The 56,406-nt window shown below is 69.2% G+C and carries 50 protein-coding genes, 1 tRNA gene, 2 rRNA genes and 1 pseudogene (2 of these 54 running past the window's edge); 25 read left to right on the top strand and 29 right to left on the bottom strand.

The window, feature by feature from the left end:
- Positions 1-452: pseudogene (locus P8627_RS17015) on the top strand (Hint domain-containing protein) (its annotated part extends 355 nt beyond the left edge of the window); the annotation flags it as partial.
- Here the strand turns inward: P8627_RS17015 and pheT are convergent.
- From pheT to P8627_RS10760, 4 genes are all read right to left on the bottom strand, one after another.
- Positions 443-3,064, bottom strand: coding sequence for a phenylalanine--tRNA ligase subunit beta (pheT, locus tag P8627_RS10780; protein WP_279964100.1), 2,622 nt, complete (start codon positions 3,062-3,064; stop codon positions 443-445). The pseudogene P8627_RS17015 and the gene pheT overlap by 10 nt on opposite strands.
- Positions 3,065-3,153: 89 nt before the next feature.
- The gene (locus P8627_RS17080; RefSeq protein WP_407932934.1) at positions 3,154-4,098 is read right to left on the bottom strand and encodes a GNAT family N-acetyltransferase; all 945 of its coding nucleotides are present in this window, start codon (positions 4,096-4,098) and stop codon (positions 3,154-3,156) included.
- On the bottom strand, positions 4,095-4,550 hold the full coding sequence (locus tag P8627_RS10765; protein WP_279964099.1) for a GAF domain-containing protein: 456 nt from the start codon (positions 4,548-4,550) through the stop codon (positions 4,095-4,097). The genes P8627_RS17080 and P8627_RS10765 overlap by 4 nt, the downstream gene beginning before the upstream one ends.
- Before the next feature lie 71 nt (positions 4,551-4,621).
- Positions 4,622-5,800 carry an acetyl-CoA C-acyltransferase gene (locus tag P8627_RS10760; protein ID WP_279964098.1) on the bottom strand — a complete coding sequence of 393 codons (1,179 nt, stop codon included), beginning with the start codon at positions 5,798-5,800 and terminating at the stop codon, positions 4,622-4,624.
- Positions 5,801-5,894: 94 nt separating this feature from the next.
- Between P8627_RS10760 and P8627_RS10755 the strand changes: the two genes are divergently transcribed.
- From P8627_RS10755 to P8627_RS10745, 3 genes are all read left to right on the top strand, one after another.
- Entirely contained in the window at positions 5,895-6,227 is a 333-nt protein-coding gene (locus P8627_RS10755; RefSeq protein ID WP_279964097.1) for an STAS domain-containing protein, read from the top strand.
- Complete coding sequence (locus P8627_RS10750; RefSeq protein WP_279964096.1) at positions 6,224-6,679, top strand: ATP-binding protein; 456 nt, start codon at positions 6,224-6,226, stop codon at positions 6,677-6,679. The genes P8627_RS10755 and P8627_RS10750 overlap by 4 nt, the downstream gene beginning before the upstream one ends.
- A 330-nt stretch (positions 6,680-7,009) precedes the next feature.
- Positions 7,010-8,587, top strand: coding sequence for a gamma-glutamyltransferase family protein (locus P8627_RS10745; protein ID WP_279964095.1), 1,578 nt, complete (start codon positions 7,010-7,012; stop codon positions 8,585-8,587).
- A gap of 39 nt (positions 8,588-8,626) precedes the next feature.
- Here P8627_RS10745 and P8627_RS10740 read toward each other — a convergent pair whose 3' ends face one another.
- The 5 genes from P8627_RS10740 to P8627_RS10720 form a co-directional block, all read right to left on the bottom strand.
- On the bottom strand, positions 8,627-9,802 hold the full coding sequence (locus tag P8627_RS10740; protein ID WP_279964094.1) for an acetyl-CoA C-acyltransferase family protein: 1,176 nt from the start codon (positions 9,800-9,802) through the stop codon (positions 8,627-8,629).
- 115 nt (positions 9,803-9,917) lie between these two features.
- Complete coding sequence (locus P8627_RS10735; protein WP_279964093.1) at positions 9,918-10,343, bottom strand: MarR family winged helix-turn-helix transcriptional regulator; 426 nt, start codon at positions 10,341-10,343, stop codon at positions 9,918-9,920.
- 46 nt (positions 10,344-10,389) lie between these two features.
- Positions 10,390-11,121: a metallophosphoesterase family protein gene (locus P8627_RS10730; RefSeq protein ID WP_279964092.1), complete on the bottom strand. Its 732-nt coding sequence runs from the start codon at positions 11,119-11,121 to the stop codon at positions 10,390-10,392.
- Between the two features lies 1 nt (position 11,122).
- Positions 11,123-12,715: a phosphoglycerate dehydrogenase gene (gene serA / locus P8627_RS10725; protein WP_279964091.1), complete on the bottom strand. Its 1,593-nt coding sequence runs from the start codon at positions 12,713-12,715 to the stop codon at positions 11,123-11,125.
- 76 nt (positions 12,716-12,791) lie between these two features.
- Entirely contained in the window at positions 12,792-13,934 is a 1,143-nt protein-coding gene (locus P8627_RS10720) for a phosphoserine transaminase (RefSeq protein ID WP_279964090.1), read from the bottom strand.
- 137 nt (positions 13,935-14,071) lie between these two features.
- On the opposite strand from P8627_RS10720, the gene serB reads away from it, so the two are divergent.
- Positions 14,072-14,944, top strand: coding sequence for a phosphoserine phosphatase SerB (gene serB, locus P8627_RS10715; RefSeq protein ID WP_279964089.1), 873 nt, complete (start codon positions 14,072-14,074; stop codon positions 14,942-14,944).
- Positions 14,941-15,699 (top strand): TSUP family transporter, encoded by a 759-nt coding sequence (locus P8627_RS10710; protein ID WP_279964088.1) that lies wholly within the window; start codon positions 14,941-14,943, stop codon positions 15,697-15,699. Before serB ends, P8627_RS10710 begins: the two co-directional genes overlap by 4 nt.
- Positions 15,700-15,709: 10 nt before the next feature.
- Here P8627_RS10710 and rlmN read toward each other — a convergent pair whose 3' ends face one another.
- Both rlmN and P8627_RS10700 read right to left on the bottom strand, forming a co-directional pair.
- Positions 15,710-16,888: a 23S rRNA (adenine(2503)-C(2))-methyltransferase RlmN gene (gene rlmN / locus P8627_RS10705; protein WP_279964087.1), complete on the bottom strand. Its 1,179-nt coding sequence runs from the start codon at positions 16,886-16,888 to the stop codon at positions 15,710-15,712.
- 80 nt (positions 16,889-16,968) lie between these two features.
- Positions 16,969-17,490 (bottom strand): invasion associated locus B family protein, encoded by a 522-nt coding sequence (locus P8627_RS10700; protein WP_279967451.1) that lies wholly within the window; start codon positions 17,488-17,490, stop codon positions 16,969-16,971.
- 164 nt (positions 17,491-17,654) lie between these two features.
- On the opposite strand from P8627_RS10700, the gene P8627_RS10695 reads away from it, so the two are divergent.
- Positions 17,655-18,647: an asparaginase gene (locus P8627_RS10695; protein ID WP_279964085.1), complete on the top strand. Its 993-nt coding sequence runs from the start codon at positions 17,655-17,657 to the stop codon at positions 18,645-18,647.
- 34 nt (positions 18,648-18,681) lie between these two features.
- Here P8627_RS10695 and P8627_RS10690 read toward each other — a convergent pair whose 3' ends face one another.
- On the bottom strand, positions 18,682-20,748 hold the full coding sequence (locus P8627_RS10690; protein WP_279964084.1) for an ATP-binding protein: 2,067 nt from the start codon (positions 20,746-20,748) through the stop codon (positions 18,682-18,684).
- Between the two features lie 91 nt (positions 20,749-20,839).
- On the bottom strand, positions 20,840-21,166 hold the full coding sequence (gene hspQ / locus P8627_RS10685) for a heat shock protein HspQ (RefSeq protein WP_279964083.1): 327 nt from the start codon (positions 21,164-21,166) through the stop codon (positions 20,840-20,842).
- An 85-nt stretch (positions 21,167-21,251) separates the two neighbouring features.
- Here hspQ and P8627_RS10680 point away from each other — a divergent pair, with 85 nt between their 5' ends.
- Together P8627_RS10680 and P8627_RS10675 are read left to right on the top strand one after the other, a co-directional pair.
- Positions 21,252-22,136 carry an AEC family transporter gene (locus P8627_RS10680; protein WP_279964082.1) on the top strand — a complete coding sequence of 295 codons (885 nt, stop codon included), beginning with the start codon at positions 21,252-21,254 and terminating at the stop codon, positions 22,134-22,136.
- 74 nt (positions 22,137-22,210) lie between these two features.
- Complete coding sequence (locus P8627_RS10675; RefSeq protein ID WP_279964081.1) at positions 22,211-22,807, top strand: transglycosylase SLT domain-containing protein; 597 nt, start codon at positions 22,211-22,213, stop codon at positions 22,805-22,807.
- Between the two features lie 4 nt (positions 22,808-22,811).
- Here the strand turns inward: P8627_RS10675 and P8627_RS10670 are convergent, their stop codons facing one another.
- On the bottom strand, positions 22,812-23,081 hold the full coding sequence (locus tag P8627_RS10670) for a rod-binding protein (RefSeq protein WP_279964080.1): 270 nt from the start codon (positions 23,079-23,081) through the stop codon (positions 22,812-22,814).
- 857 nt (positions 23,082-23,938) lie between these two features.
- Here P8627_RS10670 and fliK point away from each other — a divergent pair.
- Both fliK and P8627_RS10660 read left to right on the top strand, forming a co-directional pair.
- Positions 23,939-24,559 (top strand): flagellar hook-length control protein FliK, encoded by a 621-nt coding sequence (fliK, locus tag P8627_RS10665; protein WP_279964079.1) that lies wholly within the window; start codon positions 23,939-23,941, stop codon positions 24,557-24,559.
- 9 nt (positions 24,560-24,568) lie between these two features.
- On the top strand, positions 24,569-25,219 hold the full coding sequence (locus P8627_RS10660; protein WP_279964078.1) for a flagellar hook capping FlgD N-terminal domain-containing protein: 651 nt from the start codon (positions 24,569-24,571) through the stop codon (positions 25,217-25,219).
- A 254-nt stretch (positions 25,220-25,473) separates the two neighbouring features.
- Here P8627_RS10660 and ubiB read toward each other — a convergent pair whose 3' ends face one another.
- Together ubiB and ubiE are read right to left on the bottom strand one after the other, a co-directional pair.
- Positions 25,474-27,003: a 2-polyprenylphenol 6-hydroxylase gene (ubiB, locus tag P8627_RS10655; RefSeq protein ID WP_279964077.1), complete on the bottom strand. Its 1,530-nt coding sequence runs from the start codon at positions 27,001-27,003 to the stop codon at positions 25,474-25,476.
- Positions 27,004-27,016: 13 nt separating this feature from the next.
- Positions 27,017-27,787, bottom strand: a complete 771-nt coding sequence (ubiE, locus tag P8627_RS10650) for a bifunctional demethylmenaquinone methyltransferase/2-methoxy-6-polyprenyl-1,4-benzoquinol methylase UbiE (protein ID WP_279964076.1) — start codon at positions 27,785-27,787, stop codon at positions 27,017-27,019.
- A gap of 69 nt (positions 27,788-27,856) precedes the next feature.
- Here ubiE and mutM point away from each other — a divergent pair, with 69 nt between their 5' ends.
- The 8 genes from mutM to gyrB all read left to right on the top strand — a co-directional run bounded on the left by mutM (position 27,857) and on the right by gyrB (position 36,910).
- Positions 27,857-28,705 (top strand): bifunctional DNA-formamidopyrimidine glycosylase/DNA-(apurinic or apyrimidinic site) lyase, encoded by an 849-nt coding sequence (gene mutM / locus P8627_RS10645; RefSeq protein WP_279964075.1) that lies wholly within the window; start codon positions 27,857-27,859, stop codon positions 28,703-28,705.
- A gap of 62 nt (positions 28,706-28,767) precedes the next feature.
- The gene (locus P8627_RS10640; RefSeq protein ID WP_279964074.1) at positions 28,768-29,544 is read left to right on the top strand and encodes an enoyl-CoA hydratase; all 777 of its coding nucleotides are present in this window, start codon (positions 28,768-28,770) and stop codon (positions 29,542-29,544) included.
- Between the two features lie 261 nt (positions 29,545-29,805).
- Complete coding sequence (gene rpsT, locus P8627_RS10635) at positions 29,806-30,072, top strand: 30S ribosomal protein S20 (RefSeq protein WP_279964073.1); 267 nt, start codon at positions 29,806-29,808, stop codon at positions 30,070-30,072.
- Positions 30,073-30,288: 216 nt separating this feature from the next.
- On the top strand, positions 30,289-30,735 hold the full coding sequence (locus tag P8627_RS10630; protein WP_279964072.1) for a rhodanese-like domain-containing protein: 447 nt from the start codon (positions 30,289-30,291) through the stop codon (positions 30,733-30,735).
- 34 nt (positions 30,736-30,769) lie between these two features.
- Positions 30,770-32,104: a chromosomal replication initiator protein DnaA gene (dnaA, locus tag P8627_RS10625; protein ID WP_279964070.1), complete on the top strand. Its 1,335-nt coding sequence runs from the start codon at positions 30,770-30,772 to the stop codon at positions 32,102-32,104.
- A 61-nt stretch (positions 32,105-32,165) separates the two neighbouring features.
- Complete coding sequence (gene dnaN, locus P8627_RS10620) at positions 32,166-33,284, top strand: DNA polymerase III subunit beta (protein WP_279964069.1); 1,119 nt, start codon at positions 32,166-32,168, stop codon at positions 33,282-33,284.
- Entirely contained in the window at positions 33,277-34,401 is a 1,125-nt protein-coding gene (gene recF / locus P8627_RS10615; RefSeq protein WP_279964068.1) for a DNA replication/repair protein RecF, read from the top strand. Before dnaN ends, recF begins: the two co-directional genes overlap by 8 nt.
- A gap of 94 nt (positions 34,402-34,495) precedes the next feature.
- On the top strand, positions 34,496-36,910 hold the full coding sequence (gene gyrB, locus P8627_RS10610; RefSeq protein ID WP_279964067.1) for a DNA topoisomerase (ATP-hydrolyzing) subunit B: 2,415 nt from the start codon (positions 34,496-34,498) through the stop codon (positions 36,908-36,910).
- Positions 36,911-36,916: 6 nt separating this feature from the next.
- On the opposite strand, the gene P8627_RS10605 is transcribed toward gyrB, so the two are convergent.
- From P8627_RS10605 to P8627_RS10585, 5 genes are all read right to left on the bottom strand, one after another.
- The gene (locus P8627_RS10605) at positions 36,917-37,102 is read right to left on the bottom strand and encodes a hypothetical protein (protein WP_279964066.1); all 186 of its coding nucleotides are present in this window, start codon (positions 37,100-37,102) and stop codon (positions 36,917-36,919) included.
- Between the two features lie 116 nt (positions 37,103-37,218).
- On the bottom strand, positions 37,219-40,539 hold the full coding sequence (locus tag P8627_RS10600; RefSeq protein WP_279964065.1) for an error-prone DNA polymerase: 3,321 nt from the start codon (positions 40,537-40,539) through the stop codon (positions 37,219-37,221).
- Positions 40,540-40,891: 352 nt separating this feature from the next.
- Entirely contained in the window at positions 40,892-42,502 is a 1,611-nt protein-coding gene (locus tag P8627_RS10595; RefSeq protein ID WP_279964064.1) for a Y-family DNA polymerase, read from the bottom strand.
- Positions 42,387-43,046, bottom strand: coding sequence for an ImuA family protein (locus P8627_RS10590; protein WP_279964063.1), 660 nt, complete (start codon positions 43,044-43,046; stop codon positions 42,387-42,389). Before P8627_RS10590 ends, P8627_RS10595 begins: the two co-directional genes overlap by 116 nt.
- A gap of 102 nt (positions 43,047-43,148) precedes the next feature.
- On the bottom strand, positions 43,149-44,120 hold the full coding sequence (locus P8627_RS10585; RefSeq protein WP_279964062.1) for a zinc ABC transporter substrate-binding protein: 972 nt from the start codon (positions 44,118-44,120) through the stop codon (positions 43,149-43,151).
- Between the two features lie 44 nt (positions 44,121-44,164).
- On the opposite strand from P8627_RS10585, the gene P8627_RS10580 reads away from it, so the two are divergent.
- Genes P8627_RS10580 through P8627_RS10570 form a run of 3 tightly spaced genes read left to right on the top strand, consistent with a single transcriptional unit; the run spans position 44,165 to position 46,157 of the window.
- Positions 44,165-44,638, top strand: a complete 474-nt coding sequence (locus tag P8627_RS10580; protein WP_279964061.1) for a Fur family transcriptional regulator — start codon at positions 44,165-44,167, stop codon at positions 44,636-44,638.
- Positions 44,635-45,366: a metal ABC transporter ATP-binding protein gene (locus P8627_RS10575; protein WP_279964060.1), complete on the top strand. Its 732-nt coding sequence runs from the start codon at positions 44,635-44,637 to the stop codon at positions 45,364-45,366. The genes P8627_RS10580 and P8627_RS10575 overlap by 4 nt, the downstream gene beginning before the upstream one ends.
- Positions 45,366-46,157 (top strand): metal ABC transporter permease, encoded by a 792-nt coding sequence (locus tag P8627_RS10570; RefSeq protein ID WP_279967450.1) that lies wholly within the window; start codon positions 45,366-45,368, stop codon positions 46,155-46,157. Before P8627_RS10575 ends, P8627_RS10570 begins: the two co-directional genes overlap by 1 nt.
- Positions 46,158-46,197: 40 nt before the next feature.
- Here P8627_RS10570 and P8627_RS10565 read toward each other — a convergent pair whose 3' ends face one another.
- Entirely contained in the window at positions 46,198-47,145 is a 948-nt protein-coding gene (locus P8627_RS10565; protein WP_279964059.1) for a hypothetical protein, read from the bottom strand.
- 510 nt (positions 47,146-47,655) lie between these two features.
- Between P8627_RS10565 and P8627_RS10560 the strand changes: the two genes are divergently transcribed.
- From P8627_RS10560 to P8627_RS10555, 3 genes are all read left to right on the top strand, one after another.
- Complete coding sequence (locus P8627_RS10560) at positions 47,656-48,747, top strand: tyrosine-type recombinase/integrase (RefSeq protein WP_279964058.1); 1,092 nt, start codon at positions 47,656-47,658, stop codon at positions 48,745-48,747.
- Positions 48,748-49,081: 334 nt separating this feature from the next.
- Positions 49,082-49,270, top strand: a complete 189-nt coding sequence (locus tag P8627_RS17075; protein WP_407932981.1) for a helix-turn-helix domain-containing protein — start codon at positions 49,082-49,084, stop codon at positions 49,268-49,270.
- 118 nt (positions 49,271-49,388) lie between these two features.
- The gene (locus P8627_RS10555; protein ID WP_279964057.1) at positions 49,389-50,549 is read left to right on the top strand and encodes a hypothetical protein; all 1,161 of its coding nucleotides are present in this window, start codon (positions 49,389-49,391) and stop codon (positions 50,547-50,549) included.
- Between the two features lie 212 nt (positions 50,550-50,761).
- Here P8627_RS10555 and P8627_RS10550 read toward each other — a convergent pair whose 3' ends face one another.
- The 7 genes from P8627_RS10550 to P8627_RS10520 all read right to left on the bottom strand — a co-directional run.
- On the bottom strand, positions 50,762-51,898 hold the full coding sequence (locus tag P8627_RS10550) for a P-loop NTPase family protein (protein WP_279964056.1): 1,137 nt from the start codon (positions 51,896-51,898) through the stop codon (positions 50,762-50,764).
- Between the two features lie 395 nt (positions 51,899-52,293).
- Positions 52,294-52,971 (bottom strand): hypothetical protein, encoded by a 678-nt coding sequence (locus tag P8627_RS10545; protein ID WP_279964055.1) that lies wholly within the window; start codon positions 52,969-52,971, stop codon positions 52,294-52,296.
- A gap of 5 nt (positions 52,972-52,976) precedes the next feature.
- Positions 52,977-53,645: a hypothetical protein gene (locus P8627_RS10540; protein ID WP_279964054.1), complete on the bottom strand. Its 669-nt coding sequence runs from the start codon at positions 53,643-53,645 to the stop codon at positions 52,977-52,979.
- A complete protein-coding gene (locus P8627_RS10535) occupies positions 53,642-54,340 on the bottom strand; it encodes a hypothetical protein (RefSeq protein ID WP_279964053.1) in 699 nt (232 codons plus the stop codon). The genes P8627_RS10540 and P8627_RS10535 overlap by 4 nt, the downstream gene beginning before the upstream one ends.
- A 626-nt stretch (positions 54,341-54,966) precedes the next feature.
- A tRNA-Met gene (locus P8627_RS10530) sits at positions 54,967-55,043 on the bottom strand.
- Between the two features lie 43 nt (positions 55,044-55,086).
- Positions 55,087-55,201, bottom strand: a 5S ribosomal RNA gene (gene rrf, locus P8627_RS10525).
- 82 nt (positions 55,202-55,283) lie between these two features.
- Positions 55,284-56,406: ribosomal RNA gene (locus P8627_RS10520) — 23S ribosomal RNA — on the bottom strand (it continues 1,707 nt past the right edge of the window).

Raw genomic sequence — 56,406 nt, 5'->3', positions numbered from 1 at the left:
GCGGCGGCCAACAGTCGCTCCAATCCACGGATGGCGGCAGCAGCTATCAAACGACCTCCTCGTCCAACGCCGGAACGATCACCTGTTTCGCGCCCGGCACGCGGATCGCGACGCCATCGGGTGCGGCATTGATCGAGCATCTACGCCCTGGCGATCCGATTGTAACTCTCGATGACGGCGCGCTGCCCGTCATCATGGTCCGCCGTCGCGAGGTGCTGGAGGCCAATGAACCGAACGCCGGTCCGATCAGGATCGCCGCAGGCGCGCTGGGTCCCGGACGGCCCGAACGGGACCTGATCGTTTCACCACAGCATCGGATACTGGTGGGCGAAATGGGACAGGTTTCGGGTTGGCGCGCGGGCGGGGCGCTGGCTCCGGCGAAAGCGCTGACTGAATTGCCGGGTGTCGAAGCCACACGCGGCTGGGTTCGCCAGATTTGGTTTCACATACTTCTGCCGCGCCATTCGGTGATCGAGGCAAACGGCGCGTGGACCGAGTCGCTCTTGCTCGGGCGCGAGGTCCTCCGCGGTCTTGGCGGCAGGGATCGCAAGCAGTTGCGAGGCCGGGCGCCCGGCCCGTGGCCAATCCCGTCGGCCCGGCCATGTCCCGGGCCCAAGGCCTTCGCCCGCATGATGTGCCGTCTCGTCTGAGGGCACCCCGGTCCCTGCCCCCTACCCCCTGAGCTCCCCCCCGTCGCCTTCACGACCTTCTCGACCACCTTCGCCGCGACCGCCTCGATCTCCTTGTCGGTCAGCGTCTTCTCGGTCGGCTGCAGCCGCACGGTCAGGGCCAGCGACTTGCGCCCCTCTCCAAGCGAACCGCCCACGAACTCGTCGAAGACCCGCACCTCCGCGATCAGCGCCTTGTCGGCGCCCTGCGCGGCCTGGACCAGCTTCTGGGCCTCGACCTGCGCATCCACGACAAAGGCGAAGTCCCGCTCCACCGCCTGCAGGTCGGGCAGCGCCAGCGCCCCGCGCGAGGTGGTCTGCGACTTGGGCTGCGGCACTTCGGCGGGAAAGACGGTGAAGCCCACCGCCGGGCCCTTCACGTCCAGCGCGCGCAGGATCCGGGGATGGATCTCGCCGAATTCGGCCAGCACCTTCTTCGGCCCCAGACCGATCCGGCCCGAGCGTCCCGGATGCCACCAGTCCGACGCGCCGTGGAAGACCTGCGCGCTTGCCGGCGCGCCCAGCGCGGCCAGCACCGCTTCGGCATCGGCGCGCGCGTCGAACAGGTCGACCGCGCGGCGCGTGCCGTGGACGTTCTTCGGCCCCGTATGGCCTACCTGCAGCCCGGTCAGGCGGAAGCCCTGCTCGCCCGGCTCGCCGCCCGCGAAGGCGTGCCCCGCCTCAAACAGCGCCAGGTCCGCGAGGCCGCGCGCCTGGTTGCGCGCCGCGGCCTGCAACAGGCCCGGCAGCAGGTCGGGGCGCATATGGCTCATGTCGCTGGAGATCGGGTTCTCCAGCCGGGTCGCATCGGTGCCGCCGCCGAACAGCGCCGCCGCGGCCGCGTCGATGAAGCTGTAGGTCACGCATTCGTCGTAGCCGAGCGACGCCGCCGTCCGCCGCGCCATCCGCTCGCGCTGCTGCTGCGGCGTCAGGACCGGGCGCAGGACCTGCGCAGGCCGCGTCATCGGCCGGCCCTGCAGCTTCGTCAGCGACGCGATGCGCGCCACCTCCTCCACCAGGTCCGCCTCGCCCTGCACGTCGGGCCGCCAGGACGGCACATGGGCCAGGTCGCCCTCCAGAGCGAAGCCCAGCGCCTCCAGCGTGGCGCGCTGCTCGGCGGCCGGGATCGCCATGCCGACCAGGCTCTCGACCCGGTCGGTGTCCAGCCGGTAGGCGCGCGCCGTATCGGGCACCGCGCCCGCGACGACCATCGCCGAGGCCTCGCCGCCGGCCTGCTCCAGGATCAGCGCGACCGCGTGGTCCAGCCCCTCGGGCGTGAAGGCCGGGTCCACGCCCCGCTCGAAACGGTAGCGCGCGTCGGAATTGATCTTCAGCGCGCGTCCGGTATGGGCGATCTGCACCGGGTCCCAATAGGCGCTCTCGACGACCACGTTCACGGTGGCCTCCGTTACGCCGGAATGCGCCCCCCCCATGATGCCCGCGATGCTCTCGACGCCCGTGTCGTCGCTGATCGCGATGGCGCCCGCGGGCAGGGTGTAGTCCTTCTCGTCCAGCGCGGTGATCGTCTCGCCGCCCGCCGCGCGATGCACGCGCAGGTCGCCCTTGACCACGTCGGCGTCGAAGACGTGCAGCGGCCGGTTCAGGTCGTAGGTGAACCAGTTGGTCACATCCACGAGGAAGCTGATCGGGCGCAGCCCGATGGCGCGCAGCTTGTCCTGCAGCCAGTCGGGGCTGGGCCCGTTCCGCACGCCCCGGATCACGCGCAGCGCGAAGACCGGGCAGCCGTCGCGCGTGTCCGCGTCGATCGTGACGCCCACCGGGCTGTCGAAGGCATCCGCCACGACAGGCGTCTCCAGCGGCTTCATCACGCCCAAGCCCCGCGCGGCCAGGTCGCGGGCGATGCCACGCACGCCCAGCGCGTCGGGCCGGTTCGGCGTGATCGCGATCTCGATCACCGGGTCGACCTTCGCGGGCTCGTGTTCGGCCAGCCAGTCGGTGAAGCGCTGGCCCACCTCGCCCGAGGGCAACTCGATGATGCCGTCATGCTCCTCGGACAGCTCCAGCTCGCGCTCGGAAGCCATCATCCCATGGCTCTCCACGCCGCGGATCTTGCCCACGCCGATGGTCGTGTCGATGCCCGGCACATAGACGCCGGGCTTCGCCACGACGACGGTGATCCCCGCCCGCGCATTGGGCGCGCCGCAGATGATCTGCGTCACACCCTCGTCCGTCTCGACCTGGCAGACGCGCAGCCGGTCGGCATCGGGATGCTTCTCGGCCGACTTGACGTAGCCCAGGGTGAAATCCTTCAGCCGCGCGCCGCGATCCTCGATCCCCTCGACCTCGAGCCCGAGATCGGTCAGCGCCTCGGCGATCTGGTCGACCGTGGCCGAGGTCTCGAGATGGCGCTTCAGCCAGGAGAGCGTGAATTTCATGGTCGGGCGTCCGTTGCGACTGGTTCGGGAGACCGCCTAGCCGATGCCGCGGGCGGATTGAAGAGCGCGGCGCGCCGCGGCCCCGCGGATCAGGTTAGCCCGAACCCGATCCGCCGCGCGCGCACCGGGTGCCCCACCAGCATGTCGTCCACCGCGCCCTCGTCCACGCCGCCATGCGCCAGGTAGAAGCGATGCGCGGCGGCGTTCTCCTCCAGCACGGTCAGGTAGGCGCGCGCGAATCCCGCCTCCGCCAGCGCAGCCTTTATCGCCGCGAGCAGCCGGCCCCCGGTGCCGCCCCCGCGCAGGCCGGGGCGAACATGCAGGTTGTCGATCAGCGGCGGGTCGCGGTCGGTCAGCGCGCAGGCGAAACCGGTCATCTCCCCGCCGGCCTCGGCCACCAGCGTCAGCTCCGGCGCCGCGAAGCGCCGCGCCGCCCATTTCGCCGCCATGTCGGCGGGCAGCTCGTCGCGCAGATAAGCCGCCGGCAGCACGCCCGCATAGCTATCCTGCCAGGAGGCCAGGTGCAGCGCGCAGATCGCCGCCCGGTCGGCCTTGGTCGCGCGCCGGATCATGCCGGCGCCACCGCGCAGCCCAGCGCCACCTCGCCCGGCTCCAGGACCGAGGCGCACCAGCCGCCATGGTGGCGCATTGCCTGGTAGCCGCCCGGCCCCAGCGCCGCCTCCATCCGCGAGCAGGGCGCGCAGGGCCCCCTCGATCCGCAGAAGCGCATCACCGATCCGGACCGCCCGTCCCCGCAGTGTGGCGAGGTTGATCCCCGAGACCACGAGGTTCCGGCGCAGCGCCGCCGGCGTGACCGTGCCGTCGCAGAGCGCGGCGATGACCGGCAGATGCTCCGCCTGGATCAGCGTGACCGCACGCTTGCCGGACCGGGCGTGGTCTCCCGCGAGCCCCTCCGCCGCGATCCCGGCCGCGTCCACCGCCCGCATCTCCGCGCGGCGTTCGGGGCGCAGCCCGATCCAGTCCACCCGCCCGGCGCGATGCTGGCGGGTCATCAGCCCGCGCAGCTCGCTCACCGCGCGAAGACCGCGTCCAGGATCGCCGACAACTGGCGCGCGTCCTCCGCGTCGAAGGCCTCCGGCCGGTCGCTGTCGATATCCAGCACCGCGATCAGCGCGCCGCCGCGATCCCGCACCGGCAGCACGATCTCCGAGCGGGTCGAGGACGCGCAGGCGATATGGCCCGGAAAGGCGTCGACATCCGCCACGATCTGCACCTCGCCCGTGCGCGCGCAGGCCCCGCAGACGCCCCGGTCGAAAGGGATCTGCAGGCAGCCATGGCCGCCCTGGTAGGGCCCTATCTTCAAAAGCCCCGGCGCGGTCACGCGGTAGAAGCCGGTCCAGTCGAACCGGTCGTCGGCGTGATGCAGCTCGCAGGCCAGCGTCGCCATCAGCGCGACCGCGTCGTCCTCGCCCTCGGTCAGCGCGGCGATGGTCTTTGCGCGCTCGGCATAGTCGATCCGTGTCATGTTGTCCTCTGGCCGGAAATACCTCGGGGGGGTCGGCGCAGCCGACGGGGTGCGGCGCCCCCCTGCCCCGCTCAGACCCGCTCGATCGCGATGGCCGTGCCCTCGCCGCCGCCGATGCAGATCGCGGCCACCCCGCGCTTCAGGCCCCGCGCCTCCAGCGCGTGAAGCAGCGTCACCATGATCCGCGCGCCCGAGGCGCCGATCGGGTGGCCCAGCGCGCAGGCCCCGCCATTCACGTTCACGATCTCCGGATCCAGCCCCATCTCCTGCATGAAGGCCATCGGCACCACCGCGAAGGCTTCGTTGACCTCCCAGAGATCGACATCGTCCTTCGCCCAGCCGATCCGCTCCAGCAGCTTCCGCGCCGCCGGAACGGGCGCGGTGGTGAACAGGCCCGGCGCCTGCGCGTGGCTGGCATGGCCCAGCACCCGCGCGCGCACCGGCAGGCCCTCGGCCTCCGCCACTGCGGCCGAGGCCATCACCAGCGCCGCCGCCCCGTCCGAGATCGACGAGGAATTCGCCGCCGTCACCGTGCCGCCCTTGCGGAAGGCGGGGTTCAGATGCGGGATCTTGTCGGGCCGCGCGGTGGCGGGCTGCTCGTCGTCGCGCACCACCGTCTCGCCCTTGCGCGAGGTGACGGTATAGGCCGCGACCTCCGCCCCGAACCCGCCCGAGGCGATCGCCTCGGTGGCGCGCGAGAGCGAACGCAGCGCGTATTCGTCCTGCGCCTCGCGGGTGAACTGGTAGGTCTCGGCGCAATCCTCGGCGAAGGTGCCCATCAGGCGGCCCTTGTCATAGGCGTCCTCCAGCCCGTCGAGGAACATGTGGTCGATGGCCTGCCCGTGCCCCAGCCGCGCGCCGGCGCGCATGCCGGGCAGCAGGTAGGGCGCGTTGGTCATCGACTCCATCCCGCCCGCGACCATCACGCCGGTCCGGCCCAGCGCGATCTGGTCATGGGCGATCATCGCGGCCTTCATCCCCGAGCCGCACATCTTGTTGAGCGTCGTGGCAGGCACGGTCTCGGGCAGCCCGGCCAGGAAGCCCGCCTGCCGCGCCGGGGCCTGGCCCTGGCCCGCCGGCAGGACGCAGCCCATCAGCACCTCTTCGATCCGCTCCGGCGCGACGCCCGCGTGATCCAGCGCCGCGGCGATGGCCGCGCCGCCCAGCTCAGCCGCGCTGGCCTGCGCGAGCGCGCCCTGGAACCCGCCCATCGGCGTGCGCCGGGCCCCGGTGATGACGACCTGTTCCATGTCCGTGTCCGCTTACCATTTGCTAAGGATTGGCGCCTAGCTTGCCATCCCGATGCCCGGCCTTCCAGTGGCCGCGCGCGGCGGAGGGTGCGAGATGCAGATCGAAGACAGGCGGTCGGAGGACGCGCTGGTCCTGACGCCCGCCGGCCCGCGCATCGACGCCGCCGGCGCGGTCGCCTTCAAGGACGCGATGCGCGGCCATCTGGCGGGCCATCCGGGCCGCGTCGTGCTCGACCTCGCCGCGGTGGATTTCGTCGACAGCAGCGGGCTCGGCGCGCTGGTCGCGGTGATGAAGATGCTGGGCCCCGACCGGCGGCTGGAGCTTTCGGGCTGCGGGCCGGCCATCCTGCGCGTGTTCGAGCTGACGCATATGGATCGCGTCTTCGTGCTGCATGATCGCCTGCCCGAGGACATCGCCGCGCGATGACGGCGGCGCCCCTGCCCGCACAGGCCGAATTGCAGCCCCGCCGCATCCCGGCGACGGCGGCGGACGTGCACGCGCTGCTCGCCGATCTCGCGCTGCATTTCGACCTGCGCGGGATCGCGGGCCCGCGCAGCATCGACCTGCACCTGCTGCTGGCCGAGGTGATGAACAACATCGTCGAACATGCGCTCGCCGGGCGCGCGGATGGCTGGATCGAGCTTCGGGTGGATCGTGCGCCCGACGGGCTGCGCGTCGCGCTGGGCGACAACGGCGCGCCCCTCCCCGAGGCCCTGCTGCGCCCCGCCCCGCCCCCGGACGCGACCGCGGGCGAGGGCTGCCCGGAAGGCGGGTTCGGCTGGGCGATGATCCACGCCCTTTCCTCGGGCCTGTCCTATCGGCGGCAGGACGGCATCAACCGCCTCGACCTGCGCTTCCCCTACGACCGCGCCGGCTGACGCGCCTGGGCGCGCGGCCGGGCCCGCCGCGGCCCACGATCCGCCCGGAGCGCGACGTGGCATCATCCCCAACCCCGGTTCGCCCTTGCTACTGTCCGGGCGCTCCCCGCATCGCCTGTAGGGCAGCGTGGCGCGGGCTGCGTCCGCGCCGCCGCGCGAGAACGATCCGAAACCGCAGCGGGGCTCCGAGGCGCGTCGCACCCCCTCCGCCGCGCGCCCGACGGCGGGTCCCGACGGCCCGCCCACCTTCCGACGCACCCGGGGCGCCCCCATTGGCAAGCCCCGGCCCGCCCGTCATACCGTCGCGCAAGCAACCGCAATGAGGCCCCGATGCGCGACTTCCACCTGCCCGGGCGTTCGCCCGTCCTCGCCACCGAAGGCATGTGTGCCACCTCGCATCCGCTGGCCGCGAAGCTGGCGCTCGACACGCTGGCGCGGGGCGGCAATGCGGTGGACGCGGCGATCGCGGGCGCGGTCCTTCTAGGCGTCTGCGAGCCGCAGATGACCGGCATCGGCGGCGACGCCTTCGTGCTGCTCAAGCCCGCCGGGTCCGAGGAGGTGCTGGCGCTCAACGGCTCGGGCCGCGCACCGGCTGCCGCCAAGGCCCAGTCGCTGCGCGCGAAGGGCCTCAAATCCGTGCCGCCCGGCGCGGTCGAGGCGGTCACGATCCCCGGCGCGATCGACGCCTTCTGCCGGCTCTCGGCCGAGCACGGGAAGCTCGGCCTGCAGGACACGCTGGGCCCCGTGATCCCCTATTTCGAGGCCGGCGTGCCGGTCGCGCCCCGCGTGGCGCTGGACTGGCGCATCGCCGCCGACCGCATCCAGGGCAGCGCGCGCGACACCTATCTGCGCGACGGCCAGCCCCTGCCGGTGGGCGCGCGCTTCGCCCTGCCCGGCCAGGCCGAGGTGCTGCGCCGCGTCGCCGCGAAGGGCCGCGAGGCGTTCTACGAGGGCGAGGTCGCCGCGGATATGGCGGCCTCGCTTAAGGCGCTGGGCGGCGTCCACACGGAGGAGGATTTCGCCGCCACCGCCTGCGACTGGACCGATCCGGTCAGCGGCACCTACAAGGGCATCGAGCTGGTCGAGCACCCGCCCAACGGCCAGGGTGCGACCGCGATCCTGATGGCGAACATCCTGTCGCATTTCGATCTTTTCGGGCTGGGCCCGATCGGCGCGCGGCGCGCGCATCTTGAGGCCGAGGCCGCCAAGCTCGCCTATGACGCGCGCAACCGCCTGCTGGCCGATCCCGATCACACCAGCCGGCTAGGGCACATGCTGGCCCCCGAGACGGCCGCGCGCCTCGCCGCCCTGATCGACCCGAAATGGGCGATGAAGACCCCCGAACCGCTGACCGAGGAGATCCACCGCGACACGATCTACATCACCGTCGTCGACCGCGACCGGATGGCGGTGTCGCTGATCTACTCGATCTATCACAGCTTCGGCGCGGGGCTGGCCTCCGACAAGTTCGGCATCCTGTTCCAGAACCGCGGCTGCGGCTTCACGCTGGAGCGGTGGCATCCCAACGAGATGGCCGGCGGCAAACGCCCGATGCACACGATCATCCCCGGCATGCTGCGCGAGAACGGGCGCGTGACCATGCCCTTCGGCGTGATGGGCGGCGGCTATCAGCCCAACGGCCATGTCCGCTTCCTGTCAAACATGGTCGATTACGGAATGGACGCGCAGGCGGCGATCGACGCGCCCCGCGCCTTCTCGGATGCCGGCGTGATGAAGGTCGAGCGCGGCTACCCGTCCTCGGTCTGTGCCGAGCTCTACGCGATGGGCCATGCGGTCGAGGTGCCCGAGACGCCGCTCGGCGGCGCCCAGGCGATCCGCATCGACGAAAGCGGCTATCTCGAGGGCGCCTCCGATCCGCGCAAGGACGGCTGCGCGCTGGGCTACTGAGGGCGTCGGGCGGCGCGTCCGGCGCGCCGCCCAGCCCCCTCAGAGCCGCTCGATGGCCAGCGCGATGCCCTGCCCGCCGCCGATGCACATCGTGATCAGCGCGCGCGTCCCGCCCGTCCGCTCCAGCTCGTAGAGCGCCTTGACCGCGATGATCGCGCCGGTCGCGCCGACCGGGTGGCCCAGCGCGATGGCGCCGCCATTGGGGTTCACCCGCTCGGGGTCGAGGCCCAGCTCGCGGGTCACCGCCAGCGCCTGGCTCGCGAAGGCCTCGTTCGACTCGATCACGTCGAAATCGGCGGCCGTCAGGCCCGTCCGCTCCAGCAGCCGGCGCACCGCGGGGACCGGGCCGATGCCCATCACCTCGGGGCGCACGCCGGCATGGGCATAGCCGAGGATCCGCGCGCGCGGCGTCAGCCCCGCGGCCTCCGCGGCCTCGGCGCGGGCCAGCACCAGCGCGGCGGCGCCATCGTTGATCCCGCTCGCATTGCCCGCCGTGACCGTGCCGTCCTTCTGGAAGACCGGCCGCAGACCGGCCAGCGTCTCCAGCGTCGAAGCTTTGGGATGCTCATCGGTGTCGAAACCCACCTCCTCGCGCTTGCGCCGGACCGTCACGGGCGCGATCTGGTCCGCGAAGCGCCCCTCGGCGATGGCGGCGGCGGCGCGGTCCTGGCTGAGCTTGGCGAAGGCGTCCTGATCCGCGCGGGTGATGCTGTGCTCGGCCGCCACGTTTTCGGCGGTGACGCCCATATGTCCCGTCCCGAAGGGACAGTTCAGCGCGCCCAGCATCATGTCGAGCCCCGACACGTCGCCCATCTTCGCGCCCCAGCGCGCGTCGGGCAGGATGAAGGGCGCGCGGCTCATCGCCTCGGCCCCGCCCGCCAGCGCGAAATCGGCATCGCCGAGCGAGAGGGCCTGCGCCGCCGAGACGATGGCCTGCACGCCCGACCCGCAGAGCCGGTTGACGTTCATGGCGGGCACCGTCTCGGGTACGCCGGCCTGCATGGCGGCCACGCGGCTCAGATACATGTCCCGCGGTTCGGTGTTGATGACATGGCCGAAGACCGTGGTGCCGACCTGTCCGGGCTCGACCCCGGCATCGGCCAGCGCGGCCGTCGCGGCCACGGTGGCCAGCTCGATCGGCGGGGTCGCGGCGAGGCTGCCGCCGAAGGTGCCGATAGCGGTGCGCTTGGCGCCCAGGATCACGATGTCGGTCATGGTCGGATGTCCCTTGCGGTGGGGTCGGATGGAAAGGCCGGGGGTGTCGCCCCCGGGCCCCCTGAGCATTTCTGCCGCCAAGACCGCCGGGACGGAAGGGGGACGTCGCGGCGGATCAGTCGCGATCGGTCAGGATGTCGAGTGCGCGCGACAAGGGCGCGGCCTCGGGGCCCAGCTCGTCCATCAGCCGCGCCTGGTAGGCGATGGCCAGCGGCGCCAGCTCGTCCACCATGGCCCGGCCCGACGGCGTCAGCGTCAGGTCCACCAGCCGCTTGTCGCCCGCGTTCACGCGCTTGGCGACATGGCCCGCCTCCTCCAGCCGGGCGGCGGCGCGGGAGACGCGCGACTTCTCCATGTCGGCGCGCTCGGCGATCTCGCGGACCGAGACGGTGCCGGTGCGCGCCAGATGCGCCAGCACCCGCCATTCGGCCCGGCTCAGCCCGAAGCGTTCGCGGTACTCGCGCGCGAAATCGCGGCTGATCCGCCCGGCGGCGACGGCCAGGCGGTAGGGCAGGAAGTCCTCGAGCGTGAAATCATTCATAGCGCCCAGCCTCGCGCGCGCAGGCCGTCCCTGTCCAGCCCGGCGCCTACAGCGCGACGCGGCCCCGCGCCGTCAGCACCCAGGCGCGCCGCCCCTCGATCGCGGCCACGGTGGCGGGCGCGCCGTAGCCCGCCCCGCTGTCGAGGTTCAGCCGGTTGCCGTGATGCCGCGCGGCGTCGAGCGCGGTGTGACCGTGCACCACCAGCCGCCCGTGGTCGCGGCGATCCGACAGGAAGGGCTCGCGGATCCACAGCAGATCGTCCTCGGCCTGCACGGCGGGCGGCAGGCCCGGCCGGATCCCCGCATGGACGAAGAGATGCTCGGCATCGAGGCGCATCGTGTCGAGCGCCCCGAGGAAGTCGAGATGCGCCGCCGGCACCGCCGCCCGCGCCGCCGCGCGCAGATCCTGCAGCGCCGCGCCCGAGGGCACCGCTTCCGGCACCGTCACCCCGTAGGAGGCGAGCGTCGCGCGCCCGCCCAGCCCCGGATGCAGCCAGCTCGCGCCCGAGGAAATGGCCGGGTCGTGGATGATCCCGCCCGTCAGGAAGCGCAGGAACATCCGGTCGTGATTGCCCAGCAGCACGGTCCAGTTCCGCCCCGCCGCGCGCCCCTCGACAAGCCGGTCGATCACGCCCCGCGCGTCGGGTCCGCGATCGACGAGGTCGCCCAGCAGCACCAGGTCCGCCTCCGGCCCGCCATCGGCCTCGACCAGCGCGAGCAGGCGGTCGAGCTCGCCTGCCTGCCCGTGCAGATCGCCGATGGCGTAGACCGCCGCCATCTCAGACGGCGAAGCGCAAAGGCGAGACGTTCTGGAACAGCCCCGTCTCGCGCAGCTGGCCCAGCACCGCCTCGGGCGGCTGCTCGTCGAGATAGAGCAGCGCGATCGCGTCCTTGCCCCGGTCGGACCGGCCCAGCGTGAAATTCGCGATGTTCACGCCGTTCTGGCCCAGCGTCTGGCCCAGCGTGCCGATGATGCCCGGCTCGTCATGGTTGGTCGTGTAGAGCATATGCGCCCCCACCTCGGCATCGATGTTGATGCCCTTGATCTGGATGAAGCGCGGCTTGCCGTCGTGGAACACCGTCCCCGCGATCGAGCGTTCGCGCTTCTCGGTCTTCACCACCAGCTTGATATAGCCCTCGAAGACGCCCGTCTTGTCCTGCCGCGTGGTCGAGATCTCGACGCCGCGCTCGCGGGCCAGGACCGGGGCCGACACCATGTTCACATCCGGGTTGGTGGCCTTCATCACGCCCGCGATCGCCGCGCAGTTCAGCGCCTCCAGATTCATCGCCGCGACCGAGCCGTTATAGACGATCTCGATCGCCTCGATCGGCTCGTCCGTCATCTGGCCCACGAAGGCGCCCAGGTGATCGGCCAGCTTGACCCAGGGGCCCATCACCTTGGCCTCCTCGGCGGTGACCGAGGGCATGTTGAGCGCGTTGGTCACCGCGCCCGTCAGCAGGTAGTCGGCCATCTGCTGCGCCACCTGCAGGGCCACGTTCTCCTGCGCCTCGGTCGTGGCCGCGCCCAGATGCGGCGTGACGACGACATTGGGCAGGTCGAAAAGCGGGCTGTCGGTGGCGGGTTCCGTCTCGAACACGTCGAAGCCCGCGCCCGCGACATGGCCGGATTTCAGAAGCTCCGCCAACGCCGCCTCGTCCACCAGGCCGCCGCGCGCGCAATTGACGATGCGCACGCCCTTCTTGGTCTTGGCCAGGTTCTCGGCCGACAGGATGTTGCGCGTCTGGTCGGTCAGCGGCACGTGCAGCGTGATGACGTCGGCACGGGCCAGCAGCTCGTCCAGCTCGACCTTCTGGACGCCGAGCTTGGCGGCGCGCTCGTCCGACAGGAACGGGTCGTAGGCCGCGACCTTCATGCCCAGGCCCACGGCCTTCTGGCAGACGATCCCGCCGATATTGCCGGCGCCGATCACGCCCAGTGTCTTGCCGGTCAGTTCGACGCCCATGAAGCGCGACTTCTCCCACTTGCCGGCATGGGTCGAGGCGTTGGCCTCGGGGATCTGGCGGGCGACGGCGAACATCAGCGCGATGGCGTGCTCGGCGGTGGTGATCATGTTGCCATAGGGCGTGTTCATCACGATCACGCCGCGGCGCGAGGCGGCCTGCTTGTCGACATTGTCGGTGCCGATGCCGGCGCGGCCGACGACCTTGAGGTTCGGCGCGGCTTCCAGCAGCTTCTCGGTCACCTTGGTGGCCGAGCGGATGGCGAGGCCGTCGTAATCCTTGACGGCCGCGAGCAGGGCATCCTTATCCTTGCCGAGGCTCGGGTCGAAGGTGACGTCGATGCCGCGGTCGCGGAAGATCTGGACGGCGGTTTCCGACAGCTTGTCGGAGACGAGAACTTTGGGGGCCATGCGGCGCTCCTTCAATAATCGGGGTGACCCGCCGGGGGCGGGTCTTGTGTCTTGGGATGGGGTCTGGGCGGGCCGCTCAGGCGGCCACGGCCGCCGCGCGCTCGGTCTGATAGGCCCATTCGATCCAGGGCATCAGCGCGGCGACATCCGACGGCTCGACGGTCGAGCCGCACCAGATCCTGAGGCCCGGCGGCGCGTCGCGATAGCTCGCGATGTCGAGCGCCACGCCCTCGGCCTCCAGCCGCTTGGCGACGCGCTTGGCGAAATCGCCGGGCAGCCCCGCATCGGTGAATTTCAGGCAGACCGAGGTGGTCGACCGCGTCGCCGGGTCAGCGGCGAGGTTGGCGATCCAGTCGCGGCTTTCGCAGAAATCCCAGACATGGCCGGCGGAGGCATCGGCCCGCGCGATCAGGCCCGAAAGGCCCAAGCCCTCGGCCCAGTCCAGCGCCTTGAGGTAATCCTCGACGCAGAGCATCGACGGCGTGTTGATCGTCGCCCCCTCGAAGATGCCCTCGATCAGCTTGCCGCCCTTGGTCAGGCGGAAGATCTTGGGCAGCGGCCATTTCGGCGTGTAGCTTTCCAGCCGTTCGACGGCGCGCGGGCTCAGGATCAGCACGCCATGCGCGCCCTCGCCGCCCAGCACCTTCTGCCAGGAGAAGGTCGTCACATCGAGCTTCTCCCACGGCATCTCCATCGCGAAGCAGGCGCTGGTCGCGTCGCAGAGCGTCAGCCCCTCGCGGTCATCGGCAATCCAATCCGCGTTCGGCACGCGCACGCCCGAAGTGGTGCCGTTCCAGGTGAAGCAGATGTCGCGGCCCGGGTCGACGTCCAGCGCCGGCAATTCGCCGTAATCGGCGGTGCGGATCTCGGCATCGAGGCCCAGCTGCTTGACCGCGTCGGTGACCCAGCCCGCGCCGAAGCTTTCCCAGGCCATCATGGTGACGGGGCGCGCGCCCAGCATCGTCCACATCGCCATCTCGTAGGCGCCCGTATCCGAGGCGGGCACGATCCCCACGCGGTAATCCGCGGGCAGGCCCAGCAGCTTGTGGGTGCGGTCGATCGCCGCCTTCAGCTTGGACTTGCCCACCGCGGCGCGGTGGGACCGGCCCAGCGGGGCGTCGGACAGCTCGGTCAGGGAAAAGCCCGGATGCTTGGCGCAGGGCCCGGACGAAAAGCGCGGATTGTCCGGACGCGCGGCCGGTTTCATGACGTCGGTCATGTCTATCCTTCCAGATATTTGCCCCTCGTTGGGGAGGGGTGTCCCGCCGCCGTCGTTATTCGCAGCCGAGGGGTCGCGCAAGGGCCCAAACGCGGCTAATCGGGCGCGACCGATCACCGCGACCCGAGGCCCGCACGATGTTCACCTGCGTCCTGACCTGCCCGCCGGACAGCCCCCGGATCGAGACCCCGCTGGTCGAGGCGCTGCGCAACGGCTGGGGCGGCGGGGACGCGCGCTGGCTGCATCGCGGCGTCGCCGCCGAGTTCGACCTCGGCACCCTGCCCGACACGCTGGAGGCCACCCGCGCCGAGATGGACGCGATGGGCATCGACCTGAACACCGTGCCCGCCGCGGGCCGCGCCAAGCGGCTGCTGCTCGCGGATATGGATTCGACCATGATCCGGCAGGAATGCATCGACGAGCTGGCCGCCGAGGCCGGCGTCGGCGAACGCGTGGCCGCCATCACGGCCCGCGCGATGAACGGCGAGATCGGCTTCGAGGGCGCGCTGCGCGAACGCGTGGGCCTGCTCAAGGGCCTGCCGGAGGAGGTCATCGACCACGTGATCGCCACGCGCATCCAGATGATGCCCGGCGGCGCGACGCTGATCGCCACGATGAAGGCGCATGGCGCCACGACCGCGCTGGTCTCGGGCGGGTTCACCGCCTTCACGCGGGTCGTCGCCGCGCGGCTGGGCTTCGACTGGAACCGCGCCAACACGCTTCTGGCCGAGGGTGGCCACCTGACGGGCGAGGTGGCCGAGCCCATCCTCGGGCGCGAGGCCAAGGTCGCCGCGCTCGAGGAGCTCTGCGCGCAGCACGGGCTGACCGAGGATCAGGCCATCGCCGTGGGCGACGGGGCCAACGATCTGGGCATGCTCAAGCGGGCGGGCTTCGGCGTCGCGCTGCATGCCAAGCCGGCCGTCCAGGCCGCGGCCGGGCTGCGCGTCAACCATGGCGACCTGACCGCGCTCCTCTACCTGCAGGGCATCCACCGCGACGCCTTCGCGTGATCGAGGTCGCACCCGAGATCCTGGCCCTGCTGGTGGGCGTGGCGGTGCTGGCCGGGTTCATCGACTCGATCGCGGGCGGTGGCGGGCTGGTGACGGTGCCCGCGCTCCTGCTGGCAGGCGCGCCGCCGGTGACGGCATTGGCCACCAACAAGGTGCAGGGCGTGTTCGGCGCCGTCTCGGCCGCCACGCATTACGCCCGCGCCGGGTTGGTCGATCCGCGCGCGCAGGTCGTCCCCGCCGCGCTCGCCTTCGCGGCCAGCGTCGGCGGCGCGCTCTGCGTGTCGCTTCTGCCCACCGACACGTTGCGCCTCGGGCTGCCGGTCCTGCTGATCGCGGTGGCGCTGTTCTTCGCCTTCAAGCCCGGGCTCGACGATCTCGATCGCGCCACGCGGCTGGGGCCCGTCGCCTTCAACGTCACCGCCGTGCCGATCGTGGCGGCCTATGACGGGCTGCTCGGCCCCGGGGCGGGCTCCTTCTACATGTTGGCTTTCGTCCTGCTGGCCGGGCGCGGCGTGCTGGCCGCCACTGCCCATACCAAGCTTCTGAACGCCGCCAGCAACGCGGGCGGCCTCTGCGCCTTCGCCCTGATCGCCGAGCCCTGGTGGATCGCCGGGCTCGCCATGGGCGGCGGCCAGTGGCTGGGCGCACAGGCCGGCGCGCGCGTCGCGGCCGGGCGGGGCGCGGCGCTGATTAAGCCGCTCCTCGTCGCCGTGACCTCGGCCATGGCGCTGCGGCTGATGTGGGCCGGGCTCTAGGCGCGGGCGCCTAGAGCCCGGCCTCTGCCGCGATCTGCGCGCGGCTCTTGCGCTGCCGCTTGGTCGCCGATTTCAGCTGCCCGCAGGCCGCCATGATGTCCTCGCCCCGCGGCGTGCGGATCGGCGAGGCATAGCCTGCCTGCATCAGGATCGTCGCGAAGGCGCGGATGCGGTTGTTCGAGCTGCGCGTATAGGGCGCGCCGGGCCATTCGTTGAACGGGATCAGGTTCACCTTGGCGGGGATGCCGTCCAGAAGCTCGACCAGCCGGTGGGCATCCGCGTCGCTGTCGTTCACCCCGTCCAGCATGACATATTCGAAGGTGATCCGCTCGCTATTGGTGGCCTTCGGGTACTCGCGAAGCGCGCCCAGCAGCGTCTCGATGTTCCAGCGCTTGTTGATCGGCACCAGCACGTCGCGCACCGCGTCGGTCGTTGCGTGGAAGCTGACCGCCAGCAGGCAGCCGATCTCCTCGGCGGTGCGCGCGATCTCGGGCACGACGCCCGAGGTCGACAGCGTGATCCGCCGGCGGCCCAGCGCGATCCCCTCGCCATCCATGACGATCTTCATCGCGTCGCGCACGTTCTCGAAATTGTAGAGCGGCTCGCCCATGCCCATCAGCACGATATTCGACAAAAGCCGCGGCCCGGCCTCGCCCGTGCCCATGCCGCGCTCGGGCCATTCGCCCAGGTCGTCGCGCGCCAGCATGACCTGGCCCACGATCTCGGCGGCGGTCAGGTTGCGCACCAGCTTCTGCGTGCCGGTGTGGCAGAAGGAACAGGTCAGCGTGCAGCCCACCTGGCTCGACACGCAAAGCGTGCCGCGCCCCTCCTCGGGGATGTAGACGACCTCGACCTCGTGGCCGCCCGCGATCCGGACCAGGTATTTCCGCGTCCCGTCCTCCGAGACCTGCCGCGTCACGACCTCGGGCAGGCGCAGCTCGAAATGCGCGGCGAGCGTGGCGCGGAAATCCTTGCTGAGATTGGTCATCGCGGCGAAATCGCGCTCGCCCCAGTGATAGATCCACTGCCAGAGCTGACCCACCCGCATCTTCGCCTGCTTCTCGGGAACGCCCACGGCCAGCAGCGCCGCGCGCATCTCGTCGCGGGTCAGGCCGATCAGGTTGGGCAGGCCGGCCTCCGCATCCTTGCGCGGCAGGGTCAGCACGTCCTGGGTCACGGGCGCCTTCATCGCGGGGCCTCCGGGGCAAAAGTGAAGCGGGCGCCCCATATAGGGACGCCCGCGCGCAAACTCAAACGGATCGCGGGGGCTCAGGCGCCGCAGCGGGTCTCCGCATCCTCGACCGCGGCGGTGAAGCCCAGCAGGCTGAACGTGTCCTGCGTGCTGGTGCCCCGGCCCGACCGGCCCGAGACGACGGCCTGCGCGCCGCGCTTCATCGCAGCGATGATGCGCTCGTCCTCGGCCGGCGAGGCGGCCCAGGCCAGCTCGCCGTCGGTGAACATCTCGAACCGGTCCGAGCCGATCTCGATCGTCACCGTCGAGCCGTCGGCGTAAGGATAGCCCCCCGTGGCCGAGACCTCGCCGTTCTTGTCCGAGCCCGGCCAGAAGCTGACGAACAGGCGGATGTCGCCGCGCCGCGCGGCCACCTCGCGCCCGTCGCGCGTGTTGCGGATGGATTTCGGCGCCGAGACGATCCAGCACTGGGTCGGATTGTCCTCGACGAAGACCGACCAGTCGGTCTCGGTATTGACGCGGTTGGAGCTTTCCTGCGCGGACGCGGGCACGGTGGCCAGCGCGGCGAGAAGGACGAAGCCGATCGCCTTCGATATCATCTGTGTCACTGCCTCTGTCATTCTGGGCGGCCCGCGCCCGCCCGGGTTGTCCCGGGTCGCGCACCGCTGGGTCGCCAGGTTCCCAATGCTGCGGCGCAATGGTAGCGCAGGCCGTCGCCGGTGGAAAAGCCCGTGCGGCGAAATTTCGCTTATGGGAGGGCGGCATGACGGGTGTGGACGAGGGGGCGGTCGATCTGGTCCGGCTGATCCGGGGCGAACGGCTGGAATCGGTGCATCGCGGGCATGCCGTGATCTGCGACGGCCGGGGCGAGATGGTCGAGGCCTGGGGCGACCCCGCGGCGCTGATCTACCCGCGCTCCGCCTGCAAGATGGTGCAGGCCCTGCCCCTGGTGGAATCGGGCGCGGGCCGCGACCTGACCGAGCGCCAGCTGGCCTTCGCCTGCGCCTCGCATCAGGGCGCCGCGATCCACCGCGAGATGGCCGCGGCCTGGCTGGCCGATCTGGGGCTGGCCGAAGCCGACCTGCGCTGCGGCCCGCAGGAGCCCGACGACCGGCCCGAGCGCGACCGCCTGATCCGCGCCCACGCCGAGCCCTGCCAGCTGCACAACAACTGCTCGGGCAAGCATTGCGGCTTCCTGACCCTCGGCCGCCACCTGGGCGCGGGGCCCGAATATACCGAGATCGACCACCCGGTGCAGCGCGCCGTGCGCGCGGCCTTCGACGAGACCTGCGAATTCCAAAGCCCGGCCTGGGGCGTCGACGGCTGCTCGGCGCCCAATTTCACGACCCGTCTCGACGCGCTGGGCCGCGCGATGGGCCGCTTCGCCGCCGCGCGCGCCGATGGCGACGCCCGCGCCCGCGCCATGGTCCGGCTGCGCCGCGCGATGGGCGCCGCGCCCGAGCTCGTGGCGGGCGAACGCCGCGCCTGCACCGACCTGATGCGCGCCATGTCGGGCGAGGTCGCCGTCAAGACCGGGGCCGAGGGCGTCTTCGTGGCCATCATCCCCGCGCTCGAACGCGGCATCGCGCTGAAGATCTGCGACGGCGGCACCCGCGCCGCCGAGGCCACCATCGCCACGCTTCTCATCCGGCTGGGCGTGCTGGCGGCCGAGGCCCCCGTCGCCCGCACCCTCACCCACGGCCCCATCCGCAGCCGCCGCGGGCTGGAGGCCGGCCGCATCGAGATGGCGATCTGAACGGACCGGGGGCGGCCACCGCCCCGCACCCGCGTCAGCCCTCGCCCGACCGGGCGCGCCCGGCCCCCGCCTCCGCCAGCGCCGCGTCCAGCGCCTCCAGGAGCGCGGCCTTCTTCAGGGGCTTCGTCAGATGCGCCGCGAAGCCCGCCTCGTCCAGCCGCGCAGCCATCTCCGCGCCGGCATGCGCCGTCAGCGCGAGGCAGGGCGGCGGCGGCCGGCCCGCCGCCGCGGCGGCCTCGGCGATGGCCGCGCGCGCGCCGAACCCGTCGAGAACCGGCATCGAGATGTCCAGCACCACCGCGTCCGGCCAGTCCGCCGTGCAGGCCGCGACCGCCTCGGCGCCGTTTTCTACGATCCGGATCTCGAAGCCCGTCTCGCGCAGCATCCGGTCCAGAAGCAGCCGGTTGGTCGCGTTGTCATCGGCGAGGACCAGCCGCCGCGGCCGGTCCCCCGGCCCCGCCGCCGCCGCCACGCCAGGCCCGTCCGCGCCCGGCGCCCGCCAACCCGCCAGCGCGTCGCGCAAGGCCCCCGCCGCGACCGGGAGCGGCAGCACCGCCGCATCCGGCGGGGCCGCGTCGCCCGGCGCGCCCAGCAGGATCGGCGCGCGCGCGCCCTCCGGCAGATCGCCGGGCTGCCCGATCCACGGGCCCGCGCCGGACCCGTCCCCGCGCGCGACCGCGACGCCGACCCGTTCCAGCGGCTCGGCCAGCGCGTCGCAGACCGGCCCCGGCCCCAGCACCGCCGCCGCGGGCAGCGCCGGCAGCTCCGGCCCCGGCCCCGCCGCCCGCAGCGGCAGCTCCAGCCGGAACCGCGCGCCCGGGCCATCCGCGGCGTCCAGCGTCAGATCGCCGCCCATCCGCTGCGCCAGCCCCTTCGAGATCGTCAGCCCCAGCCCCGTGCCCTCCTTGGCCGGGCGGTCGGGCTCGTCGACCTGACCGAAAGCCTCGAACACGTTCGCATGCGCCTCGGGCGGGATGCCGGGGCCGGTATCGCTGACCGTCAGCGCCACACCCTCGGGCCCGCATTCGGCCGACAGCGTCACCGCCCCGTCGCGCGTGAATTTCAGCGCGTTGCCCAGCAGGTTCATCACGATCTGCCGCACCCGGCCGGCATCGCCGGTGAACCGCTCCGGCGCGTCGAGCGGCCAGCCCAGCGCCACCGGCACCGCGGCCTGCGGCGTGGCCTGCGCCAGCCGCACGCAGTCGCGCAGAAGTGCCTCGAGGTCAAACGCCTCCGCGCGCAGCTCCAGCCGCCCGGCCTCCAGCTTCGAGACATCGAGCGTGTCGTTCACGATCACCAGGAGCGCCTCGGCCGAGTCGCGGATCGTGCGCGCGCCCTGCCGTGCCTCGTCGTCGGCGGCGCTTTCCGCCAGCATGTCGGCCATGCCGATCACGCCGTTCATCGGCGTCCGGATCTCGTGGCTCATCCGCGCCAGGAAATCGGCCTTCGCGCGCGCCGCCGCACGGGCCTCGTCGCGCGCGGCGGCCAACGCGGCGGCGCGCGCCTCGTCTTCGGTCACGTCGATCGCCAGCGAGACGAGATCGCCATCGGCGGCGCGGCGGTCGACCAGCCGGATCACGCGGCCGTCGAAATGGTTGAGGTGGACCGGCGCGATTGCCGTCGCGCGCCGACGCTCCAGCTGCGCCGCGACCCAGTCCTCGGGCGACAGCGAACCCGGGTCGAAGGCGCCTTCCTCGACCGCCTGCGCGAACATCGCCGCCGCCGAGTCGCCCGGGCCCACCGATCCCGCGCAATCGAACAGCTCCAGATAGACATGGTTGGCCGCGACGAGATTGTCGTCGCTGTCGAACAGCGCGAAGCCGTCGCGCATCGTCTCGAGCGCGTGCCACAGCCGCCGTCGCGCGCGGTCGGCGCGCTCCGCCGCCTCGCGCCCCTTGGCCAGCGCGCGGGCCTGGCGTTCGGTCAGGCGCAGGTTCTGCTCGCGCTCGGCCAGGAAGTCGCGCGACAGCCGATCGGCATTGGCCACCAGCGCCGAATGCGCGCGGTCCAGCTCGCGCCGAGCGAGATCCAGCATCCGCTCCGCGGCCAGCCGGCGACGCCGCTCGCCCTCATAGCTCGTGTCGGGAACGCTCCCGTCCATCGCGATCCGCCACCCCGGTCCACGGCCCGGACCGGCCGGGCGACGGCGGCAGGCCTCGCATGCGGGGATTAAGATCGCGCTAAGGCGCGGCTCAGTTCAGGTCGAAATGCAGCGGGTATTGCTGCCCGTCGAACGCGCCGAACAGGTCGCCGATATCAGGATGGCCCACCGGCTCGCCCGAGCGGTCGCGCACGAGGTTCTGCTCGGAGACATAGGCGACGTAATAGCTCTCCTCGTTCTCGGCGAGGAGGTGGTAGAACGGCTGGTCTTTCCGGGGGCGGGCCTCGGCGGGAATGCTGTCGTACCACTCGTCCGAATTCGAGAATTCGGGATCGACGTCGAAAATGACGCCGCGGAACGGGTGCTTCTTGTGGCGGACCACCTCGCCCAGACCGTATTTCGCTTGGTTCCAAAGCATTTCGTTGCCCTTTGCCTTCTCCGTTCCTAGACCGCGCGGGCGCGGCTTGTAAATCGGCGGGCCACTGATTCGGTGGAAACACACTGTGACTCCCGTCCTGACAGTCCTGCAGATCTCGGCCCCGGTCTTCCTGCTGGCGGGGCTCGGATTCGCCTGGGTCCGGGCGGGCTACGACTACGACACGGCCTTCGTGACGCGGCTGGCGATGACGCTGGCCGTGCCCTGCCTCGTCTTCACCGCGCTGGCCACGGGCACGGTCGATCCCGCCGCCGCCGGGCGCGTGGCGCTGGCCAGCCTGACCGTCTATCTGGCGCTTTTCGCGGTGTTTCGCGCCGTCTGCGCGGCGCTCGGCCTCGACCCACGCACCTATTGGGCGCCGCTGGTGATCGGCAATACCGGCAATCTGGGCCTGCCGCTGGCGCTCTTCGCCTTCGGCGAGATTGGCCTCGGCTACGCGGTGGTGGTCTTCTCGGTCACCACGATCCTGCAATTCACGCTGGGCATCTGGATCGTGTCGGGCGGCGGGAACCCGCTGCGCGCGGCGCGCGAGCCGATGGTGGTGGCCACGCTTCTGGGCGCGCTTTTCCTGTGGCGCGGCTGGCCGGTGCCGCAGGTCGCGGCGGACGCGCTGGGCCTGATCGGGCAGATGGCGATCCCGCTGATGCTGCTGACGCTGGGCGTGGCGATGGCGCGGCTCTCGCCCGCGGGACTTTTGCCGATGGCGGGGCTATCGCTTCTGAAGCTCGGGCTTTGCACGGCGCTCGCCTGGGGGATCGGGGCCGCGGGCTTCGGGCTCTCGGGCGTGCCGCTGGGGGTGCTGGTCGTGCAGCTGGCGACGCCGGTGGCCGTGACCTCCTACCTGCTGGCGCTGAAATACGAGGCCGACGCGCCGCCCGTGGCGGGGCTGGTGGTGGTCTCGACGGCCATGTCCGTGGTGGCGTTGCCGCTGATCCTCGCTCTCTTCGTATGAGGTGATTGGCAGGGGCCGCCCGCTTGCGCTATCGTCCCCGCCAACGGTCAAGAAAAACGAACCGGGCAGTGATCATGAAACGACTTTTGCAGATCGGGTGTCTGCTGCTTCTGGCCGCCTGCGGCGGCGGGAGCGGAAGCGGCACGGTGGGTCAGGGCCGCGCGCCCGGAAACCTCGACAATGCGTGCTCCATCCTCTCGCAGCGCCCCGGCTACCTGCGCGCCTTCCGCGCGGCCGAGCGCAAATGGGGCGTGCCGATCCACGTCCAGATGGCGACGATCTACCAGGAATCGAAATTCGTCAGCGATGCGCGCACGCCCCTGCGTTTCGCGCTGGGCGTCATCCCGGTCGGTCGGCAGAGCAGCGCCTACGGCTATTCCCAGGCGCTCGACGCCACCTGGAAGGAATACCAGCAGGTGGAAGGCGGCCGCCGATCGCGCCGCGACGACATCCGCGACGCCACCGATTTCATGGGCTGGTACATGGCCGAGACACAGCGCGCGCTGGGCATCCCTCTGAGCGACGCGCGCAACCAGTATCTCGCCTATCACGACGGGCGCACCGGCTTCCGGCGCGGTACCTATCGCAGCAAGCCCTGGCTGATGCGCATCTCGGGCCAGATCGAGGCCCGGGCGGCGATGTACCAGCAACAGCTTGCCCGCTGCTCCTGACCGGTCACGCGGCGCGCCGCGCCAGCCCGCGATAGATCGCCTCGGCCAGCCCCGTCTGGCCGCCGGCGGCCACCGCCTCGGCTTGCGCCTGGCGCAGGAAGCTGTCGAATTGCGAGGCCCCGCCCCCTGCGGGCGAGGGCGGGCCGGTCCCGGCCACGCGCAGCATCTCGGCAAACAGGAAGGCCTCCAGCTGCACGGCCTGCGCGCGCAGCGCGGCCTCCGGGGCGGGTGGCGGCGCGCCGGGTGCGACGCTGGGAAGGATCGGGGTCAACATGGGGCGGGCCTCCGGCTGTTCGCGACCCGGAAGATCACGTGCGGGTAAAGGTTTCGTAAGGGACGGCCGTTAATTCCGACTGCGAACGGAATTGGAGAGCTTGGTGCAAACGCCCTTCCCCCTCGCGCGCCCGGACGGGCCGCCGCCCCGCCCCGGCCCGCCGGACGCCGCCGCGCCCCCGGCCGATCGCGACGCCGCTGCGCGATCTCGCGCGCCTCCTCGCCGAAGGCCCCACCGCGCCCGACGGGACATCCCGGGGCGCGGCAGACACGCCGCCACCCGACGCCGCCGAGGGGGAGGCGGACGCAGAGGGCCCGGCCGATCCCATCAACCCGTCCTTCACCGACACCGGACCCGCGATCGGCATCACCCTCGCCGGACGGCCCGCCGCGACACCCGCGGACGAAGCGGTGCCGGCAAGCGCCGAAACGCAGAGTCACGCGGACGATGCCGCACCCCTCGGGCCCACCGGCGCGCCGGATACGGCATCGTCTGGCCCGAAGGTCGATCCGAACGCAGCCGCGGACCGGTCATCCGACCCCGCGCCCATCGCGCGACGCGACGGCGATGCGCCCCCGGCCGCGGCCGAAAGCGCCCTCGGCCCGGGGCCGAGGAGCCCGCTGCAGCCGTTGGCGACGACCATGGCGGCAGCGGCCCCGGCGCGCGTCGCCGGGCCCCGCGCCGCGCCGGTCCGCGACGGGCCGCCGGCGACGGATCCGGGGCGTGACCCCGCGCGGATCGCGGCAGGCGGCCTCCCGACGATGCCGGACCGGGCGGATCCGCCGCACCAAGCGCAAGATGCAAGCCGGCCCGGCCTGCCCACAGGCACCGCCGCGCAATCCCGGCCGGATCCGGTCATGCGCGATGTCGCGGCGCCCGGTCGCCTGGCCGCCGGCCCGTCTCCCGCCCCGTCCGAACCGGCGCTCCCCTCCGCTGCCGGCGTCGCCGATCTGGCCCTCCGCGGCCCCGAGGCCACCGCCGCGTCGGCCAACCCCGCGCCGGTCCCCCTCACCGAGCTGCGCTCCGAAATCGCGCGCCAGATCGCCAACGCCGCCCCGCCCCCACCGCAGGCCCGGCCCGACCCGACGACCGGGCCGGACACCGCCCGCCTCGCCGGGGGCGAGCTGCGGACCGAACTCGAACTCGCGCCCCCCGATCTGGGCAAGCTCCGGCTGGTGCTGCAGACCGGCGAGCGCGGGCTGCACCTGCAGATCGCGGTGGAACGGCCCGAAAGCCTCGACGCGGTGCGCCGCCATCTCGAAGGGATGCATCGCTCGCTGCTGGCCGACGGCGTCACGCTCGACCGGCTCGACCTCGCCGCGGGCGGGCGGGACTGGTCGCGCGGCGCGGGCGATGGCGGGTCGCATCGCGCGGGCCCCGGCGCCGACCCGCCCCCCGAGAACCCGCCCCAGCCGCCCGCCGCGAACACCGCCCCGCCGCCCCGCAACCGCGCGGGCCGGCTCGATATCCGCATCTGAGGAGGCCCGATGGACCCGATCCTGCCCTTCGCCGAAACGCCGCCGCCGCGGGTGCCCCCGCCGGGGCCCAGCGCCAGCACCGATTTCGACATGTTCCTGACGCTGCTGACGACGCAAATCCGCAACCAGGATCCGCTCGAACCCGCCGACAGCACCGAATACACGGCCCAGCTCGCGACCTTTTCGGGCGTCGAACAGGCGGTGCAGACCAACGATCTGCTCCGCGACGTGCTGGGGCGGCTGGAGCTGCAGCAGGCCAACGGCGCGGCCGCCTGGATCGGGATGGAGGTGCGCCATGCCGGCCCGATCGCCCGCGACGGCGGCCCGCGCGAGCTGGGCTTCGACATCCCGCCCGGCGCCGACGCGGCCGAGCTGGTGATCAGCGACCCGAACGGGACCGAACGCGCCCGCCGCGCCATCGACCCGAAGGCCACGACGCTGACCTGGCCCGACGACGCGCCCGCCCTGCCGCCCGGGACCTATCGCCTGCATGTCGAACCCAGCGCCGGCGCGCAAAGCCTCACGCCCGTCCCGGTCGCCCATTACGCGGCCGTGGAAGAGGTGCTTCTGGGCCCCGCAGGCGTCGAACTCGGCCTCGCCGGGGGCCTGCGGATCCCTGCCTCCAGCCTCGACGCCATCCGCCGCCCCGCCCCGGGCTAAGCCACCGCGCGGACCCGGCCGCCATCGGGCCGGGCGGCGAAGGACCTGATGGGCAAGGGTCGCGAACAGAGCGAAGGCAGCGCGGCGCCGCCGCACCTTCGGACGGCACGAGCCCGAACCGCACGGCCCCGGCCGGACGGCGCATCCCCACGCGCCGCGCCAATTGCCCTGCCGTTCGCCCGCCAAAGCTTAGCGCCGGGCCCGTCGAAATGTTCGGTGGGCCGACGGAGCGGCCACCCCTCAGCGCGCCCCCGTCAGATCGCCGCGGCGGCGACCAGGGCGACGGCGGCGGTGCCGAGGCCCGCGATGTACCACAGCGCGGCGGAGCGCTTGCGCCGCCCCCGCTCCACGATCACCGTCCGGTCCGGGCGCCGCAGCGCCTGCTCCACGGCCTGCGGCAGATGCGGGCCGAAACGCGCCAGCACCTGCGCCGTCCGGTAGAGGTCGCGCGCGAAGGCCCGCGGGCCCAGATTGGTGCGGATGTAGCGCTCCACCTCGGGCGCGGCCGCGGTCCACAGGTTCATCTGCGGGTTCAGCGTGCGCGCCACACCCTCGACCACCACCATCGTGCGTTGCAGCAGGATCAGCTCGGTCCGGGTCTCCATCCCGAAGCGCTCGGTCACCTCGAAGAGATAGGCCAGCAGTCGCCCCATCGAGATCCGCGAGGCATCCATCCCGAAGATCGGCTCGCCCACCGCGCGCAGCGCCTGCGCGAACAGGTCCACGTCACGGTCGGCCGGCACGTAGCCCGCCTCGAAATGCACCTCGGCCACGCGGCGGTAATCCTTGCGGATGAAGCCCATCAGGATCTCGGCATAGACCCGGCGGGTGTACTCATCGAGCCGCCCCATGATCCCGAAATCCAGCGCCACGATATCGCCCGAGGGCGCGACCTTCAGGTTCCCCTGGTGCATGTCGGCGTGGAAATACCCGTCGCGCAGCGCGTGGCGCAGGAACATCGCGATCACCCGGTCGGCCAGCGCCACGCGGTCGTGGCCGGCCGCGTCGATCGCCTCCAGCTCGCCCATCGGGATGCCCTCGGCCCAGTCCAGCGTCAGGACCGCGCGGCCCGACAGGTGCCATTCCACCGCCGGCACCGCGAAGCCCGCATCGCCCGCGGTGTTGGCCTTGAACTCGCCCGCCGCCGCGGCCTCGGTGCGCAGGTCCAGTTCCTGCTGCACAGTGGCGTCGAAATGCGCGATCACGTCCATCGGGCGCAGCCGCCGGGTCTGTGGCGCCAGAAGCTCGACCATGCGCGCGCCGAAATAGAAGGCGTCGATATCGCGCCGGAAGGCGCGGGCGATGCCCGGCCGCAGCACCTTGACCGCGACCTTGCGCTGGCCCTCGACCAGCCGCGCCTGGTGGACCTGCGCGATGGAGGCGGCGGCCACCGGCTCGGAGAATTCCGAGAAGATCGTGTCGACCGGCCGGCCCAGGTCGCGCTCGACCATCCGGCGCGCCTCGAAGGTCGGGAAGGGCGGCAGCTTGTCCTGCAGCACCCGCAATTGCAGCGCCAGCTCGCCGCCCACGAAATCGGGCCGGGTCGACAGGATCTGGCCCAGCTTGATGTAGCTCGGCCCCAGCGCGGTGATCGCCCGGGTGACCGGCGGCAGCGCCGGGTCGCCCTTGTAGCCCAGCCAGCGGAACGGCCAGCCCAGCACGCGGGCGGCGGCGCGCAGGGCGGGCGGCGCGTCCATCTGCTCCAGCACGACGGCCATCGCGCCCGTGCGCTCGAAGGTGGCCGCCGTGCGGACCAGGCGGAGGATGTTGTGGGGGCCTCTCATCTGCGGGGCATTCTCAGAGCTTCCAGCCCGAATGCAGCGCGGCGATGCCGAAGCTGAGATTGCGGTACTTCACGTTGCCGAAGCCCGCATCGGCGATCATCGCGGCGAAGCGATCCTGGTCGGGGAAGTTGCGGATCGACTCGACGAGGTACTGGTAGCTGTCGCGATCGCCCGCGATGGCCTGCCCCATCCGCGGGATCACGTTGAAGGAATAGAGATCATAGGCCTTCTGCATCAGCGGGTTGGGCAGCTGGCTGAACTCCAGCACCATCAGCCGCCCGCCGGGGCGCAGCACGCGGTAGGCCTCCGACAGGGCGTCGAGGATGCGAGTGACGTTCCGGATGCCGAAGCTGATCGTGTAGGCGTCGAAGCTGTTATCCTCGAAGGGCAGCGCCATCGCGTCGCCCACCACCCAGTCCAGCGCTTCGGCGCGGGCCTCGGCCTCGGCGCGCTGCCGGCCGGCGACCAGCATGCCCTCGGTCATGTCGAGCACGGTCGCATGCGCCCCCGGCGCCCGGTCGAGGAAGCGGAAGGCGATGTCGCCCGTCCCGCCCGCCACGTCCAGAAGGCGCTGGCCCGGTCGCGGCGCCAGCCAGTCCAGCATCGCGTCCTTCCAGACGCGGTGGATGCCCAGCGACATCGCGTCGTTCATCACGTCGTATTTCGACGCCACCGAGGTGAACACGCCGTGGACGCGGCCCGCCTTCTCCTCCTCCGGCACGGTCTCGAAGCCGAAATGCGTCGTGCGCCCCGCGTCGCGGGGCGCGTCCTCGTCTTGCGTCATCGGGCGGGCATCCTCATCTGTCGCTCTGACTTATAGGGCGCGGGCGCGCGCCTGCAACGAAAGGCCCCCATGCCCGAGCTTCCCGAAGTCGAGACCGTCCGCCGCGGCCTCGCCCCCGCGCTGGAGGGCGCGCGGCTCCGTCGTGCCGAGATCCGCCGCCCCGATCTGCGCTGGCCCTTCCCGCCGGACATGGCCGCGCGGCTCGAAGGCGCGACGATCACCGCGCTGGGGCGGCGGTCGAAATACCTGCTCGCGCATCTCGACACCGGCGAGACGCTGATCGTGCATCTGGGCATGTCGGGCCGGATGGTGGTCGACGACATGCGGCTGGGCCAGTTCCACCGCGACGCGAGCTGGCTGCCGCAACACGACCATGTCGTGCTGCACACCGACCGCCACCGCGTCACCTTCAACGATGCGCGCCGCTTCGGCGCGATGGACCTGCACCCGACCCGCGATCTGGAGAACCACTGGCTGATCGCCAAGCTAGGGCCGGAGCCGCTGGGCAATGCCTTCCACGAGGACCACCTGATCGCCGCCTTCCGGACCCGCAACACGCCGGTGAAGGCCGCGCTGCTGGATCAGCGCGTGGTGGCGGGGCTGGGCAATATCTATGTCTGCGAGGCGCTCTGGCGCGCGGGCATCGCGCCCACCCGGCGCGCGCGGCGCATCGCCGCGCATCGCGTCGCGGCGCTGGTGCCGGTGATCCGCGATGTGCTGGGCGAGGCGATCGAGGCGGGCGGATCGTCCTTGCGCGACCACCGGCAGGCCGATGGCAGCCTGGGCTATTTCCAGCACGGCTTCGCCGTCTACGACCGCGAGGGCGCGCCCTGCCCCACGCCCGGCTGCGGCACGCCGATCCGCCGGATCGTGCAGTCGGGCCGCTCCTCTTTCCACTGCCCCAGCTGCCAGAGATGACTTGAAACGGGCCTTCGGGCGTTGCAGGCCTAACTCCTCGACAGGCAGCGGAGAGAGACGCGATGGGTTACGAGACGCTGAACGTGGACGTGAGCAATCACGTCGCCACCATCCGGCTGGACCGGCCCGAGGCGCTGAACGCGCTGAACTCCAAGCTGCTGGGCGAACTCGCCAAGGCGATGAAGTCGTCGCAGGAGAACGAGAAGGTCCGCTGCATCATCCTCACCGGCTCCGAGAAGGCCTTCGCCGCCGGCGCCGATATCCGCGAGATGCACGAGAAGAGCTTCGTCGAGGTCTTCATGGGCGACCTGTTCGGCCCCGAGGTCGAGGCGATGCTGCGCGTCCGCAAGCCGATCATCGCCGCCGTGTCCGGCTACGCGCTGGGCGGGGGCTGCGAGCTGGCGATGATGTGCGATTTCATCATCGCCGCGGACAATGCCAAGTTCGGCCAGCCCGAGGTGAACCTGGGCGTGGTCGCGGGCATCGGCGGCACCCAGCGCCTGACTCGCGCCGTGGGCAAGGCCAAGTCGATGGACATGCACCTCACGGGGCGCTTCATGGATGCCGAGGAGGCCGAGCGCGCGGGGCTGGTCAGCCGCGTCGTGCCCGCCAAGAAGCTGATGGACGAGGCGATGGCCGCCGCCACCCGGATCGCCGAGAAGTCGATGATCACCGTCACCGCCATCAAGGAGGCGGTGAATCGCAGCCAGGAAGTCGGGCTGAGCGAGGGGCTGCTCTTCGAGAAGCGGCTGTTCCACGCGCTCTTCGCGACCGAGGACCAGTCCGAGGGCATGGCCGCCTTCATCGAGAAGCGCGAGCCGCAATTCCGCGACCGCTGAGCGCGGGCGCACCGTTCCGCACGGATTACGGCGCAAGGGTGCGCCAATCGCGTCGGACACGGATCACCCGCAGATCACCCGTGGATCACCCATGAATTCCGCCCCCGGTTGACGCCGCGCGCCGCCCGGACTAGACGCCGCCCATCATGCGCGTGAGGCCCGCTCTGGCCGGATCGAGATCCATGGGACGCCCGCCGTCCCGGACGGGGTCGGGCTTTCGTGCAACCGAACTTGAACCGACCCGATCCGAGGACCGATCACATGGCAAATTCCCCCCAGGCCAAGAAGCGCGCCCGCCAGAACGAGCGCCGATTCGCCGTCAACAAGGCGCGCCGCTCGCGCATCCGCACCTACCTGCGGAAGGTCGAGGAGGCGATCGCCTCGGGCGACCAGACCGTCGCCGCCGCCGCCCTCAAGGAAGCCCAGCCCGAGCTGATGCGCGGTGTCACCAAGGGCGTCTTCCACAAGAACACCGCCGCGCGGAAACTGTCCCGCCTGTCCTCGCGGGTGAAGTCGCTGGGCGCCTGAGCCGAGTCGGCTGCGAGAACCGCAGGACACAGTCAAGAGATTCGAAAGCCCACCGCTCAGGTGGGCTTTTTTCTTCGCATCTTCAGCGGTTTGCAGCGGCGTTTCGGGATTCTTCCGCCCGAGCGAATATGTCAAGTCTGAAGAGAGGTTGAAGCCTCAGGCGAGCGGATTGTATCCCATTTCCAGCGAGTCAGATCGCGATCAGGGGAACATCGAATGGGTAGCGAAGCGCACCCGCTCGTCTCCGAGGTGGGGCCTCGGGATGCGTGGGCGATCTTGTCGGACGACAACGCTTCGATCCTCGTCGATGTTCGGTCCCGGCCCGAATGGATGTTCGTGGGCGGGCCCGACCTGTCGGAGTTGGGCAAGGAGCCGGCGAGGCTCGAATGGAAGACCTGGCCCGACATGACCCCGGACCCGGCATTCGCCGGAGCGCTGCTGAAGACGATGCCGGGACTGCCATCCCGCATCCTGTTCATCTGCCGCTCCGGCGCGCGTTTGATGGAGGCGGCGACAGCCGTGGCCCGGACCCTCGAGACGGAGGGACGGGCTCTGCCCTGCATCAACGTGGCCGAAGGGTTCGAAGGTGATCTGGATACGCTGGGACATCGGGGGGGCCTGAACGGTTGGAAGGCCCGGGGACTGGCGTGGCGTCAGTCCTGAGACACAGACAAGAGAGCGGGTAGGGCCGAGACAAATGACGGATGGGATCTGGGACCTCGCCAAGGGCGAGGTCAGGAAAGACGTGGGCACGCATAACTTCAAGGCGTGGATCGAACCCCTGCGCTACGGCGCGGTGGACGGCCGCGTGCTGCAACTGGTCGCGCCCACCGACTTCCTGGGCACCTGGGTCGCACAGAATTTCTCGGACGTGATCCTGCGCCGCGTGACCGAGGCCGGCTGCGACGTCACCCGCTTGGTCTGCGACACCGCCCTGCCCGCGACCCGCGCCAAGGCCACCCCCGACGAGGCCGCCCCCTCCGAGCGCAGCCGCGCGGAAAGTGATCTCGATCGCCGCTTCACCTTCGAGCGCTTCGTGGTCGGCAAGTCCAACGAGATGGCCCATGCCGCCGCGCGCCGCGTGGCTTCCGGCGCGCCGGTCAGCTTCAACCCGCTGTTCCTGCACGGCCGCGTGGGTCTCGGGAAGACGCACCTGATGCAGGCCATCGCCTGGCAGCTGCGCGAAAGCGACCCGGAGCGCCGCGTGCTCTACCTCTCGGCCGAGCAGTTCATGTACCGCTTCGTGCAGGCGCTGCGCGAGAAGAACACGATGGATTTCAAGCACCTGTTCCGCAGCGTCGACGTCCTGCTGGTCGACGACGTGCAGTTCATCGCCGGCAAGGAGAGCACCCAGGAGGAGTTCTTCCACACGTTCAACGCGCTGGTGAACCAGGGCAAGCAGGTAGTCATCTCGGCCGATCGCAGCCCCTCCGAAATCTCGGACCTCGAGGAGCGGATCACCTCGCGGCTGGAATCCGGCCTCGTCGTCGATCTGCACCCCGCCGATTACGAGCTGCGCCTCGGCGTGCTGCAGCAGCGGGTCGAGAGCCTGGGCGAGCATTACAAGGGCTTCGCGGTCGAGGAGGGCGTGCTGGAGTTCCTCGCCAGCCGCATCAACACCTCGATCCGCGCGCTGGAAGGCGCGGTGACGCGCCTGGCCGCCTATGCCGACCTCCTGAAGGAGCCGGTCAGCCTGGCCCAGGCGCAGGACGTGCTCTCCGACCTGCTGCGCGCCAGCCAGAAGAAGCTGACAATCGACGACATCATGAAGACGACCTGCGAACATTATAACCTGCGCATGTCGGACATGACCTCGGCGCGGCGGTCGCGCACTGTGGCCCGGCCCCGCCAGATGGCGATGTACCTCGCCAAGAAGCTCACCCCGCGTTCCTATCCCGAGATCGGGCGGATGTTCGGCGGGCGCGATCACACGACGGTTCTCTATGCCGTCCGCAAGATCGAGGAGCTGATCGCCGCGGAGCCGCAGATCGCCGAGGATGCCGAGCTTCTGACCCGCAAGCTGGACGGCTGAAGCGGCCATTGCGTGCCGGGCCGGGGGCGCTATCCTGCGCGTCCCGACAACCGAGGTAGCCATGAAATTCTCCATCGAACGCGCCGCCCTCCTGAAGGCGGTCAGCCAGGCCCAGGCCGTCGTCGAACGGCGCAACACGATCCCGATCCTGGCCAACGTGCTGATGGAGGCCGAGGGCGACCGGGTCCGCTTCAAGGCGACCGATCTCGACATCGAGGTGATCGACAGCGCCCCCGCGCAGGTCGAGCGGGCGGGCGGCACAACCGTCTCGGCGGTGCTGTTCCACGAGATCGTGCGCAAGCTGCCCGACGGCGCGCTGGTCCAGCTCGAGGAGGACCAGGCGGCCGGCCGGCTCAGCGTCACGGCGGGCCGGTCGCATTTCTCGCTGGCCACGCTCGCGCGCGAGGATTTCCCGATGATGGCCTCGTCGGATTACGCGGCCAATTTCTCCTGCGACGCGCCGGTGCTGCGCCGGCTCTTCGACAAGACGCGCTTCGCGATCTCGACCGAGGAGACGCGCTACTACCTCAACGGCGTCTACATGCATGTGGCCGAGGCCGAGGGCGGTCGGATGCTGCGCTGCGTGGCGACCGACGGGCACCGCCTGGCGCGCGTCGACGCCCCTCTGCCCGCGGGCGCCGAGGAGATGCCGGGCGTGATCGTGCCGCGCAAGACCGTGGACCAGATGCGCAAGCTTCTCGACGATGACGACCTGCAGATCGCGGTGTCGGTCTCCGAGACCAAGATCCGCTTCGCCACGCCCGACATCACGCTGACCTCGAAGGTGATCGACGGCACCTTCCCCGATTACGCGCGCGTCATCCCCAGCGGCAACACCCGCAAGCTGGAGGTGGACGCCGCCGATTTCGCCAAGGCCGTGGACCGCGTGGCCACCGTCTCGTCGGAACGGTCGCGCGCCGTTAAGCTGAGCCTCGACGAGGACCGGCTGACGCTCTCGGTCAACGCGCCGGATTCGGGCGCCGCCGAGGAGGAGCTGGCCGTGGCCTATGGCGACGAGAAGCTGGAGATCGGCTTCAACGCCAAGTACCTCCAAGAGATCGCCGCGCAGGTCGATCGCGAGAACGCGGTCTTCATGTTCAACGGCGCGGGCGACCCGACCCTGATGCGTGAGGGCGGCGACGAGTCGGCCATCTACGTCGTCATGCCGATGCGTGTCTGACGCCCCGGGGGCTCGGGCCGCGTCCGGGGGCGCGCCCGCCCGCGTCACGCGGCTGGCCCTGTCGCATTTCCGCTCGCACCGCCGCACGCGGCTCGAATTCGACGCGCGGCCCGTCGCGATCTTCGGACCGAACGGGGCCGGCAAGACCAACCTGCTCGAGGCGGTCTCGCTGCTCTCGCCCGGCCGCGGGATGCGCCGCGCCGCCGCCGAGGAGATCATCCGCCGCCCCGAGGCCGTGGGCTGGCGCGTCGCCGCGACGCTTGCCGGCCACGAGGTCGAGCTTCGGGCCGAGCCCGGGCAGCCGCGCACCACCCGCATCGACGACAAGCCCAGCCCGCAGGTGGCGCTGGCCCGGCTGGCGCGGATCCTGTGGCTGGTGCCGTCGATGGACCGGCTCTGGCTGGAAGGGGCCGAGGGGCGGCGGCGCTTCCTCGACCGCGCGACACTCAGCTTCGATCCCGCCCATGGCGAGGGCGTGCTGGCCTACGAGAAGGCGATGCGCGACCGCAACCGGCTGCTGAAGGACGGCGTGCGCGACGCGCATTGGTACGGGGCGCTCGAGGCGCAGATGGCGCAGCACGGCGCCGGGATCGCGGCGCGGCGCGCGGCGGCGCTAGTTCGGCTGGAGGGCGCGCAGGAGGCCGACGGCCCCTTCCCCGCCGCCGCGTTGTCGATCGCGCATCCCGATGGCGACGCGCCCGGTGACGCGGCCGCGCTGGCCGGGGCGCTCGCCGCGTCGCGGCCGCGCGACATGGCGGCGGGGCGCACGCTGGTTGGGCCGCATCGCGCCGACCTCGCCGCGGTCTTCACCGCCAAGGGGGTCGAGGCGCGGCTCTGTTCGACGGGCGAGCAGAAGGCGCTCCTGATCTCGCTGATCCTGGCCAATGCGCGCGCGCTGGCCGCGTCCGAGGGCGCCGCCCCGATCCTGCTGCTGGACGAGGTGGCGGCGCATCTGGATGCCGGGCGGCGGGCGGCGCTCTACGATGCGCTGACGGGTCTGGGCGGGCAGGTCTTCCTGACCGGAACGGGGCCGGAGCTGTTCGCGGAACTGCCCGATGCGCGCCGTCTGGAGGTGATCGAACAGGGCGGCGAGAGCCGCGTCGCCGAGGCCGGCTGAGCGCCCTCCGGGACCTACCAAATATGGTGTCCGCGACGTGACAATCCCCCCCGGGATGGATATATCTTGGGCAACGAAATCCGAAAGAAGATACATGTCCGAGCAAGCTTCCCCGATGCCCGAATACGGCGCCGATTCCATCAAGGTTCTCAAGGGGCTGGAGGCCGTCCGCAAGCGGCCCGGCATGTATATCGGCGACACCGATGACGGCTCGGGCCTGCATCACATGGTCTACGAATGCGTCGACAACGGCATCGACGAGGCGCTGGCCGGCCACGCCACCGCCGTCAGCGTCAAGATCCACGCCGATTCCAGCGTCTCGGTGAAGGATAACGGCCGCGGCATCCCGGTCGGCATCCACGAGGGCGAAGGCGTCTCGGCGGCCGAGGTCATCATGACCCAGCTGCATGCGGGCGGGAAATTCGACCAGAACAGCTACAAGGTCTCGGGCGGCCTGCACGGCGTCGGCGTCTCGGTGGTCAACGCGCTGTCGGACTGGCTGGAACTGCGGATCTGGCGCGACGGCAAGGAGCATGTCGCCCGCTTCGAGCACGGCGAGACGGTCGAACATCTGCGCGTCGTGGGCGACACCGACCAGACGGGCACCGAGGTGCGCTTCATGGCCTCGCTCAACACCTTCTCCGATCTCGAATACAGCTTCGCCACGCTGGAGAAGCGCCTGCGCGAACTGGCCTTCCTCAATTCCGGCGTCCGCATCATGCTGGAGGACGAACGCCCCGCCGAGGCGCTGCGCGTGGAGATGTATTACGACGGCGGCGTGCGCGAATTCGTCCGCTACATCGACCGCAACAAGCATCCGGTCATGCCCGAGCCCATCTACATGACCGGCGAGCGCGACGGCATCGGCGTCGAGGTCGCGATGTGGTGGAACGACAGCTACAACGAGATGGTGCTGCCCTTCACCAACAACATCCCGCAGCGCGACGGCGGCACCCATATCGCGGGCCTGCGCGGGGCGCTGACGCGGACCATCAACCTCTACGCACAATCCTCGGGCATCGCGAAGAAGGAGAAGGTCAGCTTCACCGGCGACGACGCGCGCGAGGGCCTGACCTGCGTGCTGTCAGTCAAGGTGCCGGACCCGAAATTCTCCAGCCAGACCAAGGACAAGCTCGTCTCCTCCGAGGTGCGGCCGGCGGTCGAGAACCTCGTGAACGAGAAGCTGGCCGAGTGGTTCGAGGAGAACCCCAACGAGGCCCGTCAGATCGTCGGCAAGATCATCGAGGCGGCCCTGGCGCGCGAAGCCGCGCGCAAGGCGCGGGAACTGACGCGCCGCAAGACGGCGATGGACGTGGCGTCCCTGCCCGGCAAGCTGGCCGATTGCCAGGAAAAGGACCCCGCCAAGGCCGAGCTGTTCCTCGTCGAGGGCGACAGCGCCGGCGGCTCGGCCAAGCAGGGCCGCGCGCGGCAGAACCAGGCCGTGCTCCCCCTGCGCGGCAAGATCCTGAACGTGGAGCGCGCGCGGTTTGACCGGATGCTCGGCAGCCAGGAGATCGGGACGCTGATCACTGCGATGGGCACCGGCATCGGGCGCGACGAGTTCAACATGAACAAGCTGCGCTACCACAAGATCATCATCATGACCGATGCCGATGTGGACGGCGCGCATATCCGCACGCTGCTTCTGACCTTCTTCTACCGGCAGATGCCCGAGATTATCGAGGAGGGGCATCTCTACATCGCGCAGCCGCCGCTCTTCAAAGTCGGGCGCGGCAAGTCGGAGGTCTATCTGAAGGACCAGACCGCGCTCGAGGATTACCTCGTCGCGCAGGGCACCGAGGGCGCGGTGCTGCGCCTGCCTTCGGGCGAGGAAATCGCGGGCCGCGACCTCGACCGCGTCGTGCAGGCCACGCGGCACTTCAAGCGCATTCTCGATGCCTTCCCCACACATTACCCGCGCCACATCCTCGAACAGGCGGCGCTGGCCGGCGCCTTCGAGGCGGGGCAGGCCGATGCCGATCTGCAGGGCGTGGCCAACCGCGTGGCCGAGCGGCTGGACCAGGTCGCCGTCGAATACGAGCGCGGCTGGCAGGGCCGGATCACGCAGGATCACGGCATCCGGCTGGCGCGCGTCCTGCGCGGGGTCGAGGAGGTGCGCACGCTCGACGGTGCGGTGCTGCGGTCGGGCGAGGCGCGCAAGCTGGCCGAGGTCTCGCGCGAGACGGCGGATATCTATCGCGACCCGGCCAAGCTGATGCGCAAGGAGCGCGAGACGCTGATCCACGGGCCGACCGACCTGCTGCAGGCGGTGCTGGACGAGGGCGAGAAGGGGCTGACGCTGCAGCGCTACAAGGGCCTGGGCGAGATGAATCCCGACCAGCTCTGGGAGACGACGCTGGACCCCGAGGCGCGCACGCTTCTGCAGGTGCGCATCGAGGACGTGACCGAGGCGGACGACACCTTCACCAAGCTGATGGGCGACGTGGTCGAGCCGCGCCGCGAGTTCATCCAGGAGAACGCGCTGAGCGTCGAGAACCTGGACCTGTAGCGTCGCTCAGCCGAGGTGGCGATAGGCGGGGCCGGCCACCAGGGCGCGGAACCGGTCGAGCGTGGCGTCGGCCATGCGGTCGAGCCGCAGGTCCAGCTCCAGCCCGTCGGGGCGGAACAGCACCAGCGCCGAGCGCAGCAGCAGGCAGGCGAAGAACACCGCGAGGCAGGTCAGGGTGAAGGTCGTGAACATGGCGGTCTCCTTTTCCGGCTGTTTCTAGTCTCGCGCGGGATTCCGGCCAAAGCCGGACGCCGCGCTGGTCGCCGCGGGGCATCTTCAGGGTTCCTGCGGGGCGGTCCGTTTCGCGCTCAGTGATAGTCGCGCGATTTCGGAATGATGCGCGCGTCGCGCGGATGCGAATGGCGCGGATAGCGCGGCGCGACGGGCGGGGCGGGATGCTTGCCCTCGTCGCCGCGGCCATAGCTGTCCGGCATCGGGTCCGCCGACAGCCCGTCCAGCGCGTCGTTGCGATCCTCGATCTCGTGGGCGACGACATGGATCACCGCGTCGTCGAACTGCACGTGCCCCTTCACCGCCATCAGCCGCGCCGACATGATCTGCCGCCGGTAGCGCGCGAAGAGATCGGGCCAGATCACCACGTTCACGACGCCCGCCTCGTCCTCCAGCGTGACGAAGCAGACGCCCTTGGCGCTGCCGGGTTTCTGGCGGATCAGCACCAGCCCGGCCACCCGGACATTCTGGTTGAAGCGCAGGGACCGCAGCGCGTCGGAGCGGGTATAGCCCCCCTTCGCCATCGCGCGCCGCATGAAGGCCACGGGATGCGCCTTCAGCGACAGCCGCGCGGTCTGGTAATCGGTCACGACATGTTCGCGCAGCGGCATGGCGGGCAGGCTGTGGGCGGGCTCGGGACCCGTGTCGGGCGCGTCCTCGTGGGTGAAGAGCGGCAGGTCCGGCCCCGACCGGATCGCCTTCGCGTCCCAGAGCGCCGCGCGCCGGTCCTGCCCGCAGGAGCGGAAGGCGTCGGCCGCGGCGAGGATCTCGATCGCGCGCTTCGACAGCCGCGTGCGGCGGCGCAGCTCCTCAACACCGGCGAAGGGACGGTCGCGGGCGGTCACCAGCCGGGCCAGCTCCTCGGCGCGCAGCCCCGAAAGCTGGCGGAAGCCCAGCCGCAGGGCGAAAGCGTCGGGGCCCGTGGGCTCCAGCAGGTTGTCCCAGTCGGAATAGTTCACGTCCACCGGCAGGACGGTCACGCCGGATTTCTGCGCCATGTCGACGATCTGCGCGGGCGCGTAGAACCCCATCGGCTGCGCGTTGAGCAGCGCGCAGGCGAAGACGTCCGGATGGTGGCATTTCAGCCAGGACGAGACATAGACCAGATGCGCGAAGCTGGCCGCGTGGCTTTCGGGGAAGCCGTATTCACCGAACCCCTCGATCTGGCTGAAACAGCGGGTGGCGAAGTCGCGGTCGTAGCCCCGCGCGACCATGCGTTCGACCATGCGGGTCTTGTGGTCGCTGACCAGCCCCTTGGCGCGGAAGGTGGCCATGGCCTTGCGCAGCTGGTTGGCCTCCCCGCCCGAGAACTCGGCGGCGACGATGGCGATCTTCATCGCCTGTTCCTGGAAGATCGGCACGCCCAGCGTGCGCCCGAGGATGCGCTCCAGCTCGTCGGGGGGCCCGTGTTCGGGGGCGGGCTTGGGATATTCGATCCGCGCGCCCGAGCGGCGGCGCTTGAGATAGGGATGCACCATGTCGCCCTGGATCGGGCCGGGGCGGACGATCGCGACCTGGATCACTAGGTCGTAGAAGACGCGCGGCTTGAGCTTGGGCAGCATCGCCATCTGCGCCCGGCTCTCGACCTGGAAGACGCCCAGGGAGTCGCCTCGGCAGAGCATGTCATAGGTCGCCGTGTCGCCCCGCGGCACCGAGGCCAGGGTCACCCGCTTGTCGTAATGGTCGCGCAGAAGCGCGAAGGCCTTGGCGATGCAGGTCAGCATCCCCAGCGCCAGCACGTCCATCTTGAAGATGCCCAGCGCGTCGATGTCGTCCTTGTCCCACTCGATGAAGCTGCGATCGGGCATGGCGCCGTTGCCGATGGGCACGGTGCGGTTCAGTGGCTGGTTGGTCAGGATGAAGCCGCCGACATGCTGGCCCAGATGGCGCGGCATCCCGATCAGCTGGTCGGTCAGCTGGATCGTGCGGCGGATCAGCGGGTCCTTCAGATTGATCCCCGTATCCTCCAGGTGCATGTCGGCCGTGGACGAGCCCCAGCTGCCCCAGACCGTGCGCGCCATGGCCGTGGTCACGTCCTCGCTCAGCCCCATGACCTTGCCCACCTCGCGGACCGCCATGCGCGGGCGGTAGTGGATGACGGTCGCGCAGAGCCCGGCATGCTCGCGGCCGTAGCGGTTGTAGATGTGCTGGATGACCTCCTCGCGGCGCTCATGCTCGAAATCGATGTCGATATCGGGGGGCTCGTTGCGCTCGGCGGACAGGAAACGCTCGAAGAGCAGGTCGTGCTCGGCCGGGTCGACCGAGGTCACCTCGAGGCAGAAGCAGACCGCCGAATTCGCCGCCGAGCCGCGGCCTTGGCAAAGGATGCCCTGCCGCCGGCCATAGGCCACGATCTCCTGGATGGTGATGAAATAGCGGGCGAGGTCGCGCTCGGCGATGAAGGCCAGCTCCTTCTCGATGGCGTCGCGGACCTTGGCGGGCACGCCGTCCGGATAGCGGCGGGCGGCGCCCTCCTCGGTCAGGATGCGCAGGTGCTGATCGGGCGTGCGGCCGCGGGGGACGTCGTCCTCGGGATATTCGTAGCGCAGCTCGTCCAGCGAGAAGTCGAGGCCGCGCGCGATCCGCAGGCTTTCGCGCAGGGCATGGGGCCAGCGGGCGAACAGACGCGCCATCTCCTCGGGGCCCTTCAGATGCCGCTCGGCATTGGGGTTCAGGCGGAAGCCGGCCTGCGCCAGGGTGCATTTCTCGCGGATGCAGGTCATCACGTCCTGCAGCGGGCGGCGTTCGGGCAGGTGGTAGAGCACGTCGTTGGTGGCCACGATCCTGAGACCTCGCGCGCCCGCCACCCGGTCGAGCCGGGCGATGCGTTCATCGTCGTCGCCGCGGTAGTGATGGGCGGCGGCGACATGGGACATCTCGGGCAGCGCGCGGACAAGGCGCGGCAGATCGGCCGCGAAGGCGTCCAGATCCGCGCCCGGCACCGCGATCAGCGTGACGCCCGCTTGGTGCGCGGCGAGATCGGACAGCGCGATGTCGCAGCGCCCCTTCGCCTGCCAGGACCCGTCCAGCGCCTGCATCCGGCCCTTCGAGATCAGCGCGCAGAGATTGCCGTAGCCTTCGCGGTGGCGCGGATAGGCCAGGAACTCCGCCCCGCAGGCCAGGATCAGCCGCGTACCGATTAGCGGGCGCAGACCGACCACCTTCGCCTCGGCATGGATGCGGACGACGCCCGCCATGGAGTTGCGGTCGGCGATGCCGATCTTGTCGTAGCCGAGCTTCCAGGCGGTGGTGACCAGGTCCACCGCGTCCGAGGCGCCGTGCAGAAAGGAAAAGCACGAGGCAAGCCCCAGCTCGACGAAGGGCGCCGGCGGGTTGGGCGTGAAGACCTGGGCCGGATCCAGCGTCCGGCGGTCGGGGGTCAGCGGCTGGTCGGGCATGGGATCGGATCGGGAATGGGGGGCCGGCCCCCCATCCGGCGAAGCCGGACTCCCCCCGAAGTATTTCGGGCCAAAGGAAGACGGGGGGCGGGCGCCGGAAACCGCGCGTTAAGGTTAACGTGCCATCCGGGGCGCGCGGAACAGGCCGAAGGGCCGATGGCCGTGCCAGGGGAAGACGCCCCGCCTCCCGTGCCGCCAAGCTGATGCCGGGCGCGGGGCGTCGGAACCGGGCGTCTTCCGTCTCCCGCGACGCGGCTCCGGGACCGGTCCGGCAGATTGATCTCCGGGCGCGCCTCACTCTCCGCCGGAGGCTCCGGCAGGGGCCATGGGCGCAGGGCGTCAAACAGGGCGCTCATGCGAAGAGCCCGTGCAGGAACCAGTCGGGATCGCCGCCGCGCCCGTCGCCCGCCAGCCCCTCGCGGAACAGCCAGTAGCGGGCGCCGCCCTCGACCTCGACCTTGTAATAGTCGCGCAGCCGCGTGCCGGGCCGGTCGCGCCACCATTCGGGCGCGATGCGTTCGGGGCCCTGGTGGCGGCGGATGCGGTAGGGGCGCTTGCGCCAGCGGAAGCGGACGGGCGGCCCCTCGGGGACGGCATAGAGCACCTCGATCCGCTCGGGCGCGGGCAGCATCTTGACGGGACGCTCGCGCGCGGGCGCGACCAGCCCGCCGCCGCCCAGGCCCCCGGGCGCCAGACGGTCGGCGGCCAGAAGCTCGGGCCGGTCCATCGCGGGCACCCAGGCCTCGGCGCGTTCGGGGACGTGGCTTTCGCGCAGCTCGGCGGCCTGCACGGCGCGGGCCCCCAGCCGGGCCGAGAGCCGGTCGACCAGCGTCGCCAGTGCCACGTCGCTTTCGGTCGCCCCGTCGAGCCGGACCTGGCCCGCCTCCTGCGCCTCGACCCGCGTCGCCTCGAGCGCCAGCATGTCGAAGCCGAAGCCCGCGTCGAGCCCGTCGAAGCGCTTTTCCAGAAGGCGGCGCAGGTGGTCGGGATCGCGCGAGGCGCGCGCGGTCCCGGCGTCGAAGCGCGCGGTGGCGCCGTCGACGCGGAACAGCTCGAGCCGGAGCGTGCGCGCGCCCTGACCCGCGCGGGCCAGCTCGGCACACAGCGCGGCCAACGCCTCGGGCAGCATGGGCTGCGGATCCAGCACCGGCTCGGCCATGCGGCGGACGGTGCGGAAGCGGCGCGGCGGGGGCGGGCTGACCACCGGCTCCGGCAGGCGGCCCAGCGCCTGGTCGAGACGGCGCAGGGGCGTGGCGAGCATCTTGCCGTCGCGGCCGAAGCGCCGCTCCAGCGTGGCGCGGGGGATGGCCATCAGGTCGCCCACCCGCGTCAGCCCCAGCCGCCGCAGCACCAGAAGCGTCTCGCCATCCAGCCGCAGGGCGGCGGCGGGCAGCGGGGCCAGCCGCGCCTCCAGCGCCTCGGGCGGGCAGATCGCGGGGCTCTCGGCGTAGCGCGCGAAGGCCCAGGCCGCGCCATGGGTGGGGGCCACGGCCAGCCGCGCCGCCTGGCCCAGCCCGTCCAGCCGGGCGGTCATGTCGTCCAGCATCCCCGCCTCGCCGCCCCAGAGATGCGCCGAACCGGTGGTGTCCAGCACCAGCCCGTCGGCCCCGTCGGTGGCCGACCACGGGCACCAGCGCCGCGACCAGAGCGCGAGCTTCGCCAGGGCTGCCGCGTCGCCGGGCAGGTCGGCGGGCAGGACCTGCACGTCCGGACACAGCCCGCGGAAATCGGTGACCCGCGCGCCGGGCTGGGCCCCCGCCGCCAGCGCGGCCGGGTTGGCGGCGTGGATGACGGGACCGTGGCGCCCCTCGGCGGCCAGCACCAGGGGCGCGGCGTGATCGGGTCCGCTATCCGCCGCCTCCCACGGCGCGGGATCGGGGCGCGGCAGGCACGCCTGCACCCTCTCCCAGCGCGCCATCGGGAAGCGCGGCAACCAGATCGAGGCGATGCGCCGCGCGGTCATGGCTGGCCACCCATTCGCCGGGCTTGCCCTTGCGCGAGCGGAACAGCTCGGCCCGCCAGCGGGCGCGGCCGGGCGCGCGCGGGTCGAGGACATTGCCTCCCGAGGGCGCGGCGCTCACCCGCCAGCGTTCGGGCGCGACCGAAAGCTGCGCGCCCCCGTCGGGCCTGAGCAGCCACAGCCCGACGCCCGAACGGCGCGCGCGCAGCGCCAGCCGCTTGGTCGCGGTGAAGTCCAGCGCCTTGGGATCGCCCCAGATCTCGCCGATGACGGCGGACAACGCGTTGCATTCCAGCCCCTCCTCCATCGCCCAGAGCGCGTCCAGCGCACGGCCCACGGCCACCCGCAGCACGGGCCGGCCCAGCGAGGCGAGACCCCGGGCCGAGGGCAGCCCGGCCTCCTGCGCGGCGCGGGCGTCCTGCACCCACAGGACGGGCCGCCCGCGCGGCGCGGACTGGTCGATCTGCGCCAGCGCCAGCCCCGTCCCCGCCGCATCGCGCGAGGTCGAGAAGGCTTCGGTGACGGCGGCGGAATCGGTGTCCGGCATGGCACGGCAACCCGGGGAATCGCTTCAATGTTCCCCTAATGTTCTCGCTTTGTGTTCCGCTTGTCGAGTCCCTTCGCCGCCCGCGCCGCGCGGGCGGGGGGCTCAGCCGTCGAGGCAGGCGGCGATATCGCGGGCCAGGGTCTCGATCAGGCGGGGATAGAGCGCGGGCCCCGGTTCCAGCCGCGTGCCCAGCGGGTCGAGCGTGGCGCTGCGGGCCGGCGTGCCCTCGATCACGGTGCGCACCGGTGCGTCCGATTCGCCCGCCTCGTTGAAGACGCAGACCACCTCGCCCGATCGCGCGGCGGCGCGCAGCTCGGACAGGCGCGCGGCCCCGGCCTCGGTCGCATCGCTCGCCGCGATGGCCCCGGCGGAGGCCAGGTCGAAATGGTCCACGAAGGCGCGATAGGCATCATGGCGCAACAGGAACGCCCGGTCCGACACCGGCTCCAGCAGCGCCGCGGCGCGGGCGGCCGCGGCGTCGATCTCCAGCCGGCCCGCGGCGGCGTTCGCCGCATAGGTCGCGGCGTTCCCGGGATCGAGCGCGCCCAGCAGCGCGGCGATCGCGTCGAGCCAGAGCTTGCCGTTCTCGGGGTCGAGCCAGGCATGCGGGTCGAAATCGCCGTGATCGTGACCATGCGCCTCGGCATGGTCCTCGTGGTCCTCGTGGTCGTCGCCGTGATCGTCATGCGTTTCGGCGTGGTCATCGTGATCGTCGCCGTGGTGGCCATGCGCCTCGCCCTCCGCCAGCTGCGGAAGGATCGTGCCCGGCACGGACAGAAGCGGCAGCGACGCCCCCTCGCCCAGCGCGGAAACCGCCTCGGCCAGGCCCGGCGTCAGCTCCGGCCCGATCCAGATCACCGCATCCGCCCGCGACAGGGCCCGCGCCTGCGAGGGACGCAGCGCGAAATCATGAGGCGAGCCGCCGGGGGGCAGCACCTGTTCGGGTTCGCCCAGGCCCGACATCGCCTGCGCGACGAGCGATCGCACCGGGGCGATATCGGTCGCGACGAGAGGAATCTCCGCCCAAGCAGGCGTGGCGAGAGCGAGGAAGGGGAGCGCGCGCAGAATCATCATGGCGCCGGTTGATAGATGTGATGGTATAACATATCAACCACCCCATGACCCCGCTCGGCTTCCAGACCCATGACCATTCCGGCTGCATCGACGCGGCGCTCGCCGCAGCCGAAGCGCGCTGCGCCGCGGACGGGCTGCAGCTGACCGAAGGCCGCCGCCGCGTGCTCGAGATCCTGCTGCGCGAGCATCGCGCGCTGGGTGCCTACGAGATCCTCGAACAGCTGCGCGACGGCGACCGCCGCCCGCAGCCGCCCACGGCCTACCGCGCGCTGGATTTCCTGACCGCGCATGGCTTCGCCCACCGGATCGAGCGGCTGAATGCCTTCATCGCCTGCAACTGCCCGGACGAGCCGCATGCGCCCGTCTTCCTGATCTGCCGCGCTTGCGAGGCCGTGGCCGAGGCGCCCGCCGACGGCGCCGCGCTGGCCCCACTGGCCGCCGATGCCGGCTTCGCCGTCGAGCGCGCGGTGATGGAAGCCGAGGGGCTCTGCCCCGCCTGCCGGGACCCGCAGGCGTGAGCGCCCTCCTCTCGGTCCGCGGCCTGGCCGTCCGGCTGGGCGGGCGGCGCGTGCTGCATGACGTCGCGCTCGACATCGCGCCCGGCGAGATCGTCACCATCGTCGGGCCCAACGGATCGGGCAAATCCACCCTTCTGCGCGCGATGATCGGCGCCGTCCGGCCCGAGCGGGGCCGCGTGTCGCGGGCACGCGGGCTGCGCATCGGCTACGTGCCGCAGAAGCTCGATATCGACGCGACCCTGCCGATGACGGTGGGTCGGTTCCTGTCGCTGCCGCACCGCGCGCCCCCGGCCGAGACCGCCGCCGCCCTGGAGCGGACCGGCGCCGCGCCGCTGGCCGATCACCAGATGGCCGACCTGTCCGGCGGGCAGTTCCAGCGTGTTCTGCTGGCGCGGGCGCTCCTGGCCCGCCCCCAGATCCTGCTTCTCGACGAGGCGACCCGCGGGCTGGACCAGCCCGGCTCCGCCGCCTTCTACCGCCAGATCGAGGCGATCCGGGCCGAGACCGGCTGCGCCGTCGTCATGGTCAGCCACGAATTGCATGTCGTCATGGCCGCCTCCGACCGCGTCATCTGCCTCAATGGCCATGTCTGCTGCGAAGGCCATCCCGAACATGTCGCCTCGGCCCCGGAATACCGCGCGCTCTTCGGCACCGGCACGCAGGGCGCGCTGGCGCTCTACCGGCACGAGCATTCGCATGACCACCACCATCACGAGGCCGCCGAGTGATCTTCCTGGACGGCTTCGTGATCCGCGCGGCGCTGGCGGGCTTGGGCGTCGCGCTGGCGGCCGGGCCGCTGGGCTGCTTCGTGGTCTGGCGGCGGATGGCCTATTTCGGCGACGCCACCGCCCATGCCGCGATCCTGGGCGTGGCGCTGAGCCTCGGCTTCGGCATCTCGATCACCGCGGGCGCGCTGGTCGTCGCGCTGGCCATGGCGCTGGGCGTGACGCTTCTGACCGCGCGCGAGCGGGCCTCGGACACGGTGCTGGGCGTGCTGTCGCATTCCGCGCTGGCGCTGGGCCTCGTCGCGATCGCCTTCTTGCCGGGTGTGCGCATCGACCTGACGGCCTTCCTGTTCGGCGACATCCTGTCGGTGCAGGGCCTCGATCTCGTGCTGATCTGGGGCGGCGCGGCCGCGATCCTCGGGCTGCTGACCTGGCGCTGGAATGCGCTCCTGACCGCGACGCTGGGCGCCGATCTCGCCCGCGCGTCGGGCATCGACGCGCGCCGCGAGCAGCTCTGGCTCACGCTGGCGCTGGCCATCGCCGTGGCGGTGGCGATCAAGGTCGTGGGCGCGCTCCTGATTTCGGCGATGCTGCTCATCCCCGCCGCCGCCGCGCGTCCCTTCGCCGCCACGCCCGAGCGCATGGCCGCGCTGGCGATGGGGATCGGCGCCGCGGCGGCACTGGGCGGGCTCGGCCTGTCGGTCTGGCTCGACACCCCCGCGGGCCCCAGCATCGTCGCCGTCGCGGCGGCCGGCTTCGCGGGGTCGGCGGGAGCGCGGGCGGTGCGGGGCTAGCCCGCGAAGCGCGCCGCGCGCCACGGGCCCTCGCCCAGATTCACCTGGCTTCGAAATCGGGCTCAGGCAACCAAAGCAGCGCCTCGCGGCGCCCGCACCCGGCCTCGCGTCGGGTCGGCTGCGGCTTCCTCATGATTTGGCCGTCCAGCTCGCGGACGCCGAGGACCTCGTCGGACCCGCCCTGACCAATCGCGAGGCTTGAAATCTCGGGTTGCGCACAGGCCGACTCGAGGAACGGGATCAGTCCCGGCGCCTGCATCCGCGTCGGCGGGTCGTTGCGGCGGTGTATGTCGCGCAGGGACATGCCGCGGCTGCCGAGATAGACTGAGACACCCGCCGTCAGCCGCGTTCCGCTGTCGCCGAAACCCAGCTCGCCGAAAAGCGACATGTTTCCCGCCCCCGCGCCGAGCATATGCTCGACCCCGACCGCCGCGTCGGTGTTGTCGAAGGCCCGCGTCCCCGCGAATGAGATCTCCGTCATCGTCCCGAGATAGCGCGCGGCCGACAGCTCGATGGCCTCGAAATCCGCATCGATCCCGGCACCCGAGAGGTCGTCGCGGCCCAAGAAGCCGGAGAAGGTGAAATCGCCCAGGTAGTATTCGCCCTCGATCCCGTAACGGGTCGCGTCGATATCGCCGAAGATGCTGTCCGTCTCGATCGCATGGGCATAGACGCCGAGCAGATAGCGGGACGGATCTCGCGCGAAGAGATGCAGCGCGACGCCGGTCGAGGCGCCGAACCGGTCGGTGGCATTTTCCTGGTCGTCGACGAGCAGATCCACCTGCGCCCCGAAGCTATGGCCCAACGGCACCGCCACGCTGCCCAGCGCGAAGCCGCCTTCACCCGCGGCATCCTCCTCCGCGGCGGAAAACCCAAAGCTGAGCTTGGCGTTCGGGCTCTCGACCGCCGGCCCGGACTGGGCCCATGCCGGGGATACCAGCGGGACGAGCAGCGCCGCGACGAGCGCCGGCAGGAGTGTCTTCGGCATGATCAACCTCTTCCTCGAATTTGGGCCGCGCGGTCTAAGCGACGCGCGACCCCGGATCGCGAGCACCATCCGGCCGTCGGTAAGCCGCGACAATCCGAAGTTAACGAAAGGTTAAGCCTGTGGCCCGAGGGCCATGATCCGTGCATCCCAAAGAGGCCCCCCGCCCCATCCCGGCAGGCCCGTTGCGTCGCGCGGACCGCGCCGGCCACCGCCGATTGCCTTTGCGGTCCCCAGACACGAAAAAGGCCCCCGAAGGGGCCTGGATCTTGGTTGCGGGAGTAGGATTTGAACCTACGACCTTCAGGTTATGAGCCTGAATTGAGCTTATCTGCAGCCTCTTGATATCTCGAACAAAATCTTCAAAAGTCTCGCATATACAGAGACTTGTGAGGGACATTCGGCGCCATGGGACGTCAGTCAGGGACACAGAGTACGCGCAAGAATACGGACACAGCACGGACACAGAATTCGCGTGTCCGAATTTCTGACCGCTTTGCGAAGGCCGCCCCAGTGCCGGAGCGCGGCAACCAGGTAACTTATGACGATGCGCTGCGCGGCTTTGGGTTGCGTGTGACAGCGAAGGGTGTCCGCTCTTTCGTGTTGAACTATCGGGTGAAGGGACGGGAGCGGCGGATCACGATAGGTTCTTACCCCGCCTGGTCGGTTGCCGCGGCTCGCAAGCAAGCGGAAGAATATCGGCGCCGGATCAGCCTGGGCGACGATCCACTGGAAGAGCGCAAAGCTGCGCGGGACGCGGAGACGGTGAAAGACCTCTTTGCTCGATACGCAGCGGAACACCTGCCGACGAAAGCGCCACGCTCGGCAGCGGACGACCGTGCGATGTGGGCCAAGGACATTCTGCCCGCACTCGGACCGAGAAAGGTGACGGACCTCACTGCCGCTGATTGCGACAAACTGCACCGTATGATCAGCGTAGATCGTCCAACGCGGGCGAACCGCGTGATCGAGGTGTTGCGGAAGGCGTTGAACCTCGCGATCCGCTGGGGCTGGATCGAGCGCAATCCGGCGACAGGCGTGCGGCGTAATGCGGAGACAAAGCGGATGCGTTACCTCGACCGCGAGGAGATAGCGCGGCTGAACGCGGCGCTCAGCGAGCACCCGCAGCGCGCTTCGGCTGACGCGATCCAATTCCTGCTCCTGACCGGCTGCCGCCGCGGAGAGGCCTTGGGCGCGACGTGGGACCAGTTCGACTTGGAGCGGCGTGTCTGGACGAAGCCAAGCACGTTGACGAAACAGCGCCGCGTTCACCGCGTCCCCTATTCTAAGGCGGTTGCCACCATCTTGGAACGGAGGCGCGCCGAGGCTGGAGGAACGTTCATATTTTCCGGAAGCCTAGGCGCGCCTTTGGTCGACGTGAAACGGACCTGGGCGAGCGTCTGTAAGACGGCAGGGCTTAGCGGCGTTAGGATTCACGACCTGCGGCACACCTACGCGAGCCTGCTGGCCTCGTCGGGTGTCTCGCTCCCCGTCGTCGGAGCTCTGCTCGGCCACAGCCAGCCGCAGACAACCGCCCGGTACGCGCATCTGTATGACGATACCCTCCGCGCCGCGACTCAGTCGGTCGCAGATACCATCGGATGATGGCTCTTTCTGATGCCGTGAGATGCCACGAGATGAATCAGGCCAGATTTGTACTTGCGCGCGGCAGCTGGGCCCGCTTCAAATCTCGGTGCGGCGCAAGCCAGATATAAAGAGATAGCAGCGAGAGAGAGAAGCGGGCCTAGAAGAGATAGAGAGAGCGCGGGAGAAGCCCGGCACAAAGAGATGAAGCGTGAAGAGCCCGCGCAGAAAAGCCTGAATTGATGAGATGAGAATGCGCGCCGCACCCAATCAATTCGGGTGCTGCGAGACCGGACCAGAATGGCCGGACCTCTAGGCACCTCCTTCTGGAGGTTCCATCGTGACAACGACGAACATGGCAGAGCGGCTCTGCCCTAAACAAGCCGCCGACTACATTGGACTGAGCATTCGGACGCTTGCCCGGTATCGCATGGAGCGAGTCGGGCCGCCTTGGCTCAAGGTCGGTCGCTCCGTTCAGTATCGGCGCGCGAGCATCGATACCTGGCTTGAAAGCCAAGAGCAGAACCCCGTCAGAACGAAGTGATCCGCATCGGCCCGATGGGCCGATGCGGCGCGCTTGCGCGCCGCGCGGACCGTCGGGCGAGCGGAGGGGGGTTTTGTAGCACCCCCCTCTACAAATACATCAGATAGGAAACAGACCGATGGATATCCTCTATTCAGGGTTCGATGGCCTCGACCTCGCCCTCAAGTTCAACATCAGCGACGACTTCGCATCGTATCTCGAAGCTAGACAAAAAGGCGCGGAAGATGCGCGCCACGATGTCTGCGGAGAGTGGAGCGGTCAGGCGTTCAAGGTCGCGGCAACCGGGGGACAGGGCGGCTACGCGTTTCGCATTGATACCGGGCTGACTGGTGAAACCTGGTTTCTTAAGCGCCCCACCAAGCGCGATCCGTGGGGTGTTCGCGTCTCTGCGAAGTCGGCGGCTCTTCTCGCGCATGGCCTAAGCGGCTGGCAGCGAAAGATGGAAGCAACGGCGCTCGCGTTCGGTGCTGCGCCAGAACCCGGAACGGTCTCAATCGGCCGCGTCGACCTCGCCGTCGATTTCCTCGCACCAGACTTCATTCTTGATGATAATGCGTTCGTCATGCCGGCTCGCTCGAACCGGAAGTCTATCAAGGAAATTATGCAGACGAATGGCCGCTCCGGGCGTCTCACATCCGTTACCGTCGGCAAAATGCCGGGGAGGCAGGTCATCGTTTACGACAAGCGTGATGAGGTCTTCTCCAAGGGCAAGGTAGAGTGGCTTGCCGCCTGGAACGCCCGTCGGGCCGCGCTCGGCCAGCCGGCACTCGATCTAGCCAACCCCGCAGCGTCTCGCGTTTGGCGCGTCGAGGTCCGGGCCGGGAAACAGCACCTTAAGAAGCAATGGGGCGTGACCAGCTGGACCGACCTCGGGGTCGTTCTCCCGCATCTGGTAGCTGGCATGATGGAAAAGGTTCGGTACTGTGACCCCTCATCAGATAGCAACCGCGCCCGCTGGCCGATCCATCCCCTATGGGCAATGGCTACCCAAACGCTTACAGGGCTCGCTGCCGATCAACTGCCCTGCATATCAGCTGAGACAATCCGGACAGCGACAAAAGCCGAGAAAATTGACTTCCTCCTGAATCAGAGCCTGGGGGCACTTACCTCGATCGCCGCTCTAGAGGAAATTTCTCCGCTCGCGTTTGATGGCTATCTTGAAATCCTAAGTAAGCGTTTGGCCGTTGTGTCACGGCACCACCGCAAAGACGTCGCACGACGCTTGGCAGAAGCCACTGAGCGATACTCGGACCTTCTTGAGCCAACGCGACAGCCCTAACCGTCAAAAGCGGAAGGTCGGGAGTCGCCCAAGCCAGGTCGCCCCCGGCCCGAACGTGCCATTCGGCTAACTTGTCTGATGCTGCGGAGCGGCCCACCAAAGCCGACGTTCGCTGCAGTGGCAGAAATTGGATATCGTCGTACTGAAAAGTTGGAGGTTGCGGAGACACTCACCGCAACCTCCAACCTAGTGATTATTTTTCATTCTACATCTTAGTCAGCTCGTTGGTTGGCGTAAGCCTTCAGCATCGTTTGCGTGTACTCTGCGGTGCTTTCGGTGTGCCCACCCAACCCGGGCCAAGCAAAGGGCAACTCCCGCAGACAGAATGCTTTATCAACATTTATCCCGAGATGACCCGCAACTGCGAGTGCTGAGATGGGTTCCTTGTGCTCCGGCCAGAGGTCTTCATCAAAGGTTATGCATACATCGTTGTCATCATGAACAAAGATATCGGCAAACAAGGCGCCCAACCGCTCGCTCACATTCAAGGCATCCTCAACGAGAGCGCTTCGTATCAACAAGGTGACCTTTTCTGCATCGAGTTCCAGTTTCAGCCGTGTATCCAAAACATCGACCACAAGCTCAGGCCTCCCTTGCATCTCGTTGTCAGCAATTGGTTCCGGCTGGGCATCTTGTTCTCCAAGCCACCAAGGACTTTCGAAAACATCAAGCGGAGAGGCGTCGCAACGTGGGCAATGCCAAAGACTCTCGGCGATCTGTTCGCCAGTTATCGACGCTTCGCAATGCAAGCAGAACCACTTGTCTGACACAGCTCCGTAAATGGGGTGACGTACGAAACCGTCTTTGTCAGGCTTCGTAGAGCGTCTGGGCCAATCTGATGCTATGCCTGCACGAACCTGCTGCGCACGCTTGATCGCAATGTTGAGCACTTCTTGCTGAAACGCAGCTTCATAAACTGGAGCCTCGTGCCTAATCTGTTTTGCGATCTCTAGGCGAGGTTCCTCGTATGGAGCTTCGGGCACTTGAAGGTGCCAACCTGTCCCATGCAAATGAACGTCACCCATTGAAGTTGCGATAGTGTATTCGTGCCCATCAATGGTGCCGTGTTGAATGTCTGTCTCGAAGATAGAGTCTCCAATAAATGTTCCAGATCGAGGTCCACCAGCTTCATCGCCGGGCAACGCTTCGACGAGCAAGGTTTCTACGGCAGAGACATGCTCTTTTGTTGGCGTCCAACCCGCTCTGTGTGCCTTAGTAACGTCATGCCAGTGCGAAAAGCCCAGTATCTCGGCAACCGCATCACGCGCTTTGTGGAGGGGTATCTGTTGAGCTCGCGCGTAGCGCTTTGACAGTTCCTTCAGTTTCTTAAGGTAGTATGTCGGTTTCATGATCCATATCCGAACTGGATCCGAAAAGGTGCCCGCTGCTCATCGGACCCTGCCAACGGCATGGTATCCAAAAAAGAAAACGCGCATTGCATTGCTTCGCATGGCGGGCACACCGGCCTATGCGTCAGGCCGAGTAAACCATTGCCCGATCGACCGGAAAGGTCAAGCGGCCCGTACCAGACATTCGAGGGGCATTTCGCCGAGGTCAGCTTCGCCGTGACAGGCGATGCTAGGTGGTCGAACGGTCGCGCGAGCTGGAGCTACGCACCCTTGGCGCTGCATTCCATTTGGGCTTGCTTTTTGGCATACCGCATGTCGGAATTGGGCTGCGAATCTATTTGAGATTCTGGAGGCATCCCACCAATGGTGAGAAGCAAGGCCACTCTAGCGTCGCGCTAATTATTCTTGGGCTTGAGATTGTCTGGCAAATAATCGGTCAGGTCAGCGCCGTCAAAGTCCTTGAGAAACTCGAAGGAGCCAGCCCCCGCCAATGATGCGCGTATTCCGTCCTCGAAAACCCGACGACGCGCAATGAACGCGTCATCACCACCCTTTCGAGCATCACTCCAAAGAAGATCTGCGTGTGAAGGCTCTGAAGTCTTGCCCGCTCCTTCGTTCGCGAGTTTCGGCGTATCTACGACACACATTTGCCCGCAGTCGCCATAAGGAGCCAACCTCACCGAAGCGACCGGAAAGGTAAAGGCACCGACTACACCTCGCCAGGGATCGTTGGTGAGACCTACCGCAGATCGAAAGCCTGCTTGCGCGGCCTGCCGTAGCTCGTCAGGCGATGCGTACTTCGTTCTGTAGACAGAATGCCCATGGCCAGTTGTCGCATTCCGCAGATCACTCCCTTTTGGAGCCCACGACTGCTTCTTGCGCCCTTCTATCTTCGTCAGATCGAAGTGGCGCTTGGACTCCACGAAGAAGGTCAGATGCTCATCATCAGAGACGGGGCCATGACCGCCATCAAAGGGTTCGGTAAGCTCGCAAGCGCATTGTGGGTACGCTGCGACTAGTTCGGCGCCGGTTATCTCTTCGCGAGCGAACCGCTGTACATCCTTTGTAGGCATCGGGTTCAGGCCCGGAGATTAACGCCTGCTTTCGAGGCGGTCTGAAGGAGAACCGACACCGCGTCGCTGCCTCTCGGAGTATCCAGCACTCCACTGCCGACACTTCGACCATCGGACGTCATGACGTTGTAGACCATTCGACCGTCGTGGAGCATCTCTAGTGATGCACCACCGGCGTTCTTATGTGGTAGCAGATGCAGAAGAACTGAGCCGTCCCCAAGATCCTCGATGACTGGATCTTCCCCGATCGCGGCCTCCCAAGCCTCCGAGACTTGTGCAACCGCTCGACGCATCTCAACAGGTCGCCCTAGATCTCGAAGCTCCTTAAGCGCTTCGACAACATCGGATCTTTGAGAAGCTCCATCATAGGATGGCATGGATATGTGCCACCGAAGCGTTGGCTGCGCCATAGTATGACGCTCTTCGGGAAGGCTGTCCCATCTGGGATCAGTCGCGGCGGCACCTACCCCTCCAGGATAAAGTGCGACTGCCGCGCCCGTCACAGCCTTGAGCATCCAGGATCCGTGATCGCTCCTCTCGGACCCCAACAAGGTATCCGACGCACCACCTCCTGCCTCAGAAAAATTCTCCTGAGACGCACCACCAACGGTGTAGTTTCCTTCAAATAGAGGGACATGACCAACGTCGGTCTTATGGAGGGCGGCGGTAGTCATGATGTAGAGATGTATTTTTCGCGCCGGAGATTCAAGCTGTCGTTCATGTCCGCTGCCAAAGTATCGATGAGCTGAAGATGAAGCGCGCTATGAGCATGACCTAGAACCCTCCGAAGGCCGGCAACATTTAGGTCGTCCTGGATCCCCTGGCGCGCACCTAGCCTGATCGTGTTCACAAGCTGCATGGCCGGCCTAGGCGGGTTCACCTCTGGTGTACCAAACTGAACACCACGGTAGGCACGCTGATACAGAACACCCCATCCGGACAAGGAAGGTTCCTGAGCGCCCCAACTTATCTGTACCTCCCAGTGCCTAAATGGATCGATGGCTTGGTCATTCATGTGAGCAAAGGCCTGCTTGAACAGCGTGAGTTCTTTGTACTCATCCGGTCCGCCGTCGTAGACGAACACGTTCTGATATTCGAGCATCACCTCGTTGACGCTTACCACGAGGAGCGCTTGCTCCAGGGGCGGGGATAGAATGTCGAACAAGCGCTTTTCAAATCCCTCCCATCCGTCGCCGTAGGAGTCCGCAACATAGCCAAAGGCGAGAGGTCGCAGCCCGACCTCCTCCATCCGACGGAGAGATCCATCTCCCACAGGAGCCGTCTTCTGAAACACCAAGCCTTGTGCAGTGTCTGAGGAGGGAGGAGCAACGGGAGTGGCCCCTTCCGGTCCGATCCGCAGCTCGATCATCTGGCTGTCCTGGGCCGGCCTGATCGTGTCGAGACCAAGACTCTCCTGGCGCTCTTGGACCGATCGTTGAGCGTTGCGCAGGACCTTCTGGGGCAGTGGCTGCTCGAACGTGAGGATGGCCCGCGCTAAGGTGATCGCGTGGCTTTCAAAGGCAGGCCTCCAAGGCATAGCGGGTCCACGTCTACGTAAGGTTGGAGCGTTGAAGGTCGTATCGCATTGGACGTGCGGGCTTGCCAATGCGCTTTATTCGCCCGCGCGCTAAGAAATCATGAACCGCTCTCCCCTCTGGACGAACCCTGATCATCGCCTGTCCGATTCGCCAGCATGAGTTCCTTCCACGACTGGCGGAGGTCGAGTGCACTCACACACCTAGGTTCCACAGGCCGATGCCCCTGCGGCCAGAGCAGACGTTCGTGACGGGTGCAGCGAATGTCTGGTTTCCGCCCAAAAGGCGCCGCTTTGAGTCGCCCTGCTCAGCGATCAGGTGCTCTTTCGCCTGCAAGGGTTGGGCACGCCGTGGCGCCTTCGGCAAGGCACAAATCCCGGACACAGCACGGACACGGTTTCGCAAGCCCAAGCGCCGCCCCGGAGGGCGCCGCTTAAGCATCTGATAAAGCGGTGATATTTGGTTGCGGGAGTAGGATTTGAACCTACGACCTTCAGGTTATGAGCCTGACGAGCTACCGGACTGCTCCATCCCGCGCCAATTCGTCATCGTTCGAGAGATACTTCGATGGGCTTTCTAGGTTTGGCGATGACCTACTCTCCCACGACTTCAGTCGCAGTACCATCGGCGCTACAGCACTTAACGGCCGGGTTCGGGATGGGACCGGGTGTTTTGCTTGCGCTATGATCACCAAACCGAAAAAACCCATCGAATTTCCAAGCCAAGGCTAACCTTGGTGTATGCTTTCGATCCTTGGAAGCATGGCTTCTACTGGATCAAATCAAGCCTATCGGACAATTAGTACCGGTCAACTGAACGCATTGCTGCGCTTACATCTCCGGCCTATCGACGTGGTGGTCTACCACGGTCCTCAGGGATACCTTGTTTTGAGGGGGGCTTCCCGCTTAGATGCCTTCAGCGGTTATCCTGTCCGATCATAGCTACCCAGCACTGCCATTGGCATGACAACTGGTCCACCAGTGGATCGTTCACCCCGGTCCTCTCGTACTAGGGGCAACTCCTCTCAAGTATCCTACACCCACGGAAGATAGGGACCGAACTGTCTCACGACGTTCTAAACCCAGCTCACGTACCTCTTTAAACGGCGAACAGCCGTACCCTTGGGACCTGCTCCAGCCCCAGGATGAGATGAGCCGACATCGAGGTGCCAAACGATGCCGTCGATATGGACTCTTGGGCATCATCAGCCTGTTATCCCCGGCGTACCTTTTATCCGTTGAGCGATGGCCCTCCCACTTGGGACCACCGGATCACTATGGCCGTCTTTCGACTCTGCTCGACTTGTCAGTCTCGCAGTCAGGCTGGCTTCTGCCATTGCACTCAACGAGCGATGTCCGACCGCTCTGAGCCAACCTTCGCGCGCCTCCGTTACTCTTTAGGAGGCGACCGCCCCAGTCAAACTACCCGCCACAGAGGGTCCCGGATCCGGATAACGGACCGCGGTTAGATATCAAGCGAAGCAAGGGTGGTATCTCAAGGGAGACTCCACCGAAACTGGCGTTCCGGCTTCAAAGTCTACCACCTATCCTGCACATGCTTGGCCTGATACCAGTCTGAAGCTGTAGTAAAGGTGCACGGGGTCTTTCCGTCTAACCGCGGGTAGCCTGCATCTTGACAGGCAATTCAATTTCGCTGAGTCGATGTTGGAGACAGCGGGGAAGTCGTTACGCCATTCGTGCAGGTCGGAACTTACCCGACAAGGAATTTCGCTACCTTAGGACCGTTATAGTTACGGCCGCCGTTTACCTGGGCTTCAATTCGGAGCTTGCACTCCTCCTTTTAACCTTCAGGCACCGGGCAGGCGTCAGACCCTATACGTCGTCTTGCGACTTCGCAGAGCCCTGTGTTTTTAGTAAACAGTCGCCACCCCCTGGTTTGT

The sequence above is a fragment of the Jannaschia sp. GRR-S6-38 genome, from assembly GCF_029853695.1.
In the GTDB taxonomy this organism is placed as follows: domain Bacteria; phylum Pseudomonadota; class Alphaproteobacteria; order Rhodobacterales; family Rhodobacteraceae; genus Jannaschia; species Jannaschia ovalis.
The sequence above is the reverse complement of the archived record's forward strand: the minus strand, read 5'-3'. Positions and strand labels throughout refer to the sequence as shown.

Coding starts and splice junctions, on each gene's coding strand:
- serA (WP_279964091.1), bottom strand. CDS start 12,715: ATGGCCCCCAAAGTTCTCGTCTCCGACAAGCTGTCGGAAACCGCCGTC.
- gyrB (WP_279964067.1), top strand. CDS start 34,496: ATGTCCGAGCAAGCTTCCCCGATGCCCGAATACGGCGCCGATTCCATC.
- P8627_RS10555 (WP_279964057.1), top strand. CDS start 49,389: ATGGATATCCTCTATTCAGGGTTCGATGGCCTCGACCTCGCCCTCAAG.
- ubiE (WP_279964076.1), bottom strand. CDS start 27,787: ATGACGCAAGACGAGGACGCGCCCCGCGACGCGGGGCGCACGACGCAT.
- P8627_RS10550 (WP_279964056.1), bottom strand. CDS start 51,898: ATGAAACCGACATACTACCTTAAGAAACTGAAGGAACTGTCAAAGCGC.
- P8627_RS10640 (WP_279964074.1), top strand. CDS start 28,768: ATGGGTTACGAGACGCTGAACGTGGACGTGAGCAATCACGTCGCCACC.
- hspQ (WP_279964083.1), bottom strand. CDS start 21,166: ATGCTTTGGAACCAAGCGAAATACGGTCTGGGCGAGGTGGTCCGCCAC.
- serB (WP_279964089.1), top strand. CDS start 14,072: ATGTTCACCTGCGTCCTGACCTGCCCGCCGGACAGCCCCCGGATCGAG.
- P8627_RS10605 (WP_279964066.1), bottom strand. CDS start 37,102: ATGTTCACGACCTTCACCCTGACCTGCCTCGCGGTGTTCTTCGCCTGC.
- mutM (WP_279964075.1), top strand. CDS start 27,857: ATGCCCGAGCTTCCCGAAGTCGAGACCGTCCGCCGCGGCCTCGCCCCC.
- P8627_RS10580 (WP_279964061.1), top strand. CDS start 44,165: ATGACCCCGCTCGGCTTCCAGACCCATGACCATTCCGGCTGCATCGAC.
- P8627_RS10755 (WP_279964097.1), top strand. CDS start 5,895: ATGCAGATCGAAGACAGGCGGTCGGAGGACGCGCTGGTCCTGACGCCC.
- P8627_RS10730 (WP_279964092.1), bottom strand. CDS start 11,121: ATGGCGGCGGTCTACGCCATCGGCGATCTGCACGGGCAGGCAGGCGAG.
- P8627_RS10675 (WP_279964081.1), top strand. CDS start 22,211: ATGAAACGACTTTTGCAGATCGGGTGTCTGCTGCTTCTGGCCGCCTGC.
- pheT (WP_279964100.1), bottom strand. CDS start 3,064: ATGAAATTCACGCTCTCCTGGCTGAAGCGCCATCTCGAGACCTCGGCC.
- P8627_RS10720 (WP_279964090.1), bottom strand. CDS start 13,934: ATGACCGACGTCATGAAACCGGCCGCGCGTCCGGACAATCCGCGCTTT.
- fliK (WP_279964079.1), top strand. CDS start 23,939: ATGCGCGATGTCGCGGCGCCCGGTCGCCTGGCCGCCGGCCCGTCTCCC.
- P8627_RS10535 (WP_279964053.1), bottom strand. CDS start 54,340: ATGATCGAGCTGCGGATCGGACCGGAAGGGGCCACTCCCGTTGCTCCT.
- P8627_RS10585 (WP_279964062.1), bottom strand. CDS start 44,120: ATGATGATTCTGCGCGCGCTCCCCTTCCTCGCTCTCGCCACGCCTGCT.
- P8627_RS10670 (WP_279964080.1), bottom strand. CDS start 23,081: ATGTTGACCCCGATCCTTCCCAGCGTCGCACCCGGCGCGCCGCCACCC.
- P8627_RS10565 (WP_279964059.1), bottom strand. CDS start 47,145: ATGCCGAAGACACTCCTGCCGGCGCTCGTCGCGGCGCTGCTCGTCCCG.
- P8627_RS10760 (WP_279964098.1), bottom strand. CDS start 5,800: ATGGAACAGGTCGTCATCACCGGGGCCCGGCGCACGCCGATGGGCGGG.
- ubiB (WP_279964077.1), bottom strand. CDS start 27,003: ATGAGAGGCCCCCACAACATCCTCCGCCTGGTCCGCACGGCGGCCACC.
- P8627_RS10660 (WP_279964078.1), top strand. CDS start 24,569: ATGGACCCGATCCTGCCCTTCGCCGAAACGCCGCCGCCGCGGGTGCCC.
- P8627_RS10600 (WP_279964065.1), bottom strand. CDS start 40,539: ATGCCCGACCAGCCGCTGACCCCCGACCGCCGGACGCTGGATCCGGCC.
- P8627_RS10590 (WP_279964063.1), bottom strand. CDS start 43,046: ATGCCGGACACCGATTCCGCCGCCGTCACCGAAGCCTTCTCGACCTCG.
- P8627_RS10735 (WP_279964093.1), bottom strand. CDS start 10,343: ATGAATGATTTCACGCTCGAGGACTTCCTGCCCTACCGCCTGGCCGTC.
- P8627_RS10740 (WP_279964094.1), bottom strand. CDS start 9,802: ATGACCGACATCGTGATCCTGGGCGCCAAGCGCACCGCTATCGGCACC.
- P8627_RS10545 (WP_279964055.1), bottom strand. CDS start 52,971: ATGCCTACAAAGGATGTACAGCGGTTCGCTCGCGAAGAGATAACCGGC.
- rlmN (WP_279964087.1), bottom strand. CDS start 16,888: ATGAAGGCGCCCGTGACCCAGGACGTGCTGACCCTGCCGCGCAAGGAT.
- P8627_RS10630 (WP_279964072.1), top strand. CDS start 30,289: ATGGGTAGCGAAGCGCACCCGCTCGTCTCCGAGGTGGGGCCTCGGGAT.
- P8627_RS10700 (WP_279967451.1), bottom strand. CDS start 17,490: ATGATATCGAAGGCGATCGGCTTCGTCCTTCTCGCCGCGCTGGCCACC.
- P8627_RS10595 (WP_279964064.1), bottom strand. CDS start 42,502: ATGACCGCGCGGCGCATCGCCTCGATCTGGTTGCCGCGCTTCCCGATG.
- P8627_RS10745 (WP_279964095.1), top strand. CDS start 7,010: ATGCGCGACTTCCACCTGCCCGGGCGTTCGCCCGTCCTCGCCACCGAA.
- P8627_RS17075 (WP_407932981.1), top strand. CDS start 49,082: ATGGCAGAGCGGCTCTGCCCTAAACAAGCCGCCGACTACATTGGACTG.
- P8627_RS10540 (WP_279964054.1), bottom strand. CDS start 53,645: ATGACTACCGCCGCCCTCCATAAGACCGACGTTGGTCATGTCCCTCTA.
- rpsT (WP_279964073.1), top strand. CDS start 29,806: ATGGCAAATTCCCCCCAGGCCAAGAAGCGCGCCCGCCAGAACGAGCGC.
- P8627_RS10765 (WP_279964099.1), bottom strand. CDS start 4,550: ATGACACGGATCGACTATGCCGAGCGCGCAAAGACCATCGCCGCGCTG.
- P8627_RS10690 (WP_279964084.1), bottom strand. CDS start 20,748: ATGGACGGGAGCGTTCCCGACACGAGCTATGAGGGCGAGCGGCGTCGC.
- P8627_RS10695 (WP_279964085.1), top strand. CDS start 17,655: ATGACGGGTGTGGACGAGGGGGCGGTCGATCTGGTCCGGCTGATCCGG.
- P8627_RS10750 (WP_279964096.1), top strand. CDS start 6,224: ATGACGGCGGCGCCCCTGCCCGCACAGGCCGAATTGCAGCCCCGCCGC.
- dnaN (WP_279964069.1), top strand. CDS start 32,166: ATGAAATTCTCCATCGAACGCGCCGCCCTCCTGAAGGCGGTCAGCCAG.
- dnaA (WP_279964070.1), top strand. CDS start 30,770: ATGACGGATGGGATCTGGGACCTCGCCAAGGGCGAGGTCAGGAAAGAC.